The organism is Empedobacter sp. EJD.6dd (assembly GCF_057369435.1).
The window spans coordinates 2,075,300-2,132,970 of record NZ_CM170667.1; the positions used below are offsets into that span (position 1 = coordinate 2,075,300).

The window sequence follows — 57,671 nt, forward strand, 5'->3', positions numbered from 1 at the left end:
TAAATTGTTTCTTCCTCGATATTATCTTTCAATAAATCTTTCAATCCATCTTTTGAAAAAAATTCTTCTCCATTAAAAATAATTTTCAATCCTGGATTTAAGTAAACATAGTTTTTCAACATTTTGTCTACATATTCTTTTCTAAATTTAAAATTCAAGAAAATCGATTTATCTGGAACAAACGTAATCTTAGTTCCTTTTCTTAGAGAGGTTTCCTTTTCATCTTCTTGAATTGTCAGAATCCCTTGTTCGAACTCAGCTATACGTGTTTTTCCATCTCGAATAGACTGTACTCTAAATGATGTTGACAACGCATTTACCGCTTTTGTACCAACGCCATTCAAACCAACCGATTTTTTAAAAGCTTGCGAATCGTATTTACCTCCAGTATTCATCTTAGAAACAGCATCAACCATTTTTCCTAGAGGAATTCCACGACCATAATCACGAACTGTTACTTCATCTTCACGCAGATTAATCTCGATAGTTTTCCCTGCTCCCATCACAAATTCATCGATACAGTTATCCACAATCTCTTTCAACAAAATATAAATTCCATCATCTTGAGACGAACCATCTCCCAGCTTCCCAATATACATCCCAGGTCGCATGCGAATATGCTCGCGCCAATCAAGGGTTTTAATATTGTCTTCCGTATAATTTACTTGTTGATCTAATTCTGACATTTGAGTTGTTGAGTGTTAAACGAGTTTTACAAAAATAAGAAAAAAATTCTTAAAAATATTAAGGTTTATTGTTTTGATTTTGAGTAAAATCAACCTAATTTACCAATATGATTAAATCAAAGCTACCCAATGTTTCAACGACCATTTTTTCAATAATGAGTCAATTGGCAAATGAACATCAAGCAATAAATTTAGCACAAGGTTTTCCCGACTTTAATGCAGATTCTGAATTAATTAGTCGATTAAATATTTACTCAAATCAAAATTACAATCAGTACGCGCCAATGACTGGCGTCGAAAAATTGCGTGTGTTACTTTCTGAAAAATATTCTAAACTTTATAATTCTGATTACGATTTTCAGAATGAAATCAATATAACAAGCGGTGCAAGTCAAGCAATTTTTAATGTTATATCGGCTTTAATTCATCCAAATGATGAAGTTATTATTTTTGAACCTGCTTACGATTTATATCAACCAACAGTCGAATTATTTGATGGGAAAATTGTTCCAATTCAACTAAAATATCCTGAATATTCAATCGATTTTGAAGAATTAAAGAGGAAAATAACGGATAAAACGAAATTAATTATCGTAAATAATCCGAACAATCCAACAGGAAAAATTTTATCCGAAAATGATTTGAAACAATTTGAACAAATCTTAAAAGAAATCGATTGTTATTTATTGGCTGACGAAGTTTACGAACATATTACGTTTGATCAGAAATCGCATCAAAGTTTTGCGAAGTTGAAATCGGTAAAAGACAAAGTATTTATTGTTGGTTCATTCGGAAAATTATTTCACATTACAGGCTGGAAAATCGGTTATATTTTAGCGGAAAAAGAATTGATGAAAGAATTTAGAAAATGTCATCAATTTAATACGTTTTCTACACATACTCCTTCACAATATGCAATTGCAGATTTCTTAGAAAATACTGAAAACTACTTGTATTTGAATGATTTTTTTCAACAAAAAAGAGATTTATTTGTAAACGGATTGAAATCGACTAAATTCGAACTTTTACCTTGCGAAGGAACTTATTTTGTATGTGCAAATTATTCTAAAATCAGTGATTTACCTGCAGACGAGTTTGCAAAATCTTTAACAAAAGAACACAAAGTTGCAACGATTCCTGTTTCTGCATTTTATCATGATAAAACCGATCATAAAATTATTCGATTTTGTTTCGCAAAAAAAGATGAAACCTTACTTCAAGCATTGGAAAATTTGAAAAATTTATAAAACAAAAAGCTCGAATCTATGGATTCGAGCTTTAATCTTATTTTTTAACAATCTTACGTGAAATCACATTATCTCCAGAATAGAAATTAACAATATAAATTCCTTTTGGTAAAGATGATATATTTGCTTCTGATTGATTAACTTCAGAAACTAATTTTCCTGTTATATCAAACACTTTAACTTTCTTAACATCTTTTAAACCAGATATTTTAACCAAATCATTCTCTTGATAAACAAGTATAGATTTTTTATTAATATTCGAAATTCCTAAATTAGACGAAGTAACTAAAATATCATCCAAGAGTAGCATAAAAGAATTTTTACTATCAGTATTATGATGCCTAAAAACTAATTTCACTTTTCTATCTTTAAATTCTGTTAAATCTAAATTAATAGTTTTGTATTGTTCTGAATAATCTGAATTTATAGTTTCTGAAAAAATTGGTTTTTCCGTTCCTATAAAATTATCTGACTCATTAATAACATAAACACTATAGTGTTGTTCAAATAACTCATTATTTATATTTGCTAATTTAAATGTCAAGTTTAAATTATTTACATCTGGCAAATTGATTACCGGACTAACTATTGCGTCATCAACATTCATTGGAAGAAAAACCATATTAGATAATGAACCTATACAAGAACCAAAAGGATTTGCATCTGAATAGTATGTCCATTCTAAACCATCATTATCTATATCTAGTTTTGTCCATTCTACTAAGGAATCTTCATTGTTAAAGTTTTCTTCGAAAATAGTTGATTGAGCATTTACAAATCCTAATGTAAAAATTGTAAGTAGTAAAAAGTGTTTTTTCATAATTATTTAATTTATAATAATTTAAAAATACAATTAAATTACTAACAATCATTAGTTTAAAAAACAATTCTACAAAAACTAATTTTAACAAAAAAAGCATCAATAAATATTGATGCTTTTAGTAAGATATTCTAATATACTTAGTTACACATTAAATAAGAAATGCATAATATCTCCATCTTGAACGATGTATGCTTTTCCTTCTACGTTTAATTTTCCTGCCTCACGACATTTAGATTCTGATCCATAAGTTAAGAAATCCTCAAACTTGATCACCTCTGCACGAATAAATCCTTTTTCGAAATCTGTATGGATAACTCCCGCAGCTTGTGGACCTGTTGATCCTTTTTTGATTGTCCAAGCGCGAACTTCTTTAACACCAGCTGTGAAATAAGTTTCTAAATCTAATAAAGAATAAGCCGAACGAATCAAGCGATTAACACCTGGCTCTTCTAAACCTAATTCTTCTAAGAAAATTTGACGTTCGTCGTAAGTTTCTAACTCGTTAATATCAGCTTCAATTTGAGCAGCTAAAATCAATACTTCAGCATGTTCATCTTTTACAGCCTCTTTCACTTGCGCTACAAATTCGTTTCCATCTTTTGCAGCAGACTCGTCAACGTTACATAAATATAAAACTGGTTTAGCCGTAATCAACTGTAAAGAATCTACAATTTCTTGTGCTTTTTCGTCTAAATCCATTTCACGAACATTTTTCAACTCTTCTAAATGAGCTGTAACAGCAGTTAAAACTTCAACTACTTTTTGTTCGTCTTTATTACCAGCTTTAGCCGCTTTTTTAGATTTATCAATACGTTTTACAACCGTATCCAAATCTTTCAATTGCAACTCAATATCAATTGTTTCTTTATCACGAATTGGATTGATCGATCCATCAACGTGCGTAATATTTTCATTTTCGAAACAACGTAAAACATGTATAATTGCATTACACTCACGGATATTTCCTAAAAATTGATTTCCTAAACCTTCTCCTTTACTTGCTCCTTTTACCAAACCAGCAATATCTACAATCTCTACAACCGCAGGTACAACGCGTTCTGGATTTACAATTTCTTCTAATTGATTTAGACGAGTATCTGGTACAGAAACAGTTCCTACATTAGGTTCAATTGTACAGAAAGGATAATTCGCCGATTGCGCTTTGGCATTCGACAAACAATTAAATAAAGTAGATTTACCAACATTAGGCAATCCAACAATTCCACATTTCATATATGTTGACTCTTTTTTTAATGATTGAATATTAGAACGATGTTCTAATAATTTTGTGCAAAGATAATGATTTCCATCAAATTTATTTAACCGAAGAAACTCTGTTCAATTTTATATTTAATACATTACCAGAATATGATTTCATTTCGCCTAAAAAGCAATCGCATGTACTATCATAATTTAAATTATAATAATTAGATGTTTTATCTAAGTTTATTTTTCTAAATTTTAATTGAGGATAGTTGAATAAAACCGAATCTGTAACATCTTTTTCATAACCATCTTGAAAATCAAACTCAATTTTTAGTTTCGATTTCACTTGAGACACATCCATTATCGCATCACTTTTAGACAAAGGCACTTCTACCACTTTTGATTTATAATCTAAAAAATCTTGTTGCCATTTTCCTTCAATTGTTTTCATTTTATTAGAAGCACAACTTGTAAAAAATAATAAAAAAATAAATCCTAAAAAATGTTTCATAAGTGTTAATTTTAATTGAAAATACTATTTATTTTTTACATTTACTTAAATCTTATTTTAATGAAATTAAAAAGTTTATTGTTCGGATTTCTTATTGCAATATCAGGAATCGCAAATGCGCAAACAGCAACTGAAATATTAATGAAAGCTCAAAATCAAGCTAAACTCGAAAATAAAAATGTTTTTCTAATATTTCATGCTTCTTGGTGCGGATGGTGTAAAAAGATGGAGAAAAATATGGATGATCCAGCTGTAAAATCATATTTTGATGCTAATTATGTCAAAACATTTATTACGGTACAAGAGCGAGCTGAAAAGAAAAATTTAGAAACGCCTGGCGGTGATGTTGTAAATGAAAAATTAGGTGGAAAAAATCAAGGTTTGCCTTTTTGGGTAATTTTAGATCCGACAGGAAAAGTATTAGAAGATTCTCGTGTTAATGGCGAAAATATAGGCGGACCTGCTTCGGAAGATGAAGTAAATCATTTAATTACAAAACTTGAAAAAACAACGAAAAACGATAAAGTTAATCCAGAAAAAATAAAAGAAGTTTTTATCTTGAAGAAGAAATAATTCCATAAAAAAATCCGCTCTATGAGCGGATTTTTTATTGTGTTAAAACATGAAAAGCTTCTTCCAGGTTTTTATATTGTCCTTTAAATTCTTCTATTGACTGATCTGCAACAATTTTTCCTTTATTCAAAAGGATTACGCGCGAACAAAGTGCTTCCACTTCTTGCATAATATGCGTCGAAAGAATGACTGTTTTTTCTTTACCTATTTCGCGAATAACTTCTCTAATTTCGATTATCTGATTTGGATCAAGTCCATTTGTAGGTTCGTCTAAAATCAAAATTTCTGGGCTCGAGATAATCGCTTGCGCCAATCCGACACGTTGTTTATATCCTTTTGATAATTGATGAATTTTCTTATGTTTCTCAGGCGATAAACCTACTTTTTCGATGACTTCATCAATTTTTGATTTAGGCACATTTCGAATATTTGTGACAAATTCCAAATACTCTTTTACATACATATCCATGTACAATGGATTATTTTCTTGCAAAAATCCAATCAACTTTTTCGATTCAATTGGTTGCGTCGAAACATTAAAATCATTCACAGAAATTTCACCAGAATCTGCATTTATTGCATTGGTAATACTTTTCATCAAAGTAGATTTTCCTGCTCCATTTGGTCCAAGTAAGCCAACAACTTCGCCATTATTTATCGAAAACGAAACTTTGTCTAAAGCCACCTGTTCACCGTATTTTTTTACTAAATCTGTAATGATTATTCCCATTTGATGAAAAATTTTCGATAAAATTAGCAAAAAAGATTTGGATAACTGAAAAATTATCTTTTAGATTTGTAGAAATAAAACGAGAACAAGAATGACAACATTCAATTATTTTAACGCATTTTTCTTTTACTTTTTTGGGTATTATCCAGGAGAGCAGGGACTGCGTTGTCATAATTGATTGTAACATCAACATAAGATAATAATAAAGTCCCGCATTTTGTGGGACTTTTTTTGTGGAAAAAAATGAAAACAAGAGTTGCAATACAAGGTTATATTGGTTCATATCATCACGAAGCTGCCAATAATTATTTAGGAAACGATATCGAAATTGTAGAATGTGATACATTCAAAACCTTAGCAAAGTCTCTTGCAAAAGGAAAAGTTGACAAAGCGGTAATGGCAATAGAAAACACAATTGCTGGAGCTATTTTACCAAATTATGCGCTGTTAACGAAATACAATTTGAAAGTTGTTGGAGAAATTTATTTATCAATTCAACATCAATTAATGGTCAAAAAAGGGCAAACTTTAGACGATGTAAAAGAAGTTCGTTCGCACCAAATGGCATTGCTACAATGTGACAAGTTCCTTGAAAAACATCCAACTTGGCGAGTTGTAAATGATATCGATACCGCATTAACAGCGAAAGATATTGTAGAACAAGATTTGAATGATGTTGCGGCAATTGCCTCAAGAAAAGCAGCAGAAGTTTATGGATTAGACATTTTAGCGTCAAGCATTCAAACATTTCAAGATAATTTTACTCGCTTTTTTGTATTGCAACGCGAGCACAATGATTACGAAGATTTCAACAAAGTTTCGATGCGTTTTTCAGTTCCACACAAGGCTGGTGCTTTGGTAGATGTACTAAATCAAATAGCTGAATGTGGAATAAATATGGACAAAATACAATCTGTTCCGATTATCGAAAAACCTTGGGAATATTCTTTTCACATCGATATAACGTTCGAGCAAAAAGAACAATATTATGAATTGCTAGGAAAAATTGCTCGAAAATTAACGGATTTAGAAATATTAGGCGAATATAAACTGGGAAAAAAATGATAGCAGAAGCCCAACGATTACAAAGTGTTCAGGAATATTATTTCTCGAAAAAATTACAAGAAATAGCGAACATGAAAACTGATATTCCGATTATTTCATTAGGAATTGGAAGTCCAGATTTACAACCTCATCCAGATGTTATCGAGGAATTAATCAAAAATTCTCAAAGCGGAATTAATGGCTATCAAAGTTATCGTGGAATTCCAGAAATGAGAGAAGCTATGGCGAGCTTTTACAAAAATCAATTTAATGTAGAAGCCAATCCTTCAACTGAAATTTTGCCACTTATGGGTTCTAAAGAAGGAATTATGCACATTTCGATGGCTTTTTTGAATGAAGGTGATAAAGTTTTGATTCCAAATCCTGGATATCCAACTTACTCATCTGTTACAGAATTAGTACAAGCAGAACCTTTGTTCTACGATTTGAAAGATGAAAATGATTGGTTACCAGATTTTGAACAATTAGAAAAGTTAGCCGAACAAAAACCAAAAATAATGTGGATTAATTACCCGCATATGCCCACAGGAGCTAAAGCTCCAAAAGAAGTTCTTAGAAAATTAATAGCGTTTGCAACTCGTCACAATATTTTAATTGTAAATGACAATCCATACAGTTTTATCCTAAATGATGAGCCGACAAGTATGTTAGCAATTGAAGGCGCAAAAGATGTTTGTATTGAATTGAATTCGTTAAGCAAAACCTTTAATATAGCTGGTTGGCGTGTGGGAATGGTAATTGGTAAAGAAAATTTTATCAATTCTATTTTAAAGGTAAAGTCAAATATGGATTCGGGAATGAATTTTGCGATACAAAAAGCCGCTACTAAAGCACTTTTAGTTGACAATTCTTGGTACGAAGAGTTAACAAAAGTATACGCAGAACGAAGAAAAATCATTTGGGAAATTGCAGATATTCTAAATGTAAAATATAATCCCAATGCAGCAGGAATGTTTATTTGGGCAAAGCTTCCTGAAGGAAAAGATGACAAAGAATTTATTGATAAAGTTTTACACGATAAAAAAGTGTTCATTACACCAGGAAGTATTTTCGGAAGCAATGGAGAAGGATTTATTCGTTTTTCTCTTTGCGCGCCAGTCGAGAAGTTAATTGAAGTCAAAAAAAGATTAGAAGCATGAAAACAATTTCAGTAATCGGTTTAGGATTAATCGGAGGTTCGTTTGCTTTAGCTCTGAAAAAAGTTGGTTTTGCCGAAAAAATAATTGGAGTTGATCAAAATGTTGCACATCAAATTGAAGCATTAGAATTAGGAATCGTAGACGAAATAGCTCCTTTAGATAAGGCACTTTCTCAATCAGATTTGGTGGTGATTGCAGTTCCGATTAATTCAATTCAGAAAGTTTTACCAGAGATTTTAAATCAAATTAATGATAAAACAATCGTAATGGATATGGGATCGACAAAAGCAGGAATTTGTAAAAAAGTTGCAAATCATCCCAAAAGAAAACAGTTTGTTGCAACGCATCCAATTGCAGGAACAGAAAATTCAGGGCCAAAAGCTGCTTTCCCAGAATTATTTTTGAACAAAGTAGCCATTTTATGTGATGTTGAAGAAAGTGAAAAAGAAGCTGTTAAAAAAGTAAGAAAAATTTATCAATCCCTTTGGATGAATGTCAAAACAATGACATCTGATGCGCATGATGCGCATATTGCCTACGTTTCTCATCTTTCTCATATTACGTCTTTTGCTTTAGGACAAACGGTTTTAGAAGAAGAAAAAAACGAAGATGCAATTTTTGACATGGCTGGTTCTGGTTTTGAATCGACGGTTCGTTTAGCGAAAAGCTCGCCTGATATGTGGACACCAATTTTGATTCAGAACCGAGAAAATTTACTCAATGCAATTGATGCTTATCAGACACAGATTTCCAAAATCCGAAAAATGATTGAAGAAAAAGATGCAATGACTATTCATCAATATTTGAAAAACACAAACGACATACGTCGAATATTAAATAAATAAAGAAATAATTACTCTCAAATAAAATAAATATTTAACCTTAAATTTGTAAATATTATGGAAAATAATAACTGGATTAAAGAATACGACAAACCAATGATCATCGCTGGACCTTGTAGTGCAGAAAGTGAAAAACAAATGATGACAATCGCTGAAGATTTGGACAAAGATTATGTACAAGTTTTTCGCGCTGGAATTTGGAAACCTCGTACAAAACCAAACTGTTTCGAAGGAGTTGGAGCAATCGGATTAAATTGGTTGAAAAAAGTAAAAGACGAATTCGGAATGAAAATTGCCACTGAAATCGCCAATGCAAATCATGCAAAATTAGCGTTAGAGTATGATGTTGACGTTTTATGGATTGGTGCTCGTTCTACTGTAAATCCGTTTACTGTTCAAGAAATTGCAGAAGCTTTACGCGATACAGACAAAACTGTTTTAGTGAAAAATCCAGTAAATCCAGATTTAGATCTATGGATTGGAGCGTTGGAACGTTTAGAAGGTCAAGGAATCAAAAATTTAGGTGCTATTCACCGTGGTTTCTCATCTTACAAAAAGACAAAATACCGTAATGATCCACAATGGCAAATCGCATTAGATTTCAAAAATAAATTACCAAATATTCCTATTATTTGTGATCCATCGCATATTTGTGGAAATAGAACTGGATTATTTGATGTTGCACAACAAGCATTCAACTTCGAGTACAATGGATTGATGATCGAAACACACAACAATCCTGATGAAGCTTGGTCTGATGCAGCTCAACAAGTAACACCAGCTCGTTTATTGGAAATCTTGAAAGATTTAGAAATTCGTGTTTCTGATGATCCAGATGCAATTTACAAAACTGGAATTCAGAATTTACGTCATCAAATTGATGAGTTAGATAATTCTATTTTAGATGCAATTGCTCAGCGTATGAAAGTTGCAAACTCTATCGGAGAATTGAAAAAAGAACATAATGTCGCGGTTTTTCAGCCAGATCGTTGGAAACAAATCAAAGATAATTCTGTAAAAGCAGGAGTTTCTTTAGGTTTATCTGAAGATTTTGTTGATAAATTATTGCAAGCTATTCACCAAGAATCTGTTGCGCAACAAAACCAAATTATGGTAAAAAAGGAAGAAAAAATTTAAACAATATTGAAAGGAATTGTCATAAAATCTACTGGTAGCTGGTATCATCTTCTTACGGAAGATGGTGCTACTTATCAGGCAAGAATTAGAGGGAAATTTAGAATTGCAAATATCAAGCACACCAATCCAATTGCGGTTGGAGACGAGGTTGATTTTGAAATTGATAAAGACGATATTGCAGTGATTACGAATATACATGATCGTAAAAATTATATTATCCGAAAATCGGTTAATCTTTCCAAAAAAACACACATCATTGCATCTAATATTGATGTAGCATTTTTGGTTGTAACGCTTTCTAATCCCAAAACTTCTTTTGGTTTTATTGACCGTTTTTTAATTACTGCCGAAGCTTATCATATTCCTGTTGTTCTACTATTCAATAAAATGGATTCGTATACAGAAGATGAAATGGCTGAGTTAGAAATTTACAAATCTATTTACAATCCTATTGGTTACGAAAGTCTTGATATTTCTGCTGAAACAGGATTAAATCTTGATTTAGTAAAAGCTAAAATGAAAGACAAAGTAAGTTTAGTTTCTGGACATTCTGGTGTAGGTAAATCTACTTTATTGAACACTTTAAATCCAGATTTAAACATCAAAACGCACGAAGTTTCAGACTTTAATAGTAAAGGACAACATACCACTACTTTTGCGCAGATGTACGAATGGTCTTTTGGAGGTTTCATTATCGATACACCTGGAATTAAAGAATTTGGTTTAGTCCATATCGATAAAACTGAATTACAAGGTTATTTTCCCGAAATTTTAGATTTAAAACATAATTGTAAATTTGATAATTGTATTCACGTCAACGAGCCAAAATGTGCCGTTCGAGATGCCGTAGAAAATGGAGAAATAGCTATTTCTCGCTACGAAAATTATCTTACCTTTTTAGAAGAAGATATTTACACAGATAAATAAGATTCAATAAAAAAATCCTTTTCTTAAGAAAAGGATTTTTTTATTTCTCAAATTACGGTTTCACGTAAAAATAATCCAACGACTCATTCTATTTTTGATAAAATTAATTGAATGAGCGATTTATCGATTAAAATTGCGTTGGATTTTGTAGAATGTACAAAAGAACAAAAGGAAAAATTTTTGGAACATCTGAAAACAATAAATTGGAAGCCAATTAATCCTAATAAATTATGGGTTGTTGAGAATAAAAAAACAAAACTACGAGAGATCGAACAACAATTAATTTCAGCAAAAGAAATTTCTAATTTGTATGAATTAGATTATGTTATAATCGTAGATGAGGAAATATATTTTAACCAACTAACTTAAACATAAAGCGATTGCTTGCTTAACTTAAACTACACCTAGCGTTATAAATCATTATTTTTTATAACGCTTTTTTATTTGTTAAAATTTTCTTAAATTTCGAGTAATTTTTAAATTTAATACATACAATTATGCGAGTGATTTTACAGCGCGTACAACATGCTTCTGTAATAGTTGAAGGTGAAATATCTGGAAAAATTGATAATGGAATTTTAGCTTTAGTTGGTTTTGAGCCTGAAGACTCAAAAGAGGATTTTGAATGGATTTCTAAAAAAATCATTCAATTACGAATTTTTAATGATGAAAACGATGTTATGAATTTAGATATACAACAAACAAATGGAGATATTTTAGTTGTTTCACAATTCACATTACACGCTTCTACAAAAAAAGGAAATAGACCTTCTTACATCAAAGCTTCGAAACCCGATTTAGCGACAGAGCAATATTTGTCGTTTTTGACTGTTTTAGAAACAAATTTTAAACCTGTACAAAAAGGAATTTTTGGTGCGGACATGAAGGTTGAATTGTTGAATGATGGACCTGTTACCATTTTTATCGATTCAAAAAATAAAGAATAATAAACTTAACACTAATATTGAATGAAAAAAACTCTACTTTTTACAACTTTATTTATCAGTTCGTTTTCTTTTGCACAAAACTATGCAGTAGATCAAATTCCTGCAGATTTAGTGAAAGATGCTTATGCTGTCATCCGTAAAAACGATGAAAAAATTGAACTTTTAAAAGTTGATGAACTTAAATACACCGAAGACGTTGTGGTTACTGTTTTGAGTAAGGCTGGTGATAACTATGTTGGTGCGCAAGCGTATTACAATCCAAACATCAAAATTGATGTATTAGAAGCAACTTTATTTGATGCAAACGGAAAGGAAATCAAGAAGTTTAAGTCTAAGGATTTTAGTGATCAAAGTTATGTGAGCAGCGGACAAATGTACACAGATGACCGTATCAAATACCTTAATTTTACTCCAACTCAGTATCCTTATACAATTCAATATAAAATTTCGACAACAAGTAAAAATACAATTGGGATTCCGAAATGGTTCCCGATAAAAGCCCCAAATTTATCTGTCGAAAAATCTACTTATACTTTTACGAATAAAACAAATTCTATTATTCGTCTAAAAGAAAATAATTTTGTAGGATTTAACATTCAAAAAGAAGGAGATACAAATAATCTAAAGTATACATTTAACAATATTTCTGCTTTTAACGAGGAGGATAAAATGTTAAGTATTAGAAACATTTTTCCTAATGCTGTATTAGCTTCTAACCAAATTAATATAGATGGTGTAAAAGGAACTTTTGATAACTGGAATGATTACGGAAAATGGACTTATAATTATTTAGTTGGAGGAAAACAAGATTTTACATCAGCTCAAAAAGCATTTTTTCAAAATCTTGTAAAAGATGCAAAATCAGACCGTGAAAAAGTTCAGATTTTATATAAACATCTCCAAAATAAAGTTCGTTACATTGGTGTACAATTGGGAATTGGAGGACTTTCCCCGTTTCCTGCATCTTATGTAGAAAGTAAAAGTTATGGCGACTGTAAAGCGTTAACAAATTATACAATGTCTATGCTAGATGCTGTTGGTATCAAATCCTATTATACCGAAGTCCATTCAGGTTCTTCTGCTCAAGATATGACAGAAGATATGATGTATTTACAAGGTGACCATGTTATTTTATATGTCCCGTTAAAAGACGAAGATATTTGGTTAGAAACGACAAGTCAATCTTCTGCTTTTAATTATTTAGGCGATTTTACTGCCAATAGAAAAGTTTTTATTCTAGATGAAAAAGGCGGGAAAATTATTCCTTCACAAAGTTTCAAACCAGAAGACAATCAATTATTAGTAACCGGAAATGCAACTATTTCAACTGACGGAACTTTAAATTTTCAATTTACAGAAACATCAAAAGGATTGATTTATGAAAATTTAGCTCGATACAATCAACTAAGTGAAAAAGATCTTGATGTGCGTTTAAAAAACAGATTTTCATCTTTACAAGGAATTAATTTCAAGAAAAAGGAATTTAAAAATGATTGGGAAAATGCAATTTTCACTTCAGATTTTGATTTTTCAGTTCCTAATTACGCTAAAATTCAAGGAAATAATATCATCATTAATATGATTCCTGTAAATCGTGAAGAAACCTCTCTGAAAAAAGCAAAAGACAGAAATTTTGATTTTAAAATTGAATCAGGATATGTTGACCAAGTAACCTATTCGCTTGCATTACCTGCTGGTTATAGATTACCACAAAAATTTGATGCAATTACCGTGAAATCTGCTTTTGGAGAATATCTTTTAGAAATCAATCCTAAAGAAAATGCAACTATTGAGATTAAACGTATTTACAAACAATTTCCTGGGGAATTTGCAAAGGAAAAATACAATGATTATGTAGAATTTCGTAGACAAATTGCGGGATACGACAACACTAAATTATTATTAGAAAAACTATAACACACTAATATGAAAACTTTATTCACTATTGTAGCATCTGTAGCTACGATTTCGAGTTTTGCACAAGATGTAAAGTTTGGAAAAATATCAAAACAAGATTTCGAAAAAACGAAAAGCACTATTCAGGCAGATGCACCTGCAGAAGTTTTGTATGCAGACGGAAATTATAAAGTCAGCTTTAATACCAATCAAGGAGGTGTGGAACATACTAAAAAAGTGTATTATCGCATGATTATCTTTGATAAAGATAAAACACCTGACGATGTTCTAAAAATAGAAATTCCTCTTTATAAAAGTGCGGGATCTGATCAAGATAAATTACTATCCTTAAAAGCTGTTACTTATAACTTAGAAAATGGAAAAATTGTTGAACAAAAAGTAGAGAGAAAAGATATTTTCTTAGATAAAGTTCATCGTTTTTTGGACAAACAAACCTTGACATTTCCTAATGTAAAAAATGGTTCTATTTTAGAGTATTCATACGAAATTATTTCTCCGTTTTTTAGACAAACAGACACTTGGTATTTCCAACAATCAATACCAGTCGTTGCAAGTAATTTTACATTCCAAAATCAAGAATATTTTAATTATCAACAAGATTTGAGGGGTGGTTTTGCACCTAAAATTTCAAAAAACTCAAAGGAAGATAATTATATAATCCACAATAAAAGAGAAAGTGATATCTATGGCAGAACAACACAAAATTCTAGTGTAGATAATGCCAAAATGAAAATTAATACCCAAACTTATTCTTTAGCAAACTTACCATCATATTCTCGCGAAGCATATGTGCTTAATCCACGAAATATGTTAGCAAGTATTCAGTTCGAATTAGCTTCTTTTGTAGCTCCAGGAAGAACATCAGAAAATTTTACAACAAGTTGGGAGCGCATTGGAAAAGACTTGATGGATCAAGAAGATTTTGGTCGACAATTAAATGGAAATAACTTCTTAGATGAAACAGTAAATGCAACAATAGCTGGAAAAAATACAAATATCGAAAAAATGTCAGCCATTTTTGATTATGTCAAAAAGAATTTTACTTGGAATGATTATTTAAGCGAAACAACAGAAAAAGGAATTCGAAAAACATTTAACGAAAAATCTGGAAATTCAGCAGATATCAACTTATTACTAACAACAATGTTACGCAAAGCAGGCCTAGAAGCTAATCCAATTGTGTTAAGTTCTTTACAAAATGGTCTAATCAATTATTCTTTTCCTACTCGTAGCAAATTGAATTATGTTATTGTAGGTGCAAATGTGGATAACGATTTTTATCTAATGGACGCAACAGACAAAAATTCTCAAATTAACTTATTACCTTTAAGAGCGATTAACGATCGTGGATTTATGGTAAACGACAAAGGAATCAAAGAAGTTCCTTTACGTAATTCTGTAATGACAAATAATAAAATATCAATTACTGCTGATTTGTCTGCTGATGGAAGCTTGAAAGGTCAATTTTCTAATGTCAGAGATAACTACTTTTATATGTTTGATAAAAACGAAATCGCAGATGATCCTAAAGCTTTCGAGAAAGAATTTGTAGAAGATTATAATTTCGAAATTTCTGATTTCAAAACACAAGATAACAATCAAAATAATATTCGTCATCAATTTAAATTTGAAGATGTAAAAGTTGATGTTGCCGGAAATAAAATCCTTTTCAATCCTTTTCTTTTTGTAACAAACACAAAACATAATTTGAATTTGGAACAACGTACGTATAATATCGAATTTGGTGCGCCAATTACGAATACAAATACAGTGAAAATTAAAATACCTGAAGGATATAAAGTAGAATCTTTACCTGTAGAAAAACAATTCACAATGCCAGATCAAGCTGGTGGATATGCTTTTAAGGTTATCGAGAAAGATGGATACATTATTGCTCAAGCTCAAAAAGTAATGCCTTATAGTACATTACCTGCACAATACTACAAACCATTGAAAGAATTTTTAACAAATATCATTAATGCCGAAAGTCAGCAAGTGATTTTAGTTAAACAATAAAAAATATTCTAAAGATAGAATAAAGCCAACTCCAAACTCGAGTTGGCTTTTTATTTTTGTACCTTTATCTTTTAAAAATTTAGAATAAAATGAGCCTTAAACAAGCACAATTAGATGTAGATAATTGGATCAAAGAACATGGTGTTCGTTATTTTAACGAGTTAACAAATATGGCACAACTAACAGAAGAAGTTGGAGAAGTTGCGCGTATTATTGCTCGCCGTTACGGAGAACAATCGGAAAAAGAATCAGATAAAAACAAAGATCTTGGCGAAGAATTAGCGGATGTTATTTTTGTTGCGCTTTGCTTAGCAAATCAAACTGGTGTTGATTTAGAATCTGCTTTCTACAAAAAATTAGATTACAAAACAAAACGCGACCACGATCGTCATCAAAACAACGATAAATTAAAATAAATATGATTGAAATTTCAGCACTACAATCACCTATAAATAATCAATTAGCAGTAACAGGATCTAAAAGCGAGAGTAATCGTTTGTTGTTATTAAATCAATTATTTGAGAATGTTTTGACATTAGAAAATGTTTCAAATTCAGAAGATTCTCAGTTAATGCAAAAAGCTTTAGCAAACAAAATAGATTTAATCGATATTCATCACGCTGGAACAGCAATGCGATTTTTGACGGCTTATTTTTCTATTCAAGACGGACGAAAAGTAACGCTAACAGGTTCTGATCGAATGAAACAACGACCAATAAAGGTTTTGGTAGATGCGTTAAACGAATTGGGTGCAGAAATTTCTTATCAAGAAAATGAAGGTTATCCGCCTTTGTCTATTGTTGGAAAAAAATTAACCAAAGAATCTATTACAATCCCTTCTAATATCAGTTCGCAATATATCACAGCGTTGTGTTTAATTGGAACAAAATTAGAAAATGGATTAACGATAAATCTTGATGGAAAAATTATTTCTATTCCATACATTCAAATGACAATTCAGTTATTGAATAAAGTTGGAATTAAGGCTACTTTTGAAGGAAACACAATTCAAGTTCCTTTTACAAATAGCATCGAAGCACAAACTTTACAAGTCGAATCGGATTGGAGTTCTGCTTCTTACTTTTATAGTTTGATTGCTTTATCACAAAATTCTGAAGTTAAAATTTCTACGTATTTCAACGATTCTTTACAAGGAGATTCAGCATTACAACATATTTATGCCGAGAATTTTGGAGTAATTTCTACGTTCGAAAATGGTATTTTAAGTTTAAAAAATGATGCTAATTTTCAACCTCAACCCACAATTGAATTAAATTTAATCAATACGCCAGATATTGCGCAAACAATCGCTGCAACTTGTGTTGGGTTAAAATTGAAGTGTATATTAACAGGTTTAGAAACGTTAAAAATAAAAGAAACTGATCGTTTGGTTGCACTTAAGAATGAATTAGAAAAGTTTGGCGCAATTATAACTATCACTGATGATTCTTTAACAATAGATGGTTACAATGATTTTTCTGAAACACCAACTTTAGAAACTTACAATGATCACAGAATGGCGATGTGTATGGCGCCTTTGGCTCAGAAATATGCTATTCGTATTAATAATGAAATGGTTGTTGAAAAATCTTATCCGACATTTTGGGAAGATTGGAAACAATTAGGATTTGAAATCAAATCGATTTAATATAAAAACACAAAAAAAGCTTCGAAATTCGAAGCTTTTTTTAAAATATAATAGGTTAATTATTCAAAATTTTGCATGTTCACCAAATTCGCGTAAACACCTTTTTTCTCAATTAATGAATGATGATTTCCTTCTTCAATAATTTTCCCTGCTTCCATCACCACAATTTTATCAGCGTTTTGTATTGTCGATAATCTGTGTGCAATCACTAACGAAGTACGATTTTGCATCATATTATTTAAAGCTACTTGCACCAATTTCTCCGACTTTGTATCTAAAGCAGATGTTGCTTCATCTAATACCATTATTGGAGGATTTTTATAAACTGCACGCGCAATACTCAGACGTTGTTTTTGTCCACCAGAAAGTTTACTTCCTCCTTCACCAACTGATTCTTGATATTTTTCGGGCATTTTAATAATAAACTCTTCCGCATTAGCTATTTTAGCTGCATGCTCCACCTTTTCCTGACTCGGAAATTTATCACCTAATGATATATTATTAAAAATAGTATCATTAAACAAAATCGAATCTTGCGTTACCAATCCAAATAACAATCGATAATCGTGTAATTTGATATGCTTGATATCAATTCCATCAATTAATATTTGACCAGATTTTACATCCCAAAAACGTGTAATTAAATTAGCTAAAGTAGATTTTCCAGAACCAGATTGCCCAACTAAAGCAACCGTTTCTCCTTTATTAATCGTTAAATTAAAATCTTTAATCACATCATGCTTTCCATAAGCAAACGTTACATTTCTAAATTCAATTTTATCTTCAAATACATCAATTCCTTTTGCATCTGGTAAATCTTGAATCGAAACATCTGCATCCAATATTTCAAAAATACGTTTAGCAGAAACTTCTCCTTTTTGAATATCTGATAATGCTTTCGAGAATTTCTTGATTGGATCCAATAATGTATAAAAAGTTGCGATATAAAAAATAAATTCAGAACCTGTTAATCCATTTCCTTCTAATGATAATTTACCACCGAAGAATACTATTAACCCAATTGTAATTGCACCTAAAAACTCACTTGTTGGTGATGCCAAGGCACGTTTTTTCATTACTTTTTGAAGATATTCTCTATATCGATTGATCGATTGATCAAAACGTCCTTTTACTTGATCTTCTGCATTAAAAATTTTGATAATTTTTAAAGAAGTCAATGTTTCATCAACATATGTAATGATATTTGATAATTCGTCTTGTGCATGAACTGCAGCTTTTTTTAAACTTTTTCCAATCAACGAAATAATTGTTCCCATAACAGGAAAAACCAAAATCGCAAACAAGGTTAATTGATAACTAATTGTAAACAATACGCATACAAAAACAATTATCATAATAGGAGATCGAATAATTTCTACGAAAGAATTTAAGATGTTCGATTCTACTTCGTTTACATCACTCGAAATGCGATTAATTATATCTCCTTTTCTTTTTTCAGTAAAATATGCAACAGGTAAATCAATGATTTTATTGTGAATATCAACGCGTAAATCACGTGTTACACCTGATCGCATATCGACCAAACAAGTTTCCGATAGAAAACTAAAAATATTTCTAAATAAAAACGCTACAATAAAAATAACACATGAAATGGCTAATACATAAATTGGACCTTCAGTTTGTGAAATTTGTTGCATATAATAAGCTGAATAATTTGAGAAAAAATCTTTCAGATCAACCAATTCACCAGAAAAAATAGGTTTAGAAATAATATCTTTTTTCTTTTCATCAAATAAAACACTTAGAATAGGCATCATAAATGCTAATGCTACAATATTAAAGATAGCATAAAGCAAATTGAAAATAATTGCCGAAATAAAAGACGTTTTATATGGCTTTATATACGAGATAGCTCGATTTCTGTATAAACTCATTTTATAATTTTATTTTGTCAAGAAAATGACGCTACAAATTTAAGCAAAAAAAATAATGACTATTCTTTTTAGAAATAGTCATTATAGAGTAAAATTTTGTGGGTTTGATTACTCAGAGTAACCTTTTCGTTTTTGTTTTGATTTATTTAACTCTCTGCCAAGTTTGCGTTCTTCCTACAAGTGAAATTCCGATATAACCTCTAACATCAAGTTTGTCATAACCATTCAATGACATTTTTGCTTTGTATTCTTTTCCGTTATTAGGATCAAGGATTCTTCCTCCGTTCCATTCATTTCCATCTTTTTTAAGACCAGAAAGAATTTGCATTCCTAAAATTGGTTTATTTTTTAACGCTCCTGCACAATCTGTACATTTCGCGTCTTCTTTTCCTTTTGTTAAAATCTTAGTGACTTTTCCATAAAGTTTCCCATCCTTCTCGAAAATCTCTACGTAAGACTTCGCCTGTTTTGTTTCATCATCAATTGTTTTCCATGTTCCAATTGGTGATTGCGCATACATTAAAGATGTCAACATAAAGAATAATCCGAATAAAATTGATTTTTTCATATTTTTATCCTTTAAAATTTATTTCACTAAAATAACTCTTTTTTAGTGTAAATAAAACACTATTCATTATTTTTTATAAAATTTTTTACTTTTTAACAATTAAATTCATTTATAACTCTAATTATCAAAACATTAATTTTACAATTATTTTTAAATAAATATTATTGTATTTTATTTAAAAAAGTCAAAACAGTGTACTATTATGCTAACATAATAATATTTTAAGCATTCTCTTTTTTTACAAAAAACACATTTTTAGCTCAATTAATTAGAGAAAATTAAAAAAAATCATATATTTGTCTACTATTTTTATAGAGTTTATAGATTTTAAAAATGAGCCAACTTTCAAGATATAGTTTACCATTTAATAGAACGGAATTAGAACCTTTAATTGAATCGATTATTTATGATGAAATTTTTCAACAACCTAATCCATCCTATAAAAAAGAAGATTTATTAAATCAATTCAATTCAGTTTTATTAAAAATTGTTCCCGAAGAAAAGTCAAATAAGATTAGTCTTTATTTTTTTGATCAATTTGCTAAACTTAGAGAAGAATTAGAAGAATTAATCTTTGTTTTCTATTCAAATGATCCTGCTTCTAAATCAGAAATTGAGATATTATTAGCTTATCCTGGTTTTTTTGCCATTGCTGTACATCGTTTAGCACATATTTTATTTCAACTTGATACTCCTATTCTTCCACGCTTTTTCTCAGAATATGCACATTCTAAAACGGGAATTGATATTCATCCAGGAGCTACAATCGGAAAAAATTTCTACATCGATCACGGAACTGGAATTGTGATTGGAGAAACAACCATTATTGGAAACGATGTTAAAATTTATCAAGGAGTAACGTTAGGCGCTTTTTATGTTTCAAAGAATTTAGCCGATAAAAAACGTCATCCGACAATTGAAAATAATGTGACCATATATGCTGGAGCAACAATTTTAGGAGGAACAACTGTTATTGGAGAAAATTCTGTTATCGGTGGAAACGTTTGGATTACAGAAAGTATTGAAGATAATTCGCTCGTTTACCAAAATAATCAACCACAAATCAAAAAACAAAAAGTAGAACAACATCATAATTATATCATCTAAAAACCTATTCACAATGATTTATAACAATGTCTTAGAAACCATAGGAAATACACCAATTATTAAATTAAATAAACTATTTCCAAACCATAATGTTTACATCAAAGTAGAAAAACAAAATCCTGGAGGATCTATAAAAGATAGAATTGCTTTAGCCATGATTGAAGATGCTGAGAAAGCTGGAATTCTGAAACAAGGAGGAACAATTATAGAACCAACTTCGGGTAATACTGGAATTGGATTATCATTTGTAGCAGCTGTAAAAGGATACAAAATGATTATCACGATGCCAGAATCTATGTCAATTGAAAGACGAAAAATTATGGAGGCTTATGGTGCTGAATTTGTTTTGACCCCTAAAGAATTAGGAATGAAAGGAGCTATTGCAAAAGCACAAGAATTAGCCGAAACAATAGAAGGCGCATGGGTTCCGCAGCAATTTGAAAATAGTTCGAATCCCACGGTTCATTACAACACAACAGCAAAAGAAATTCTAAATGATTTTCCTGAAGGAATTGATTATTTTATCACTGGTGTTGGAACAGGAGGTCATCTTTCTGGTATTGGTAAAGCTTTGAAAGAAGTCAGTTCTTCAACAAAAGTTATCGCTGTAGAACCAACAGACTCTCCTGTCATTTCAGGAGGTAATCCTGGTCCGCATGCTATTCAAGGAATTGGAGCTGGTTTTATTCCTGGTAATTTAGATACATCAATTATTGATTCATCAATTCAAATTACGAAAGAAGAAGCGTTCGAATTTGCTAAAAAAATAGCTAGAGATGAAGGTTTATTCGTCGGAATTTCAACTGGAGCTTCATTGGCTGCAGTCTCTAAAACACTGAAGAATATTGAAAATAATGCGAAAATATTAACTGTCAACTACGATACTGGTGAACGCTATTTATCTGTAGAGGGATTATTTTAAAACCTATAAAAATTTTTAAACCGAAAGGAGATGTTGTCAAAATGTCTCCTTTTTTTATTCAATAAAGTCAAAAAGTCAGTTTTTTAGATTGATTTCTACTTTGGAATTTTTTTTGATGAATTAAGAACATACAAAACCAATATAAAAAACTAAGAACCAATGGATTTTAATCAATTTACAATAAAGGGTCGTGAAGCGATCCAAGCAGCGCAACAAATCGCAGTTGCGCACAAAAATCAAGCGATTGAACCTGCTCATATTTTAGGAGGAATGATAGATGTTGATGAAAATGTCTTATCCTTAATCTTAGAAAAACAAGGTGTAAAAATGGATATGTTGAAACCTGAGTTAGATTTAGAAATTAATAAATATCCAAAAATTGAAGGTCAACAAGGAAATCATCTTTCCAATTCATCCAACCAAATTTTGCAATCGGCACAAGAAATTGCAAAAGAGATGACAGATGATTTTATCACCTTAGAGCATTTATTATTAGCAATTATAAAGAATGTATCACCTGTTAGTCAATTACTAAAAAATAGAGGTGTAACATTCGAAAACACAAAAAAATTAGTATCAGAGTTGAGAAACGGAGAAAGAGTAACTTCAGAAAATGCAGAAGGAACATATAATTCATTAAACAAATATGCTAAAAACTTAACCGATTTAGCGAAAGAAGGAAAGTTAGATCCTGTTATTGGACGTGATGAAGAAATTCGTCGTGTGCTACAAATTCTATCACGTCGTACAAAAAACAATCCGATTTTAATTGGTGAACCAGGTGTTGGTAAAACCGCTATTGCAGAAGGTTTAGCACACCGAATTATCAATGGAGATGTTCCAGAAAACCTTTTGAATAAACAGATTTTCTCATTGGATATGGGAGCTTTGGTTGCTGGAGCAAAATACAAAGGTGAGTTCGAAGAGCGTTTGAAAGCTGTTGTAAAAGAGGTAACAGCTTCTAATGGAGAAATTATTTTATTTATCGATGAGATTCACACACTTGTTGGTGCTGGAGGTGGCGGAGAAGGTGCTATGGATGCAGCAAATATCTTGAAACCTGCTTTGGCTCGTGGTGAATTACGTTCGATTGGTGCAACAACTTTAAATGAATATCAAAAATATTTCGAAAAAGATAAAGCTTTAGAGCGTCGTTTCCAGAAAGTAATGGTAGAAGAACCAGATGAAGAATCTGCAATTTCAATCTTACGTGGAATCAAAGATAAATACGAGCAACATCATAAAATTGGAATTAAAGACGAAGCAATTATTGCGGCTGTAAAATTATCAACTCGCTATATCACCGATCGTTTTTTACCAGATAAAGCCATTGATTTAATGGACGAAGCAGCTTCTAAGTTGAGAATGGAAATGAATTCTAAACCAGAGGATTTAGATAAATTAGATCGTAAAATCATTCAATTAGAAATCGAAATTGAAGCAATAAAACGTGAAAATGATGAGAAAAAATTGAATCTTTTGAAAGAAGAATTATCAAATCTTCAAGACGAAAGAAATCAGTTGAATTCGAAATGGGAAGCGGAAAGAAATCGTGCAGATGAAGTTCAAGACTTAAGAAAAAGCATCGAAAACATAAAATTCGAAATTGAGCGCGCAAAACGTGATTATGATTACGCGAAAGCATCTAAATTAGAATTTGAAGATTTAGTTAATGCTAAAAATAATTTAGAAGAAGCTGAACATAATCTGGAAGAAAACAAACAAAATAAATTAGTAAAAGAGTTTGTTGATGCCGATGATATTGCAGAAGTTGTATCGAAATGGACTGGAGTTCCAGCTCAGAAAATGATGCAATCTGACCGTGAAAAATTATTGAATTTAGAAAATGAATTACATAAACGTGTTTTAGGTCAAGAAGAAGCAATTACAGCAGTTTCAGATGCAATTCGTCGTTCTCGAGCAGGTCTTAGTGACGAAGGAAAACCAATCGGTTCGTTCTTATTCTTAGGGTCAACTGGTGTCGGAAAAACAGAATTAGCAAAAGCTTTAGCCGAGTTCTTATTTGATGATGAAAATGCGATGACGCGTATCGATATGTCCGAATATCAGGAACGTCATGCGGTCTCTCGTTTGGTTGGAGCGCCTCCTGGTTACGTTGGTTACGATGAAGGTGGTCAGTTAACAGAAGCTGTTCGTCGTCGTCCTTATTCTGTTATTTTGTTGGACGAAATTGAGAAAGCACACTCAGACGTTTTCAATATCTTATTACAAGTTTTGGATGATGGACGTTTGACAGATAACAAAGGTCGTGTGGTCAATTTTAAAAATACGATTATCATTATGACATCGAATTTTGGTTCGCATACGATTTTGGATAAATTTTCGAACATTGACGAAAACAATGTTGCGCAAGTTTATGACGAAACAAAAGATATCGTTTTTGAGGAATTGAAACAAAACTTTAGACCAGAGTTTTTGAATCGTATTGATGAAATTATTTTGTTCCGTCCATTGAGCGAAAATCAAATTTCTGGAATTGTGAATATTTACTTAAGCGGAGTTTCTAAAAAATTGGCTCAACGCGATATTACGTTAGATATTACGCCAGAAGCTGTTGATTATTTAGCAAGAAAAGGTTACGATCCTCAGTTTGGAGCACGACCATTGAAACGAGTAATTCAGCAAGATGTTTTAAATGAACTTTCTAAAGAAATTTTGAAAGGAACTATTAATGATAATGATGCGGTTTTAATCGATTATTTCGAAGAAAAACCAGGAGATAATAAGTTAGTTTTCAGAACTAATCAATAAATAGATTACGATTTTATTCATGTGTAAAAAATCCGCTCGTTGAGCGGATTTTTTTATTTCTTCTTTTTATAAAGTGGAACCGTACTACACGCTTCTCCAAACATCAACGAGCTTACAATTGGTTGTAAACGTTCTATTAATTGAATATAAGCCGATTCTGGCACAGGTTTGTGAGAACAACCTTTCACAATAATTTTTCCATCAACATAATCATCATAAGGTAAATGATCAACAATTTCTGTATATAAAATCGTATCTAAATCTTGTAAACTTCCATGTACAACTCTTTTTACAATTGGCGACAAATAAGTTGCAACTAGCAAATAAGCCCAAGACGGAACTATCGCATCCGCTGTACATGTTAATGCCACATACTTATCTTGGTATTGTGTCCAATTATGATTTTTTAGATTTTCTCTAAAATCTTTCTCTCTAAGAATCAATTCTTCATACAACCAATCTTTCAAGTCAAAAACAACACGATCACCATCAGGATAAAAATCCTGTAAATCAATTGTTACTAAACTACTATTGGCAACTTTATTTATAATTTCGTCTGACATTTTTCTTTGTTTGAAAGAGTAAATTTACGGAATAAAAAACATTGAAATCTACTCCACTTATAGATTTCTCCTATCTTTGTAAGAAGAAAAATGATTTCCATTGAAATACTATATCATTGCAGGTGAAGCTTCGGGCGATTTGCACGCATCGAACTTAATGAAAGAATTAAAATTAAAAGATCCACAAGCTGAATTTAGATTTTGGGGAGGCGATTTGATGCAAGCGCAAGGCGGAACTTTGGTCAAACATTACAGAGATTTAGCCTTTATGGGGTTTGCCGAAGTTGTAATGAATTTGAGAACAATTTTAGGAAATATTTCTGTTGCCAAAAAAGATATCGAAGCGTACAAACCAGACGCCGTTATTTTGGTCGATTATCCTGGTTTTAATCTTAGAATTGCAGAGTTTGTAAAAAACCTTGGAATTAAAGTTTACTATTATATTTCGCCACAAATTTGGGCTTGGAAAACAGGACGCGTTCATAAAATAAAGAAAGTAGTTGATAAAATGTTTGTGATTCTTCCATTCGAGGAAGAGTTTTATCAACGTTACGATTACAAAGTAGACTTTGTAGGAAATCCTTTATTAGATTCGTTGGATAATCTTCCAGAAATTGATGAAGTACAATTTAGAAAAGATCACAATTTAGACGAAAGACCTATTATTGCCCTACTTCCAGGAAGTCGAACGCAAGAAATAAAAGTCAAATTACCTTTGATGCTTTCTGTAGAAAAAGATTTTCCTAATTATCAATTTGTTGTTGCAGGAGCGCCATCTCAACCAATTGATAATTATAAAAAAATAGCAGGAAATCAGTTGAAAATTGTTGAAAATAAAACCTACGATTTATTACGTATTTCTCACGCAGCCTTGGTTACGTCTGGTACAGCAACATTAGAAACAGCTTTACTAAAAGTACCTGAAGTTGTTTGCTACAAAGGAAATGCGATTTCGTACGAAATCGGAAAGCGCGTGGTAAAAAATATTAGATTCATATCGTTAGTTAATTTGATTATGGATGAAGAAGTTGTAAAAGAATTAATTCAATACGATTTAACATATGAAAATATTAAAAGAGAATTAGATTTAATTTTAAATTCGCCAAAAAGAGAACAAATTTTAGAGAATTACGAAAATTTATACCATAAACTTGGAGGAGTTGGAGCTTCTGAAAGAACTGCAAATCTTATCGTTAGTGATTTAAAAAAATAAAATTGAAAAAAAAGTAAAAGTTTCACGCAACCTTTTATTGTTTTTGTAATCTTTAGAGCGTAGATGTCACTCAGATCCAATTATTAAAAATGTTTCGGATTGACCTAACTAAAGTTTACAACCTTTTCTAACAATGCAATCCTCTTGATTTTCAAGAGGATTTTTTAATTAATACTGTTAAAAAAAATATTTTTACGCAACCATTTTAAAAAATCTAAGTCTTACTTTTATAACAATTAAAACTCATTCAATGAAATTAATGAAAAGATTAAGCATGTTTGCTTTAGTGGGCGTTTTAGGATTAACAACATTTAGTTGTCTAAATAATGATGATTCGGATTTTACAAATTATGGGTATTTTACAACTGAAGGCGTTACTTATAATCAAGATTCTATAATGCCAGTAAATCAAACGACAAATGTTAGAGTAAGTTTTTCGAAAACAAATTCATGTCAAGAATTTATACAATTCAGTTTATTACAAGGAAGTAACGATTCTGTTCACTATATTGGTGTTTTAGGTTCTCAAGGAAGTGGACAATCTTGTTTACCTGTTGAAAGTATAGAAACTAAAACATTAAAATTCACTCCAAAAAAAGCAGGTAAATATACCTTAAAATTCTGGACAGGTAAATCATCTGACAACAAAGATACTTTTAACGATTCTATCGTTTTCGATATTAAAGAAAAATAAAAAAATAAATAAATCACAATAATATGAAAGCAATCAAACGATTAAGCACTTTAGCTGTAGTAGGAATTTTAGGTTTATCAACTTTTAGTTGTTTAAACACTGATGATTCTGATAATGTTTATACAACAGATGGATTTTTTGTTGCAACGAAAATTAATGTAAATTTTGACTCTGTACAGCCAGTTGGTCAACAAACAAACGTTCATGTCACATTTACTACAAACAGTTCTTGTCAAAACTTTGTTACATTCAAAGAATTAACTGGAAGTAATGATAGTATCCAAAATATTGGTGCATATGGTACGCAAACTAATGGGTCAACTTGTGTAACTGATAAAAAATCTGTTACAAAAACATATAAATTCACTCCTAAAAAAGTTGGAGTAAATACTATTAGAGTTTGGGCTGGGAAAGATCCAATAGAACCAACTAAAGATATTTATATTGAACAGACATTAGATGTTAAAGCCAAATAAAGTCCAATAAGTTTGAATAGCGACTCTCTTGAATATTTGATCAAGCAATGTCAAGAACAAAATAGAAAAGCTCAAGAGAAAATTTACCTTGAGTTTTCGCCTGTTTTATTCTCGATATGTCTTCGTTATGCCGAAAATTACGAAGATGCGCAAGATATTTTTCAAGAGGGTTTTATTCATATCTTCAATAAAATAACTCAATTCAAATTTGAAGGTTCTTTTGAAGGTTGGATGAAACGAATAATGGTAAATCTCAATTTAGAAAAGCTAAAAAAGAAAAATACTTTACCATTTGAAGATTACGAAAATCTAATCATAACAGAAGAAAATGACGACGAAGTTGAAGAAAATTTTGATTATAAACAATTGCTAGAAGCTGTTCATAATCTTCCACCACAATACAGGCAAGTTTTTAACCTCTACGTTTTTGAAGAATATTCTCACCAAGAAATAGCAGAAATGTTAACCATATCGGTAGGAACCTCAAAATCAAACTTATCAAGAGCAAGAAATTTATTAAAACAAAAACTCAACCTTTTAAAAACTGTCACAGAAGATGAACAAATTTGATCAACATATTAAAGAGAAACTTTCTCAACAACAATTTCCACCGATGGACGCTTGGAAAAACATCCAAGAGAAGTTAGATGAAAAAGAAAAGAAAAAACGAATTATTCCTATATTTTATTGGATTGGTTCCACTGCCGCATGTTTAGTAGCAGGAATTGCTGTGTATTATTTCAATCAAAATGAGACTATCGGAGAAAATCAATTTCCTACAAATGAAATTGTAAAAACAAACTCTAAGGAGACAGAAAAGTCATCTATTTCTGTACAAAAAAATAAAACCGATTCTCTTACTTCAATCTCAAATCAGAGTTCTATTTCATCAATAAGTACTCATATAAAATTGGAAAAAAATTCTATTCATCAAACAACTCAATCTTTTGAAAATAGTAATGATGATCCAACTTTAATTTCGAATATAAACAAAGTTTATAAACAAAATCTTATAAACGAATTTCCATTAACTGATTCGAATCAAAACGAAATTTCAATTCAAAAAAAGAATTCATCAACAGAAAAAGAAACGATCAAAAAAGATGAATTAATAGCTAAAAATCAAGATGAAAAACCGTTAGAATTAGTTCTAGAAGAAGAAAAAAAGAAAAAAGAAGAGAAAATTATTGTTAAACAAAAATCTCCAATTTTAGCTGTTTCTTCATACATAAATCCGACTAAAATGTTAGAATCAAAATCTATTTTAGCAGATGAATTTAATGATCACAACATCAAAAATAACATTACAGTTGCTTATGGCGCAAAAGTTTCTGTTCGATTAAACGACAAATTAAATATTCGTTCTGGAATTGCAAAAGTTGAGTTGGAACAAAATACAACTAATATAAATTCGGGAATCAATACCGGTGTTTATGCTCTTTCTGCAAGCACGCCAAAATCATCTAACAATATCACATATCATTCGAATATTCGAGTTGTAGGTGATAATGCATCACATACGACAATGACCATGTTGTCTTCTGAAGCCAATACTATGGAACAAAAAGTTCATTATATAGAAGTTCCATTAGAAGTTGAATATAAATTGGCAAGTTTTGATAAAATTAATATTCTAGCAACAGCGGGAGGAAGTTATTATGTTGTAACGAAAAATTCTATTTCATTAGCTGATACGAATACAAGATCAAATTATAAATTAGGTGAAGCAAATAACTTAAACAATTCGAGTTATAGCGCTAACGCTGGAGTTAAGTTAGAGTATAATCTATCAAATAAATCAAGTATAAATTTGGAACCAAATTATAGATATATGCTAAATCCGTTAAAAAATGTAGATGCTAAAAATCCATCTTTATTAGGATTGAATTTAGGATTTTCAATTAAGTTTTAACAAAAAAGACGAAGTTATTCTTCGCCTTTATTGTTATTTAATTTAATTGAAATTGTATTATTTTCTTCGGTCATCTCGACTTTTGCTTCCTCAAAAGTTGGCTCACGCAAAATAGGATCTAAATTCTTCGAAAAACCATATGGTTCTTTACGTACACCCAAAAAACTTTTATCAAGCTGTTTATTATTGTTCGTATCCAAATACACTTTTACAGCGTAAAAAGTTGGTTCAATATCTTTAAAAACTGTTTCGTATTTATCTATATCAGCAACTGGAACATATAATTTCTTGAACGCATTTTGACCTTTTGTATAATTTTCTACATTTCTATAAAACTCTATCGCCAAATTCCCTTTCATTTTCTTAAGGTTTGTGATTGATAATTTTACATCAATTTGTGCCATCGCCATCTGAGTAAAAAACAACACAACCAGTATAAGAATCTTCTTCATTTTCTTAAATTTTTAATCAACTCATTTACAAATGCTTAAAACCTACTATTTGTAAATATTATGTTAAATTATTAGGATGAAAAAGTATCTCTTTTTTGTCCTAACAATTTGTTTCTCAATCGGAATAATTATTTCTGAATTATTAATTCCTGCTACAAATTTACGAATTATATTTTTTCTACTAATTATTCTTCTTTTTATCTCTTTGTTAAAAAATAATAATCGACAAAATATCATCCCTTTTTTAATCATTTGTATTTTTTTAGGCTACTATATTCATCAAAATTACAATCAACATCAAAAAATTGATTTTACTACCACTTCAAAAGTTCATCTTCTAAAGATTATCTACAATTCAAGTTCAACCGAAAAATACACCAATTATGTTGTAAAAGATATTGAAACAAATGATCAAATTCTTTTACATCTAAAACTTAAACAACATCTCTTATTTCCATCAGATGAAATCATCGTTCATGGTCAAAAAACTGAAATTCAACAACCATTAAATCCCTATCAATTTGATTATAACCGATTCTTAAATAGAAAAAATATTTATTCTCAAATCTTTACAAACGATGTTATTTCAATTCATAAAGAAGGTAAAGGATTTCGGAATTGGGCTGCAAAATCGAAAGTAAAAATCAGAAAAAAATTGACGGAACAAGATTATTCACTTGAAAGCAGAGCAATTATTTCTTCGATGCTTTTAGGTGATAGAACCGAGCTTTCACAAGAATTGAATCAAAGTTATATTGCTACGGGAGTTGTCCATATTTTATCGATATCTGGACTGCATGTAATGATGATTTATATGATTTTACAATTCGTATTACAACCTCTTTTAAAACTAAAAAATGGGCGAAAAATTCGAATTATTATCAGTTTAATATTTATTTGGATTTTTGCTTTTTATGTCGAATTACAACCTCCTGTTTTTCGTTCTGCACTGATGATTTCAATTTATTATATCAGCGAACTACTCAATCGTCCAAAGAATATTTATCACACACTTTCGCTTTCAGCATTTGTAATTTTAATCTTTCAACCAAATTTTTTATTCGATGTTGGTTTTCAACTAAGTTTTTCTGCTGTATTTTTCATTGTTTGGCTCAATCCAATTTTCGAGCACTTTTGGAAAGTAAAGAATAGTTTTTTGAAAAAAATAAAAATTATGATTGAAACAAGTTTATCAGCTCAACTAGGAACTTTGCCTATTTCTGTTTTGTATTTTAATCAATTCTCAGGTTTATTTTTATTTGGGAATTTAGTTTTAATTCCAGCTTCTTTTTTGATGATTTGTGGAGGAATAATCAGTATTATTCTCATTATTTTGGACATCAATATTCCTGCTTACACATGGATTTTTAATCATTTTATATCTTATTCGAATCAATATATTTATTGGTTAGCGAGTTTCAAATTCGTAGCAAAAGATATTTACATCAGTTTACTTACTGCAATTTTAATTGGAATTATTTTATATGCGCTGAAACCTTTATTTCTCAAAAAATCTAAACTAGCATTCATTGTTTGTTTAATTTCTTTATTTCTAATTGAAGCAGAACGATTTTATCAAGTTTATCAACTTAATCATTCGAATGAATTAATCGTTTTTAATCAATATAAAAATAGTATTATCGGAATAAGAAATCAACGAAATTTAGCAATTTTAAGCGAAAATCCTTTGGATGAAAAAACATATAATTTTACGATTAAACCATATAAAATTCATCAACGAATTAAGCAAATAGAATTCTATTCTTATGATTCAAGCTTTAAACATCAACAGTTTATTAAACATCAAAATTCTATCGAAACTAAATCATTTAAGTTCTTATTAAATGAAGATTCTATAACTAAACCTTTTTATATCTTAATTCATCAATCAAAGCTTTATCGTTTCGAAAAAAATAACCAATTAAAAAGGGTAATTGCTGATGCCAGCAACTACCCTTCTATTGTTACAGAACTCGAAGAAACTTCGGATTCTATTTTATGGAAAACCTCTCAACAAGGTTATTTCTCGATTAAATTTTGATATCGTCTATGAAATCTGTTGAACTACGAAAACCTAAAACAACTTTGTTTATGTCTCCTTTTCCGTTCATCAAAACAGTTGCAGGATAACTCAATTGTCCATTTGTAAAGGCATAAGCCATGTAATTCGCTTTAGCAGGCGCAATGTATGTGTACTGAATTCCCATAAATTTTACCATATCTTTTGTTTCTGCATCAAATTTTACAGGAATGTAATTTTTGTTTACATACTCTGCAACTTTCTTATCTGTAAAGGTTTCTTTATCTAAACGCTTACAGAATCCACACCATGTTGTATAAAAATATATCAATACAGGTTTTTCTGGATGTGCTTTTATTTCTTTTGTTGCTTCGTCTAATGATAACCATTTAATTTCTTGTCCGAAAAGAAATGATGATAAAATTAGGGCAGCGATTGCTAAGCTTGATTTCATAATTTCAATCTTTATTATTTAACTCCGTGCATCAATTTCTTCATAATTGGATTTAAAGCGATAACGATTAAACCTGCTACAATTGGTACAATTGTAAAAATTAAGAAGAAAGTTGATAACGAATATTCTTTTGTAATATTTTCGATTTGACCTCCTAAAATGGCTGCCAATTTGTTACCAATTGCAATTGCAAGGTACCACATTCCGAACATAAATGCAATCATACGAGCTGGAACTAATTTCGATACATACGAAAGTCCAACTGGAGATAAGCAGAGCTCGCCCAATGTGTGGAACAAGTAAGCTAAAACTAACCAGATGATAGATACGCGTACTCCTTCTGAGATTCCGTAAGAACCGAAAGCTAAGAATCCGAATCCGATTGCCATAATGATTAATCCTAAACCATATTTTACAGAAGCTGATGGATTGTATTTAGAATCCCAAACACGAGAAACTAAAGACGCTAATGCGATGATAAAGAATGAATTTAATGTAGAGAACCAAGAAACAGTAATTTCAACTTGACTATCTTTAATTTCTGCAACTTTAGCTGGAACAATTTCTGATGGTTTATTTTCTTTTTTGTATTCAGCATCTAATTTCACTAAACTTTCTGGAGAAACTAAAACAAATTTGTCTCCCTCTTGATGAATGTTGATATCAGTTCCTTTTGTTAAAGCATCTTGAGAAGCTAAATTAATTGTTTCTGTTACAATTTTATCTGTAGAATTAGCCACATAAGAAGCTGTAACAGGTGTTTTAACAAAAACTGGTTGACCTTCTTCATTCATTACTTGCTTACCTGAATCATCTAATTTAGCCGTTTCAATTGCTTGGTAAGAAACATCATACGAGTGAGAAGTCCAGTTATAATTTAACATCCAAATTGCAGCAGCCCAAATTCCTAAGAATGTAAACGCTAAAACAACGTTAGACATTGCCGCTTTTTTAAATGTTTGTTTTGCTAATAAAATCAATACATAAGAGATAAACAATAATGGAACAACTGTTAATAATGTATTGAAAACGTTGAATGCCATTGCAGCACCACCAATCAAGTTACGTTCTGTATTATCACGTGCAAAGATTACTAACGATGTAGCTCCTTGTTCGAAAGACATCCAGAAGAAGATAACGAAGAATGCAAAAATAATTACTGCAATCATACGATCACGAACAACTTTAGTATAATTTGCCAAACGACGAATTACCACAAAGAAGAACAAGAATAATGCAATTAAAATAACGACATTTTGACCAGATAATCCTCCAATAGAAAATGGAAATAAGTTAATTCCACCAATTGCATTTAATGGATCATTGAACGCATATCCTAATCCTAATAACGTCATAATAACGATTAAGATTTGATCTAAAATTGTAAAAGGATTTGGTTTTTCTCCAGCTTCGTATTTAGGTGTTTCATCGTCAGCAGTAATTTGATTTCCTGTTTTTGATGGAACCTCTCCAATATGCCCAAATAATGGTTTTGCTAACCAGAATTGTAATGTTCCTAATAACATGAAGATACCTGCTAATCCGAATCCCCAGTGCCATCCTACTTTTTCTGCTAAGAATCCACATAACATCATTCCGAAGAATGCACCTGCATTAACTCCCATGTAGAAAATTGTATAAGCTCCGTCTTTTTTCTCTGGGAAATCTTTATACATTTCTGATAAGATAGAAGTCATATTTGGTTTAAAGAATCCTGTTCCTATTACCAAACACGCTAATCCTAAATATAAAAATATCGGTGTATCAAAAGCCATGAATGCGTGACCTAACGTCATAATAATCGCACCAATTACAACTGCCCATCGATAGCCTATATATTTATCGGCAATAATCCCTCCAAAGATGGGCGTAATGTATAATAACATTGCGTATGTTCCGTATAAAGCAGTTGCTTTTTCTATAGACCATTCCCAACCTGGATTTAAACCAATAACTGCAGCTGTTAAAAACTGAATTAATAAAACGCGCATTCCGTAGAATGAAAAACGCTCCCACATCTCTGTAAAGAAAAGCACGAACAATCCTGACGGATGTCCCAATACTTTTGAATCAAAGAAATTTTCCGATTTCGAACTCATGTTTATTTGTTAAAATGTATATATCTTAAAAGTTATTTTACGTCTTGCATTAATTTGCGAACAAGTGGAGATAGAGCAATTAAAATTACACCAGCTATCACTGCGTATAAAGCAATTTCTTTATATCCATCTGCGTAAGCATATAATCTATCCAAATTAGAACCACCTTCTACTGTAGACTTTGACATGTTTGAACCTATAATTCCTGCAACATATTGCCCGTAAGCAGATGCAAGGAACCACATTCCCATCATCATTCCTTGTAAATTATGTGTAGATAATTTTGTCATAATTGATAAACCAATTGGCGACAAACATAATTCACCGAAAGTAATCACTAATAAAGCTAATGTAAAGAAATTTAATGAAGTAACTCCATCTGCATTAGCAAAGAATTTTGTTGCAAATAATACGTAATATCCTAATCCTAAAAGAATAAATCCTAATCCGAATTTTATAACTGTATTTGGCTCAATTCTCTTTTTGGCTAACCATATCCATAATAAACCTAATAAAGGTGCTATTAAAATAATGAAAAATGCACCTCCAGAGTTATTAACTCCATTCGGGTCTAAGTTTAACCCTAATAAATTAGAATCAAGGTTTTTAGCAGCATAGATACTTAACGACCCACCTGCTTGCTCGTAGATTCCCCAGAATAAAATTGAAAAAACAATAAAAACTAAGGCTGCGTATAATTTTTTACGTTCCTGAGAAGTTACTTTTGTCATTTCATAAAACAAGTAAATCAACGTCAATGGTCCTACTGTATACATAAAATAGTCTGTATAATCAGTGTTTTTTACCATTGCCATAATCAACGGAATAGAAAGTATTGTACAAACATATACAGCTATTTCTTTCCATAAAGGCATTCTTTCTGTTTCTCCTGATGGTAATATTTTACGTGGTTGTAAACCAATTGGACCTAAGTGTCTTTCAGTAAAAAAGAAGTTAATTAAACTGATTAACATTACGAAAGCAGCTAAACCAAAGGCTACGTTCCATCTGTGTGCAACATCAATAATATCGGTAAATAGATGTCCTTTACCAATTGCAATACAAATGTATCCTCCAAGGAAAGCTCCTAAGTTAATTCCTGCATAAAAAAGTGAGAAACCAGCATCTGTTCTTTCGTCTCCTTTTTTGTATAATTCTCCTACCATTGTAGAGATATTTGGTTTAAAGAAACCTGTACCTACTACGGTAAAAGACATTCCTAAGAAAAATAAATTATGAGGATCTGATGCCAAAAGGATACTTCCTAAAATCATCAGCGAGCCTCCCCAAAACAATGACTTCCTAAATCCTAAAATTTTATCTGCAAATAAACCTCCTACAAATGTAAAAGCGTAAACGAATGCCTGAATTGCGGCATATTGCAATTGGGACTGAGCTTCTTCAAATTTCAATTGATCGATCATGAAGAATACTAACATTCCTCGCATACCGTAGAAGCAAAATCTCTCCCACATTTCAGAAAAGAAAAGACTCCATATTTGTTTTGGATACTTTCCTTTAAAATTCTGAATTTCCTCTAAAGTTAATTCTTTACTCATAATTTCTTTAACTAAGCGCTAATATATCATTTAGATTTTATTAGCAATCAACGAAAATAAAAAAAACCTCTGACAATGCAGAGGTTTTTTTTATTTAATGCATGATTTTTGTCAATTTGAATAGCAAACTAATCTAATCATTGGCTTATTCTGATAAATATATTGCTTATCTTATAAATTCTTCTTGATAAAGTTTGTCATCTTACGATATAACTGAATTCTTGTGTTTCCACCATAAATTCCGTGGTCTTTATCTGTATAGATTGCCATATCAAAATCTTTATTCGCTTGCACTAATGCTTCAGCTAATTCATATGTATTTTGTGGATGCACGTTATCATCAGCAGAACCAGAAATCAATAAGAAATTACCTTTTAATTGATCTGCATAATTAATTGGTGAATTATCATCATATCCAGCTGCATTTTCTTCTGGTGTACGCATAAAACGTTCTGTATAAACAGAATCATAATAACGCCAGTTTGTTACAGGAGCTACAGCAATAGCAGCTTTGAACACATCATTTCCTTTGAATAATACATTCGAAGCCATAAATCCACCATAAGACCAACCCCAAATTCCGATACGAGATTTATCTACATAAGGTAAATTACCAATTTCTTTTGCAGCAGCAATTTGATCTTCTACTTCATATTTACCCAATTGTAAATACGTTTGTTTCTTGAAAGCTTCTCCTTTATAACCAGTTCCACGACCATCAACACAGAAAACAATATAACCTTCTTGTGCTAACATCATGTGCCAATAATCATTCGAATTGAAATAAGCATTGTTTACATTCTGAGAACCTGGTCCAGAATATTGATACATTAAAACTGGATATTTTTTGTTCGGATCAAAGTTTTTAGGTTTAATCACGTACGCATTCAATTCGTGTCCCGCAGCTGTTTTTAATACAAATAATTCTTTTGTACCAATATTATCTGCATTCAATTTATCTTTTAATGGAGCATTATCGACAATCACACCCAAATCTTTTCCAGATTTAGACTCAACTAAACTAATTGTTCTTGGTGTTGTTGTGTTAGAAAAAGTATTAATAAAATAGGTGAAATTCTTACTAAAAGCAGCCGAATTCGTTCCATTATTTTTCGTCAACATCGTTGTTTTCTTACCATCTAAACTAACCGAAGAAATTTGTCTTTCTGTCGAAATACGTTTCCCATTATTAGAATTTGATTGATAATAAAGCGTTTTGTTTGCAGGATTGTATCCATAATAATTCGTTATTTCCCAATCTCCTTTCGTAACTTGATTAATCAATTTTCCGTTATCTGCATAATGATAAATATGATTATTTCCATCGCGCTCAGAAGTCCATAAGAACGAATTATCAGCCAAGAACTCAACAGTTAAATTATCTGTTTCAATCCATGCTTTGTTTGTTTCTGTAAATAATTTGTTTACTTTTTTCGAGTTGATATCATAAAACGATACATCAACATTATTTTGATGACGATTAGACGTTACAACTGTTAATAAATTCGCTTTTTTAGAGAACTTAATTTTTGGAATATAGTAATTCTGAACACCAGTTAAATTAACGTTTGTTGTTGCGTTATTTTTTGTATCAAAAACATGCAAAGAAACCTCCGAATTGTCTTGTCCTGCTTTTGGATATTTGTATCTTAATTCTTTTGGATAAAGATTATTGTGGTAAATCGGAATATTAATTTCTTTCACTTTCGATTCATCAAAACGAACATAAGCTAAAGAAGTTCCGTCAGCATTCCAATCAAAGTTTCTTACGAAACCAAATTCTTCTTCATAAACCCAATCATTAATACCGTTGATAACATTATTCTTCTTACCATCAGTTGTAACTTGCGTTACTTTATTTGTTTTAAGATCCTGTATGTATAAATTGTTCTCAAAAGCAAAAGCCACCTTAGAGGCATCTGGCGAAAACAAAGGCTCTTGAATTCCTTTTCCGTCAAATAATAATACCTTCGATTTCGTTTGGGTATCATAAACTTCAAACTTTGCTGTAAAAGAGTGACGATAAATTTGATTAGAATTCGTTTGCAACAATACATAACGCTCATCTGAGCTAAATTCATATCCTTCAAACTTTCCTGGAACAACAACTACATCAGACGATTGTCCTTTTTTTAATGTCGATTCGTACGAACGTTTTACTAAACCGTCTTTTGTTAAAATAGTATAGTTTTCACCATCATTCAACGAATTTACACCATATAACGAGTTTTCGCGGTATTTTCCGCCATATATCCCTTCAATGGTTATTTGTTGTGCATATGAATACGCACCCATCGCTAAGACAGCTAAACTTAAAATAAATTTCTTCATAGTTTTCTTAAAATGTGAGTTCAAACTATCAAATATAATCAATTCTGTGTTTTCATAAGACACATTTCCACGAATAATCGATTATTATTACAACATCAAAAAAAAATACAACACCATTTTATTCTTCCTACAACTTATTCCTGAAAAATAATTATCAATAGAATCAATGTATATTTTAAATTTAAAAGCAATAATATAACGAATTAATCCATACAAATTACAAAATCGTCTTTTTGTGTCCACTTTTGTCCATGTTTGTCCACATTTGTCCAGTTCTGTCCATCAACTTTTTAAACAACTACTGTTTTAAGCAAAATAAAATTTCTCTACACGATACTATTCATAGTGGTTAGAGCAAAAATGATTTTTAGGTCGATTTTGGCTTTGTTCGACCTTCGTTCGACCATCGTTCGAGGATTGTTCGACAAACCTCCCTAAAAATGCACCTTTTGTCGAACAATCCTCGAAGAACTGTCGAAGAAAACACGAAGAAACTTAATGAGATGAAAAGGTAAATAGCATCAAAAAAGAATGAAAATCCAATAAATAAATCTATATTTATTGGATTGACTCAAATTTACTACTCTAGTAAATCGTTAAAAAATAATGAAAAAACAGAGGAAGTACAAGTTCACATTCAAAACGTTTGTATTTTTGTCTTATAAAAAATATCCAATATGAAGCATCAAGCAGTAGAAGGTTTTTCGAAATTGTCGAAAGAAGGAAAAATTGAATGGGTTGTAAATGAATATTTGAATGGCGATGAAAAAGCAATTCAAATCATGAAACAATATTGGAATGACGATGCAGATTTACAAAAATTGCACGACGAGTTTTCTGAAAATACAGTTTCTAATTTCTATATGCCGTTTGGTTTAGCTCCAAACTTTTTAATAAACGATGAATTATATGCCATTCCAATGGCTGTTGAGGAGTCTTCTGTAGTTGCTGCGGCTTCTAAAGCTGCTAAGTTTTGGCAAACACGTGGTGGTTTCAAAACAACAATTTTATCCACAACTAAATTGGGCCACGTTCATTTTATGTATGAAGGTGACAAAGAAAAGTTGAAAAATGCTTTTGAGTCTACTATCAAACAACAATTAATCGAAACGACAAACGACATTACCAAAAATATGCGCGCGCGCGGTGGTGGAATTTTGGATTTAGAATTAATTGATAAAACAGAAGATTTAGCAAATTACTATCAAATAAAAGCGTCTTTCGAAACAATGGATTCGATGGGTGCAAACTTCATCAATTCATGTTTAGAGCAATTCGCAAAAACATTACGCAACGAAATCGAAGCTGATACAACTTTTACAGATAACGAAAAAGATTCTGTTCAAATTGTAATGTGTATTTTATCGAATTACACACCAGATTGTATTGTTCGTGCAGAAGTTTCTTGTCCAGTTGAGCAATTAGCGGAAGGAAATGTTGCGGCGGAAGAATTTGTAGAGAAGTTTTCTCGTGCTGTTCGTATTGCTGAAATAGAGCCATATCGTGCAACAACGCACAATAAAGGAATTATGAACGGAATTGATGCAGTTGTAATTGCAACAGGTAACGATTTCCGTGCTGTGGAAGCTTGTGCGCATACATATGCTGCAAAAGATGGTCAATATTCTTCGCTAACGCATTGCGAAGTGAAAGATGGTATTTTCCGTTTTTGGATTGATTTACCAACTGCGCTTGGAACAATTGGTGGATTAACTGCTTTACATCCGTTGGTAAAATTAGCGTTAGGAATTCTTGGAAAACCAAATGCAAAAGAGTTGATGGGATTTGTGGCAGTTGCAGGTTTAGCCCAAAACTTTGGTGCGTTACGTTCGTTAGTTACAACTGGAATTCAGAAAGGACACATGAAAATGCACTTGATGAATATTTTAAACCAATTGGAAGCAACAGAAGAAGAAAAGAAATATTTTGTTAATTATTTCAAAGATAAAACAGTTACTCATCACAATGTAATTGAAGAATTTTGCAGATTACGCGGTGTAAAAAATGTAGAAGAAATCAAAAAAGATAAGTAATAGATGCGAATTTGGTCTGTTCATCCGAAATATCTTGATGCAAAAGGAATTGTAGCACTATGGCGCGAAACGCTCTTGGCAAAAAATGTTTTGGAAGGAAAAACAAAGGGCTATATAAATCATCCACAATTAATTCGTTTCAAATCTGTTGAAAAACCACTTGAAGCAATTAATCAATATTTAGCTGAAGTTTGGGAAGAAGCTTCACGAAGAGGTTATAATTTTGATCGAAATAAAATCGATTTTGATTTTCAGAAAATTAAAATTGATGTAACAACTAGTCAAATGGATTATGAATTTATCCATTTATTGAAGAAATTAGAACACCGAGATATTGAACGATATCATCAATTAAAAGATTTTAAAGCTTTAGAATCTTGTGAAATATTTTCGGTAAAAGAAGGAGATTATAGAAGAATGGGAGATCATTTCTTAGAAGAATATTTTGCGAAAGCAAAAGAAAAACAGAAAGAACACAAAAAGTTTTTGGAGAAGCTGAAGAAAAAGCCACCCAAAAACTTGGATCAAAAAATGGAAGAAATTCACGAAGATGTTTTTAATCGAGTTGATTGTCTTTCGTGTGCGAATTGTTGCAAAACGACAGGACCACTTTTTACTCAAAAAGATATTGAGCGTTTGTCGCATGTATTTCGCTTGAAACCAAGTCAGTTCATCGAAAAGTATTTGCGTATAGACGAGGACAACGATTATGTTTTACAGCAATTGCCTTGTCCTTTTTTGGATAACGAAAATTATTGTTTGGTGTACGAAGATCGTCCAAAAGCTTGTCGTGAATTTCCACATACAGACCGAAAAAAGTTTTATCAGATTAATCATTTAACGATTAAAAATACGTTGATTTGTCCTGCTACTTATGAAGTTGTGGAACAAATGCAGAAAGAAATAAAAGTATAAATGGATACACTCTTAAAAATAATCGCATTTATCATGTTGATTTTTCCGACAATTTATCAAGGAATTGCTGGTTTTAGAACAAAAGAAGCTGCAATCGTAAAGAAAGTTGCTTGGCGTTCAGTTATTATGCAAATTATGGGAACGCTTTTAGCTTACTTTATTTTCATCAAAATTGGTCAAGACAAACAAGTTGCCATTTATGTTGGCTTTATGTTTTTTACGTCGGTTGCAATTTTAGTGCTGATTCAAAACATTTTGATTTACTTAAAAAACAATAGTAATAATTAAAAAACGTCGCTCATAGAGCGACTTTTTAATTTATAAATGGGTTTCTATCATTTTGATTTTATCAGAATCTGAATTGGATTTTAGAAGATATAAATAATCATCTTCAAAATCGAAAAAAAATATTCTTTGATTTACATTTTCAAGTATTTGAAACATATTCGTAATGTCTGAGAAAGTATTTTTATTATTCAGTTTGAATTTAATTCCAACTTTATCATCTTTATTTTTCTGGATTTCCTTAATTAATTCAGCATAATAATCTTCATCATTTTTATTATAATTCACTTTTAGAAGTGTTGAATCGTATTTATATACAGGATCTTTCCAGTAATAGTATATCTGATAAAGAGAGTTATCTTCTTTTTGATCTAATTTTGGAGCTGTACTTAAGAAATAAGTTCTTTGAAATGATTCATTTCTATCCCTAATAATTTTCACAATGCAAAATATAAACAACATAACTAATATTGTCCATCTAATCGCTACATCAAATTTTATAGTTGATTTTATTAAATTCATTAGGCCAATAAGTTAACGTATTGTTCTGCTTTTTCGGTGATTTTAGCTTTTACTTCATCATAATTTGAATCAAAAAAGCTACGTAGTTTGAATTTTGATTTTTTGGTTTGAATGGTTAGAATTTGATTTCGATTCAGGCGTAAAATATCTTCTTCTTCGTACAAATAATAAATTGCACGATAAGGAATTTCATCTTTTCTGAAAATTGTTCTAATCTGAAACGTTTCGTCTTTTAGCGTAAATAGTGTTAAGTTGAACGTCAAATCATATAGAATCGACATTGATCCTAAGAGAGAAATCATGAAAATTCCGATGCGTAAAAAAGGTTCATCAATCCAAAAGCTTCCTCCAAACCAAAAAACCTTAACAAACATAAAGTTAACTACCATCAAGAATAGAAAAATGATGATAGGAATAAATGTTTGCCAGCTGAGTTTAGATTTTATCATCGAATTGGATTTGTACTAATTTACGCTTTTTTGAGATTTATTTAGAATTATTTTCTGAAAATAATAAACCTCAGAAGATTCTGAGGTTTATTATATTTTAAAAATGTTATGTTATAAAATTTCAATACTAAAACTATGATTGAGATGTTTTCTATATTCCAAGATTTATGCCAAACTGAATCATTTTACGATTATCGAATGTGTTATCTTTAAAATAATTATTAAAATCCTTACGAACAAAAACATTCACCATTCCTAAACCAACTGTCACTTCGGCTCCGTAAATAAAATTGTTTACATTATAATTTCCTCTTTCTTTATTGCGAACACCATCTCCTTTGTAAATATTATTTGATGACAATAATGTTCCGCCGTACAAATACGCTGCAATATAATGCTTTCCTTGAGGGCGATAAGCAAAATCTTCTGTTATATTTTTCACTTTCGAGAAGTTGTATTTAAAACCAACTGGAACCATGAAATATGCCGAACGTAACTTTGATTTATCTAAGGATTTTTCACTTTTTACTAAACTTACATCTCCATTTTCATCTCTGTTGAATCGCATATCATCGTCGATACGATATGTTCTCCATGAAAATAATGCTCCTGCCAAAAAGTTTATAGGACTTGTTAAAGCTAATTGTCTTTCATAGACTAAACCAGCTGTTAAATTGCTCGAAAACTTTTCATGTTTATTTAATTCTTCATCATTTTTTCCTGTAAAAGCCATGTAACCGAAAGAACCATAACCATTAATTTGATTAGCTATTCTGTAACGTTTTTTTACATCTTGTCTTGATTTTGGTGAAATTGGATCTTCACCATTCATAATCGAAAATGCAACTTGTTGTTTGATGATATCATCTAAATTGAAGTTAACTTCAGAAATTCTATCATTTATTGTTCCTGAATATACATTTGCAATTTCTTCTTTTTTTGCAGTAGCTTCAGTAGCACTAAGTTTACCAATATTTAGGTCTGTATCAACTTCTGCAATTTTCTTTTCCATTGCCGTTTTTTCTTCTTGAACAATTTGACGAATAACCAGTGTAAATTCGCTGATACGATCGCGAACAATTGGACTAATTTTTTCGTCGTTTTTATCGTTCAAATCAAATGTAAATTTTTGAGCATATAGTGATGTAGCTGATAAGCATAATAATCCTGCTACGATAAGTTTTTTTATCATAATCTTGTTAATTTAATGGATATTAATGTATTATTTAAAGCCTATAGAAACCACGCGCGATTGGTTAGACTCTTTTAGATTTTCTTTATTTTCGATCGAATACAACAACATATTTGGATCTACGAAATTCTTTTTCTTTTTATTCGTTTTTGCTGAATCTACAGTTGAGTTTGTAACAAAACTTCTTTTAGTTTGCAGCTCAACTTTTAAATCCTCTTTCTTTTCAACAACAGCTTCTTTTTTTGTTGGCAATGAAATTTCAACCTGTTGAGATTCCTCATTTATAGCAACATGTACTTTGCCATGTTGTATCGCTTTCTTCTCTTCTTTTTGTGGTACTTCAACTATTTCTTTTGACGAATCTATTTTCTCATTATTAGCCAAAACAGTTTCAGAAGAGTGTATTTGATTTGAATCAGATTCGATCTGAATAGCTTGATTTTGCTCCTGTTTATTCACAAATTCTTTTGGTTCATTATCTGTTTCTGTAGGATTCATAAACAAATAAACCGATGTAGAAACTGTAAACAATGCGACTACGGCAGCTGATAACCACCATTTAAAATTAGATTTTTGCTGCATAGGAACAACATCCATACGAGCTTGAATTCTGTCCCAAGCATCATGAGAAGGATTCAGTTCACGATTTTCTAAATCGTCTTTTATATAGTTTGATATTTTATCGTTGTTTTTCATTTGTCATTTTCTTTTTACTTAGAACAATTTCTTTCAGTTTAGCCTTTGCACGAAACAACTGCGTTTTACTGGTCGACACAGAAATATTCAGCATTTCTGCAATCTCTTGGTGCGAATAATCTTCGAGAATATGAAGATTAAATACCAAACGATAAGGTTCTGAAAGTTGATCTAACACATCTTGTACATTAAAATTTAACCATGTTTCTTCTACTTCATCTTCTACTTCATCAAAATTAGAAGCTCTCACATCATCTACATAAATAAGCGTTTTATTTGCACGTAAAAAAGTTAAACATTCGTTGACCATTATACGACGCATCCAACCTTCGAAACTTCCTTTATTTTGGAATTTCTGAATATGGTTAAATACCTTACAAAAACCGTTAATCATACAATCCTCTGCATAATGCATATCCTGAATGTAACTTCTACATATACTCAACATCTTTTTAGAACATTGTTCGTAGAGTTCTTTTTGCGCTAAAGCATCGTTCTTTTTTAGCCGTTCGACTAAAATTTCTTCTTTACTTTTTCGATTTAGTACAAATAATTTCACGTGTGTTAATTGCTTTCTTACTTAATAGACTCAAGGTTTGTAAAAAGGTTACAAAATTTAAGCATTTTTTTTAATTTTTTCATAAATAAAGCGTTATTGATACTACAAACAATTTATAATGACACTCAAAAAATTAGATTTTTATCTGATCTCACTCTCTTTATCGCTTATTATTTTTGTTCCTTTTTTATTGTCTAACGGAGGTCTTGGTGTTGATTTTTTAACTTATGTAAAAGCTGCAGATAAATTACCTGTTTTTAATGACAACTTGTTTCCGATTGGTTTTCCTTTTTTTTGAAGCTGATGGAAATATTAACGAATGAATATTTTTATAGTTCTATTCTTTTAAAAAGTATTTGTTATCTCTTTATTATCTGTTTTTCTTTCAAAAAAAATTTTTATTTTAGAGAAACCGTGATGTTAATGTGTTTAAAATCTACTTTTTGGATTTTTGTGTACCAAAGTTCCGAATATATTGGATTACCATTTTTATATCTGTTTTTATATTATTCTTATCAACTTTTTAATAATAAAATAAATCATAAAAAATACTTAATTGCTTGCTCTATTTTAGGTCTTATTCTTTGTACAATTCGATATGCAAATGTGTTTGTTTTTATAGCTGCACTTGCATTTTTACCATTCTTAAAAAATAATAAAAAAATAAGAATTACTTTATTCTCAACTATCGTAACGATTGGGATTTTCTTATTTTTATATTTACTTATTAATTATTTAACAATTGGTTCTTTTGCTTCAGAAAATCGAAGAGTAAATGATGAATTTGATACTTTTTGGTTGGATACTTATACTGATTTTGTTGGTTTAATTAACCTTTCTAATCCTTTCTTTTATCTCAAAACATTTGATTATTCATCGAAAATAAAACTTGTTCTTTCGTTAATATTAATCTGTGTAGATCTCATTTTTTGGTATATAAGCATTCGCATTTTAAGAAAGAATAAAAGTTTATTTATCAAGTTTATAATTATCATTGCAGTTATAAATGCAATAATCACTTTTTTTCGGCTATGGTTCAAGGAATAGAACCTTTAGGAATACGAATCCTTTTTAATTCTTCTTACTTATTCTGTTTTGCTTTGTTGATTACAATTCGAGAGCATCAGTTCGTTTCGGATAAATTTTTATACATAATTTGTATTTTAAGTGTTGTATATAACACATGCTTTATTGTAAAAATTCCGACAAAATTCATCTTTTATAAAAATGCTGTTGAGAATGTTGTCAAAGCAAAAAGTCAGCTTCCTACTTATTATTACGATGATGAGAAGAAAGTCGTAGAAAGCGAGTATAATATTCCTTTTAAGAATAAATCGTTTCATTATATTCATGAAAATAAACAACCTGATTATATTTATAAATCAATTTTAAGATTGGTTAATCCTTCAATTGAATTTTTAGAGAAAAAACCTGAAAAAGAATCGAATAATATTATTTATAGTTCTGAAATAACTGATTTTATAATGCATAAAAAAAACCGCTAATTAGCGGTTTTTTTTATTTTATTTCTCAAACGAATCTTTGTTCAATTCGTAAAGTATTTTTAGACCTTTTATGGTGTGTAAACGATCATCTGTATCAATCTTATTGGTCAACGATTTGTAAACTCCACCAACTCCGCCAGTTGAAATCACAACTGATTTTTCTCCAGCTTCTGTATTAATTCGATCAATCATTCCTTCAACCATACTCAAAAATCCGTAAACCATACCAGATTGCATACACGCTTCTGTATTTGTTCCCAGTACACTTTCTGGTGCACGAAGTTCTACTGTAGGCAATTGAGCCGTTTCACCAACTAAAGAATTAAGTGCCGTGATAATTCCCGGAGCGATTACAACTCCACGAACTTTTCCGTCTTCATTAATTCCTAAAAAAGTTAAAGCTGTTCCAAAATCGATGACGATTTTTTTGCCTTTGTAATCTTGATAATGTGCTGCAACTGCATTGGCATACAAATCTGTTCCCATTTGGTTTGACGTGTGCACAATTTCAGAAGGAGTATTACGATCAACAACCATTGGTTTGAACTTGTGAATTCGTTGCAAAGCTATTTTGACACTTGCTGTAAGTGGCGGAACAACCGATCCGATTACAATATCAGTAATATCATCTTTCGAAATTCCGAACGGTTCGTACATGTTTGAGAATTTTGCGAAAAATTCATATTCGGTACGATAAGGCTTAGAGTTGATTGTCCACGTAATAATCTCCGTTTCACTTTTAAAAACCGCGAAACGAAGATTAGTATTTCCAATATTTACTGCTAATAACATTATTTTGTAAATACGTTATTTTTATCGTTCACATCTGCCAAACGTTTTGTTGGATCGATGGTAACTTGTTTAACTTCTTTCGAAACTTTAACATCATAAGTAGGTTTTGTCCAGAACCAATCTTCTAAAATAGTTCTTTTCGCTCCTTGATATTCTACTAAGTTTTCTGCTGGTTTTTCTCCACGCATTTCACGTAAAGGGATGTAAAATAATTCTTTCGAACCATCTTTGTATTCAACCAATAAGTCAATAGGCATTGCAAAATCTGATTTGTTTGCAATTGTAATTGTATTTCCATTTACTCCTTCTACAGCGTAATCAATTTTACGTGTTGTATTGATGAATAAGTTGAAATACCATTTTAAATTAATGCCAGAAACTTCTTCCGCTACACGTTTGAAATCATTTCCTGATGGATGTTTAAACTTCCATTGTTTATAGAATTCTAAAAATGTTTTGTTCAAATTATCATTTCCAATAATATATCCCAATTGAATTGCCAAAACTTGACCTTTGTAATACGCTTCTAAAGAATACGCATAATTTGTATTGTAATAATCTGCTAATAAACTTGCTGGTTCTTCTTTACCAGAAAGCGCTAAACCAATGTATCCTTTGTATGCATCTGGATTTGGATTAGAAGGCATCACTTTCAATTTCTCTACAACATTTAAGTGAGCCATTTGTTCTACGTAAGAAGTAAAACCTTCGTCAAACCATTCGTTGTATGTTTCGTTAATACCAAATAATTGTTGATACCAAGAGTGAGCTGCTTCGTGAAAAATAGTTCCGATTAAACTATTTAAATTTTTACCACCTGCGATTAATGTTGCTGTTCCATATTCCATTCCACCATCACCACCTTGAATAATTGAATATGTTTTCCAAGGATATTCTCCAAAATGTTCAGAATTATAATCAAAGAAACCTAATGCATAAGGCATCGCCTCTCTCCAAGCTGGAGACGAATCGTTGTCTTGATACACCAAATATACCTCAACACCATGCTTTGATTTTGCATGTTCTACAATAAATTCTTTGTCCGCAGCCCAAACAAAATCATGAATATTTTCAGCTTTGAAATTCCAAGCTACTTTTCCATTCTTCGCTTTGATTATTGGATTTTTTACATAACCTTTTACACTATTTGGATTCTGTAATTCTCCTGAAGCTCCGATTACATAATCTTTATCAATGTTAATCGTTATATCAAAATTACCAAAAGGCGCAAAAAATTCACGACCAATGTACTCATCTAAATGCCATCCTTCTGGATCGAATTCTGCCATTTTTGGATACCATTGTGCCATTGAAAACTCAACTCCATCTTTAGAATTACGTCCAGAGCGACGAATTTGTTCAGGAATTTGAGCATTCCAAATCATATCAAAAGTAGATGTTTGTCCTTCTGCTATTGGTTTTGCCAATGTTACTTCTAAGATTGTTCCGTCTACTTTATATGAAACAGCTTTTCCGTCTTGCTTAAGAGATGTTACTTTTTGATAGCCGATTTGATCTGGTTTCAATTCAGAAATACGGCTTACATATTTAGGATTTTCTTTTGTTCCAACATTAGTTGCCATTCTTTTATCAGGATCTGGAATATTTTGTAAACGATTATCCATCATACTTCCTGGTTGAAAAGCATTAAAATACAAGTGGAAATAAACTTTATTCAAGCTTTGACCTGAATTGTTGGTGTATTTCAATTGCATTTTTCCATCGTATTGATATGATTTTTCTTTCATATCAACATCAATTTTATAATCTACCTTTTGTTGCCAATATCCTTTGCGTTGCGCAAAAGCCAATTGAACCAAACATAGGCAAATTAGTAAAGTAAATTTTCTCATTTCTAACTAATCATTAAACTTTAACTTCAAAAATACAAAAAAGCTTGAAACAAGTCGGTTTTGTTTCAAGCTTTTGATTACTTTAAACTATCAAACTCCAATCGAATCAACTCTAATAATTCTTTTACTGATAGTAATTCATCAACATTCGGATAATATTCAGGATACTTTTCTGGATTAGAATAATAAATCAGGTTTTTCTGATTTTCCTTATTTATTAAAATAGTATACTCCATTCCATCAAGAATAGTAACTTCTTTATTAACTCCAACAATATTACCTTCTTCTATTAAATATTGTTTTGATTTAGTTTTTAATTTATAACTTATTTTATCAAAATTTGGTAAGTGTAAAATATCTGTATCTAAAATTTTAAACCAAATTAATTCAAGATTACTTAAAGAGTTTAATTTCTCTTTAACAATTCTAATTTTAGTTACATTATCAATTGTTCTTGCTTTTGTTTGATACAATTCTGCTTTCCAATAATCTTCTTTTACATTAAAAAGTCTAAACATTTCTAAACCTGTCGATGTAGCGTATTTTTTATAAATTCTAATTTCATTTTCATGCAATTTCAATGAATCAATTTTCAATATTCGATTCAATTCTTCAATTTGTTGAGAGAATAATAAAGAATGCAAACAAAATATTATAATCGATAAAATTAACTTCATAAACCAGTTGAATATTTTAAAAATATTAATATACAAAAAAAGCTCGTGTCAAATTGCTTGACACGAGCTTTTTAAATAATAAATAATAAAAAACTATATAATAATCATTTCACAATTACCACATTGGCGTTTGTAAAAATGACGATAATATTCCTGGAAAAATTCCCATCACAATCAAGATAACCATTCCAATTACTAAAAGGAAATTTGTCAATCCATCTTGTGTTTTTAATTTGTTTTTACCTTTCTTGAAATACATGTAGTTAATCACTTTGAAGTAATAATACATACTCAAAACTGCCATTACTAATGCAATTACAATCAAAAATAAGTTTTTGTCATTTGTTCCACCTATACTCAATGCCATGAATTTTGCGAAGAAACCTCCTGTTAATGGAATACCTGCTAATGAAATCAATGAAATTGTAATCGCTGCAGCCAAAACTGGATTTGCTTTTCCTAAACCAATGAAACTTTCAAATTTTGGATTTTTGAATTGATCAATTGTATAGAAAATAATAAAATTCGCAACTGAATAAGCAATTGTATAAAACATCAACGCTTCTTTTGAAGATGAATTGATATTAAATAAAACAAATAACATGAAACCTGCTTGCGCGATTGATGAATAAGCCATCAAACGTTTGACAGATTTTTGAGAAACTGCTCCGAAGTTTCCGATAAATAACGTCAAAATAATGATTGACGCAAATAATAAACGGTAATATTCGGCATATTCTACATTTGTTGGGAATGATTTTAAGACTAAAATAAATCCTAAAAATGATCCTCCTTTGATAATTGTCGACATAAACGATGTAAATACCGTTGGTGTTCCGTCGTAAACGTCTGGTGTCCATGCATGGAAAGGAGCCGCAGAAACTTTGAAACAAAATGCGAAGATGACTAAACACCAACCCACGTAATAAATTGTTTCGAAATCTTTGTTATAGTTCACCAATTGGTCTACCATAAATGTTCCTGTTGCGCCGTACAAAAATGTAACACCTAACATCAAAATTCCTGTTGAGAAAGCTCCCATCAAGAAATATTTTACAGATGCTTCTGTACTTTTTATACTTTCTTTATTTGCCCCTGCAAGAATGTACATCGGAATTGACATTAATTCGATCCCTAAGAACATAATTACTAAGTTGTGGAATTGTGCTAAAACTGCGATTCCCGTAAAAGAGAAGAAAATCAAGGCATAATATTCAGCCACATGTTTTCCTACTTTTCCGAAAGAATCTTTGTTCAGCAATAAGTAAAAAATTGCCAATCCAGCCAATGCGATAAAGAACGAAACGCCGTAAAGCGATTGTCCGATCATATTATCGAATTTTCCTGCAAACATTGAGCAACCTTTCAAATCGAAAATTCCTCCTACAATCATTCCGAAAAACAGAACAACCGAAAGAATATTTAAGGCACGATTATTTTTGATGTAGAATCCACTAAACATCAAAATAATACCTGAAAGTGCTGATAAAATAATCGTATTCATATCTATTTATTCAAAAATGATTAATGTGCTAATAAATTAAAAATTGGTGTTGGATAAACTCCTAAGATGATCACAATGATTGCAATGACAGATAATACTGCAATTGGTCCAAAACCTCCTTTTTGAGCATCTTTTTGTTTGATGTTTTTTACTTCTCCAAACAATAATGCACTTGATAATCTCAACGTATAAACGGCAGATAAAATAACACCTAAACAAGCTACCACACATAAAACTGGATTGTGTGTAAACAATGCTGAAAGCATCATAAACTCTCCGATGAATGAACTTGTCAATGGTAATGCTACGTTTGCTAAACCGAATATCATGAATAAGATAGATAATGTTGGATCAACTTTCGCTAAACCACCAATCGATTTAATATCTGTCAAATCATATTTTCTTTCCATAATATCTACACATAACCATAATCCTAAAACTACTAAACCATGTGAAAACATTTGAAAATAAGCTCCTGTTACACCATTTGCTAATTCTGAAAATATAGAAACAAAAATTAAAGCCAAGTGAGCAATCGAGCTATATGCAATAATTTTCTTTACATTTTTTGCACTCAATGCGATTAACGACGCGTAAACTAATCCGAAAATTGCGATGTACGTAATGTATTTGAACAATTCTGAAATCGTTGGGAACATCCCCAAATACCAAGTAACCACTGCAAATAATCCCATTTTCGCCATCAAAGCTGAAAGTACAACTGTTAATGGAGTTGGAGATGTTTTATAGATGGTTGGTTGCCATGTGTGAAATGGGAAGATTGGAATTTTAATCACAAAAGCGATTAAGAATAACAATGCCAGCGCAGTGTTTGTTGAATAATGTGGTCCTGTTACTTGTACAACATCTGTTAATAAAAACGATGCTGGTTGTAAGAAAAATCCGATGTAAATAATTCCTCCTAACATAAACATCGATCCTAAAATCGTGTATAAGAAGAACGTCATATTTGCGCGAATTTTATCTTTCCCAATTCCAAATAATCCAATTAAGAAATAAACCGGAATTAAAACAACTTCCCAGAAGAAATAGAATAAAATTAAATCTTCTGCTAAGAAAACTCCATTTAATCCTGCTAAAGTGATTAATAATAATCCGTAAAACGTATTTGAATATTTTTGTTTAGTTGTTGATAAATAAACAAATAAAGCCAAATAAGTGAAGTTAGATAAAAGTAACATCAAGCCACCTAAACCTTGAGCATTTAACGCAAAATAAGTTTTAACGCTGTTGAAATTGAACCATTGAGTTTGGAACGTTAACTCGTTGTTACCTCCTTTACAAGTGATAAACAAGTATAACGCTAACAATGCTCCGCCAACGAATGCTCCTAACCATCTTTGTGGTTTTTGACCTTGCATTAATAGCATAAAAACTCCTACTATTAATGGTAATATGATAAATAAAGATAAAAGCATTACTAACCTATTTTGAAATTAAATACCCCATAAAAAAGATTGCGATACCTGCTACGATTCCTACAACCATTAGCATAATATAGAATCCTACATTTCCGTTTTGTAGCTGACGTACATTTTTTGATGCGCGACCAGAAACAGTTCCAACTCCTAAAACGAAAGCTGCAATTCCTGCTTTTTCTACATATTTTTTCAAGACATCACCTAACTCGAACAATGGTTTTACAATTGCATTGTCGTATAATTCGTCGATGTACCATTTATCTTCAAAGAATTTTGCAATTCCTGTTGCTTCACCATCTACATAATTTGTGTATTTCTTAATCGCATAAAAAATTGCACCAAGAACACATAATAATAAAGCTCCCATCATCATCCATTCTGTTGAATGAGAAACATGATGAGCCTCTCCGATAGAAACAACTCCACTTAAGAAAGTTTGAAGCTTATGACCGTCTTGCATAAATAATGCTGGAATTCCGATATAACCTGCAATAACAGAAAGAACTGCTAAGATGATTAATGGAATTGTCATTGCTGCTGGACTTTCGTGCGGATGAGCATCTTTACTACGTAAATCTCCTAAGAAAGTCATTGCATATAAACGGAACATATAGAATGTTGTCATTACAGAAACGATAAATCCAATTCCGTAAATAACTGGGTTAGAAACAAACATTCCTAATAACATTTCATCTTTCGAGAAGAAACCTGATAAACCTGGAATACCAGCGATTGCCAAACATCCGATCAAGAAAGTGATATGTGTAATTTTCATGTATTTTTTCAGACCTCCCATTTTGCGCATATCTTGCTCATGGTGCATTCCGTGAATTACAGAACCTGCTCCTAAGAATAATAGTGCTTTGAAGAAAGCGTGCGTCATTACGTGAAAAACAGCTGCTATATATGCTCCAGAACCAATTGCTGCAAACATTAATCCTAACTGAGAAACAGTAGAATATGCCAACACTTTTTTGATATCGTTTTGACGCATTGCAATAGTTGCTGTAATAAATGCTGTTGCAATTCCTATGTACTGAATAATTTCTAAAGTCAATGGAGCTGCAGTAAACAATTCATTACAACGCGTAATCATAAAAATACCAGCCGTTACCATTGTTGCAGCGTGAATAAGTGCTGAAACTGGTGTTGGTCCTGCCATCGCGTCTGGTAACCAAGTAAATAATGGTAATTGAGCCGATTTACCTGTTGCTGCTAAGAATAACAATAATGTGATTCCTGTTAATACAAAACCTGTAAATGCAGATGGATCAATTGCTAATTGGTTGAATACTTTTACATATTCTAATGTTCCAAATTCTTTGAAAATCCAAAACATCGCCAATAAAAATCCAACATCTCCAATACGGTTCATGATGAAAGCTTTCTTTGCCGCTTTGATATATTCTGGATTTGTAAACCAAAAACCAATTAACAAGAAAGAACATAATCCTACTCCTTCCCAACCTATAAACATCATTACAAAGTTGTTTCCCATTACAAGGATCAACATAAAGAAGATGAATAAATTTAGGTAAGAAAAGAATTTTGCAAATCCTTTGTCTTCGCTCATATAAGCCGAGCTATACACGTGAATTAAAAATCCAACTCCTGTAATAATTAACAAAAACAAACTCGTTAATGCATCAATTTGAAATGCAAACGGAACTTGTAAAGTTGGAATATTGATAATATCAAATGCCTTAAAAATTAATGGCTGTGCATCTGCTCCTGATGGAACTGACATAAAAACCATGATTGATAAAATGAAACTTGCCAAAACTGCTCCACTTCCAATGAAAGTCACTAAGCTTTTAGAAAGTACATTTCGTCCTAAACCGTTAATCAAAAATCCGATGAATGGAATCAAAGGAATTAACCATATATACTGCTCCATTCTTAACCTTTTAAACGATTTAACACATTAATATCTACCGAGTATACTTTGCGGAACAATAAAATTATCACTGATAATCCTACAGCAACCTCAGCCGCGGCTACAACCATAATAAAGAATACTAAAAGTTGTGCATCTGTTCCTTTTTCTAATGCTGGATTTGCATGATAGTGCATTTTTGAGAACGCTACTAGCAACAAATTCACAGAATTTAACATCAATTCTATACACATAAAAATGACAATTGCGTTACGACGAATCATTACGCCAGCCATTCCTATTCCGAATAGGATTAATGATAAAGTAATATAATAACTGATTGGTAACATCTTTTACTTTTTATATTTAATCCAATAATTCTTCGTCCTTTTTCGATAACATCACCGCTCCAATCATTGCAGAAATAAACAAAATACTGCTCAACTCGAATGGTAAAACATATTCTGAATACAACAATGATCCTAAGTTGTGAATCAATCCTAAATCACCTGTTCCCATTTCTACAGCTGTGTTTGCAGAAGCTTGATTTTGTGAGAAAATACCAATTGTCAAGGCAACAAATAACAAGGAGATTAAACTCGCTGCTACTATTTTTGCTGGTCGACCAAATGATTTCTTTTCACTATTCAAGTTCATCAACATCACCACGAATAAGAACAATACCATAATTGCTCCGGCATAGACAATAACGTTTACAATTGCCAAAAACTGCGCGTTTAGCAATACATAATGTCCGCTGATGCAGAAGAATGTTACGATTAAATATAAAATGGAATGTACAGGGTTTTTACTGAACACCATTAGTAGCGCACTTAACACCGTTAAGCTCGACAAAACATAGAATAAAATGATAGGTAATTCCATTAATTTGTAGCTTTTTTCGGGATTAATAAATCTTCTTTCGAATAGATAAAGTTTTGACGTTTGAAACTTGCTGGTGGAACTGTTTGCGATAAATAAACAGCATCTTTTGGACAAGCTTCCTCACAAAATCCACAGAAAATACAACGTAACATGTTAATTTCATATTTCGCCGCATATTTTTCTTCACGGTAAAGGTTTTCTTCACCAGGAAGTCTTTCTGCCGCTTCCATTGTAATTGCTTCTGCTGGACAAGCCAAGGCACAAAGTCCACAAGCTGTACAGTTTTCGCGATCTTCTTCGTCTCTATTCAAAACGTGTAATCCTCTAAATACAGGACTAAACGGTCTTTGTTTTTCTGGATAACTAATTGTTGCTTTCTTCGAAAAGAAGTGCTTCAATGTAATCATCAACCCTTTTGCGATAGAAATCAAATAAATACTTTCCCAAAAAGTAAGGGGTTTACGTTCTACTTGTTTTAATCTATTTGTAATTGGTTTCATATTTCTAATGATTTTGATGATTCTAATTGTTTAATAATAAAATCACTAAGCCTGTAATTAACATATTGATCAATGCTAAAGGCAATAATTTTTTCCAACCTAAATTCATTAATTGATCGTAACGGAAACGAGGAATCGTCCAACGAACCCACATATAGAAGAAGATGAAGAAACAAGCTTTACCGAATAATGAAAGGAAATTAAGAATTGCCGTTCCATTTACTCCGATAGAGTTTACTAATGTTGCATCGTCTACAAAAGGGATATCATATCCACCAAAATATAAGGTAGAAATTACCACTGCACTAATAAACATGTTGATGTATTCTGCGAATAAGAAGAATCCCATTTTCATCGAAGAATATTCTGAGTGATAACCACCTACCAACTCGTTTTCTGCTTCTGGTAAATCGAAAGGTGTACGATTTGTTTCTGCGAAAGAACATACCAAGAAAATGATAAATCCTAATGGTTGTAATAAGATAAACCAAGCATGTTCTTGTTGATAATGTACAATATCACTCAATTTTAAAGATCCTGTCATCATCAAAATTGTGATTAACACGATTCCCATTGGTAATTCGTACGAAATAATCTGCGAAGCTGCACGCAAACCTCCCATTAATGAGTATTTGTTGTTCGATGCCCAAGCACCAATCATAATTCCATATACACCCAAACTTAATACACCTAAGATGTATAAAAATCCGATGTTTACATCTGCAATTTGTGGAATAACTACGCGATCTCCAATCTCGAAAGCTGTCGACCATGGAATAACTGCACCTGTCATACAAGCTACAATCATTGCCAAAGATGGACCTAAGATGAATAAAAATTTATTCGAATCTTTTGGTGTAATTTCCTCTTTAGAGAATAATTTTAAACCATCTGCAAGCGGTTGTAATAAACCAAAAATACCTGCGCGGTTTGGTCCGATACGATCTTGTAAGAATGCTGCAACTTTACGTTCAGCCCAAGTAGAGTACATGGCAACAACTAATGCAAAACCAATCATTACGCCTACTAAAGCTAACTTTTCTAATGCATCAGCAATAAATTCTTCTGTCATTTTTGTTAATTTTATTTACGAATGATTAATCTTTAAAATCTTTACTTGTTGCTGGTCCATCAATTTTAGATAAATCACGATTTGGTTCGTTTACTTCAGAAACGGTATGAATATCTAATAAAATTTTTGGATCGCGTTTGATTACTTTCGGAAGTGTTTCATTTGGTTCTACTTTATTCTCAAAGTAATGACCTTGACGAACAACAGAATCTTTAGAAACTTCTGATGGTTTTTCTAACGTCCAATCGTTGATGTCTTTTTTATCAAAACGACAAGTGTTACAAATCCAATCTTCTACTTCGTTAAATTCATCCTTGCGAGCTGTTACACGAAAAACTTCGTTTCCACGGAACCACACTTGCGCTTTACCAGAACAAGTAGGACAATCGCGATGTGCATCAACTGGTTTCAAGAACCAAACACGGTTTTTGAAACGGAACGTTTTATCTGTTAATGCTCCTAC

57 protein-coding genes and 1 pseudogene (2 of these 58 running past the window's edge) are annotated in these 57,671 nt (G+C 31.1%); 29 read left to right on the forward strand and 29 right to left on the reverse strand.

What is annotated here, in order from left to right:
• Window positions 1–686, reverse strand: partial view of a DNA topoisomerase IV subunit B gene (locus AC2I98_RS09870; RefSeq protein ID WP_486411520.1) — the 5' portion only. Its footprint begins 1,165 nt before the window's first position; 686 of the gene's 1,851 nt are visible here — the first part of the coding sequence; the start codon lies at window positions 684–686; its stop codon lies beyond the left edge, outside the window.
• A 155-nt stretch (window positions 687–841) separates the two neighbouring features.
• On the opposite strand from AC2I98_RS09870, the gene AC2I98_RS09875 reads away from it, so the two are divergent.
• Window positions 842–1,933, forward strand: a complete 1,092-nt coding sequence (locus AC2I98_RS09875) for a methionine aminotransferase (protein WP_486411521.1) — start codon at window positions 842–844, stop codon at window positions 1,931–1,933.
• A 37-nt stretch (window positions 1,934–1,970) separates the two neighbouring features.
• On the opposite strand, the gene AC2I98_RS09880 is transcribed toward AC2I98_RS09875, so the two are convergent.
• From AC2I98_RS09880 to AC2I98_RS09890, 3 genes are all read right to left on the reverse strand, one after another.
• Entirely contained in the window at window positions 1,971–2,753 is a 783-nt protein-coding gene (locus AC2I98_RS09880; RefSeq protein WP_486411522.1) for a choice-of-anchor J domain-containing protein, read from the reverse strand.
• A gap of 144 nt (window positions 2,754–2,897) precedes the next feature.
• Window positions 2,898–3,989, reverse strand: a complete 1,092-nt coding sequence (gene ychF / locus AC2I98_RS09885; protein ID WP_486411523.1) for a redox-regulated ATPase YchF — start codon at window positions 3,987–3,989, stop codon at window positions 2,898–2,900.
• Between the two features lie 82 nt (window positions 3,990–4,071).
• Window positions 4,072–4,473, reverse strand: coding sequence for a hypothetical protein (locus tag AC2I98_RS09890; protein WP_486411524.1), 402 nt, complete (start codon window positions 4,471–4,473; stop codon window positions 4,072–4,074).
• Between the two features lie 60 nt (window positions 4,474–4,533).
• Here AC2I98_RS09890 and AC2I98_RS09895 point away from each other — a divergent pair, with 60 nt between their 5' ends.
• Complete coding sequence (locus AC2I98_RS09895; protein WP_486411525.1) at window positions 4,534–5,046, forward strand: thioredoxin family protein; 513 nt, start codon at window positions 4,534–4,536, stop codon at window positions 5,044–5,046.
• A 34-nt stretch (window positions 5,047–5,080) separates the two neighbouring features.
• Here AC2I98_RS09895 and AC2I98_RS09900 read toward each other — a convergent pair whose 3' ends face one another.
• Window positions 5,081–5,776 carry an ABC transporter ATP-binding protein gene (locus AC2I98_RS09900; RefSeq protein ID WP_486411526.1) on the reverse strand — a complete coding sequence of 232 codons (696 nt, stop codon included), beginning with the start codon at window positions 5,774–5,776 and terminating at the stop codon, window positions 5,081–5,083.
• Between the two features lie 243 nt (window positions 5,777–6,019).
• On the opposite strand from AC2I98_RS09900, the gene AC2I98_RS09905 reads away from it, so the two are divergent.
• From AC2I98_RS09905 to AC2I98_RS09955, 11 genes are all read left to right on the forward strand, one after another.
• Entirely contained in the window at window positions 6,020–6,841 is an 822-nt protein-coding gene (locus AC2I98_RS09905; RefSeq protein ID WP_486411527.1) for a prephenate dehydratase, read from the forward strand.
• Window positions 6,838–7,980: a pyridoxal phosphate-dependent aminotransferase gene (locus tag AC2I98_RS09910; protein WP_486411528.1), complete on the forward strand. Its 1,143-nt coding sequence runs from the start codon at window positions 6,838–6,840 to the stop codon at window positions 7,978–7,980. The genes AC2I98_RS09905 and AC2I98_RS09910 overlap by 4 nt, the downstream gene beginning before the upstream one ends.
• Window positions 7,977–8,825 (forward strand): prephenate dehydrogenase, encoded by an 849-nt coding sequence (locus AC2I98_RS09915; protein WP_486411529.1) that lies wholly within the window; start codon window positions 7,977–7,979, stop codon window positions 8,823–8,825. The genes AC2I98_RS09910 and AC2I98_RS09915 overlap by 4 nt, the downstream gene beginning before the upstream one ends.
• Window positions 8,826–8,879: 54 nt before the next feature.
• Complete coding sequence (locus AC2I98_RS09920; RefSeq protein ID WP_038333224.1) at window positions 8,880–9,959, forward strand: bifunctional 3-deoxy-7-phosphoheptulonate synthase/chorismate mutase type II; 1,080 nt, start codon at window positions 8,880–8,882, stop codon at window positions 9,957–9,959.
• A 6-nt stretch (window positions 9,960–9,965) separates the two neighbouring features.
• Entirely contained in the window at window positions 9,966–10,886 is a 921-nt protein-coding gene (rsgA, locus tag AC2I98_RS09925; RefSeq protein WP_486411530.1) for a ribosome small subunit-dependent GTPase A, read from the forward strand.
• Between the two features lie 111 nt (window positions 10,887–10,997).
• A complete protein-coding gene (locus AC2I98_RS09930) occupies window positions 10,998–11,255 on the forward strand; it encodes a hypothetical protein (RefSeq protein WP_486411531.1) in 258 nt (85 codons plus the stop codon).
• Window positions 11,256–11,383: 128 nt separating this feature from the next.
• Window positions 11,384–11,833: a D-aminoacyl-tRNA deacylase gene (gene dtd / locus AC2I98_RS09935; RefSeq protein WP_486411532.1), complete on the forward strand. Its 450-nt coding sequence runs from the start codon at window positions 11,384–11,386 to the stop codon at window positions 11,831–11,833.
• Window positions 11,834–11,854: 21 nt separating this feature from the next.
• Window positions 11,855–13,750: a DUF3857 domain-containing protein gene (locus AC2I98_RS09940; RefSeq protein ID WP_486411533.1), complete on the forward strand. Its 1,896-nt coding sequence runs from the start codon at window positions 11,855–11,857 to the stop codon at window positions 13,748–13,750.
• Window positions 13,751–13,759: 9 nt separating this feature from the next.
• Complete coding sequence (locus AC2I98_RS09945; protein WP_486411534.1) at window positions 13,760–15,766, forward strand: transglutaminase domain-containing protein; 2,007 nt, start codon at window positions 13,760–13,762, stop codon at window positions 15,764–15,766.
• Between the two features lie 89 nt (window positions 15,767–15,855).
• Window positions 15,856–16,182 (forward strand): nucleotide pyrophosphohydrolase, encoded by a 327-nt coding sequence (locus AC2I98_RS09950; protein ID WP_135834709.1) that lies wholly within the window; start codon window positions 15,856–15,858, stop codon window positions 16,180–16,182.
• Window positions 16,183–16,184: 2 nt separating this feature from the next.
• Window positions 16,185–17,414 carry a 3-phosphoshikimate 1-carboxyvinyltransferase gene (locus AC2I98_RS09955; protein WP_486411535.1) on the forward strand — a complete coding sequence of 410 codons (1,230 nt, stop codon included), beginning with the start codon at window positions 16,185–16,187 and terminating at the stop codon, window positions 17,412–17,414.
• A 59-nt stretch (window positions 17,415–17,473) separates the two neighbouring features.
• Here AC2I98_RS09955 and AC2I98_RS09960 read toward each other — a convergent pair whose 3' ends face one another.
• Window positions 17,474–19,309: an ABC transporter ATP-binding protein gene (locus AC2I98_RS09960; protein WP_486411536.1), complete on the reverse strand. Its 1,836-nt coding sequence runs from the start codon at window positions 19,307–19,309 to the stop codon at window positions 17,474–17,476.
• Between the two features lie 142 nt (window positions 19,310–19,451).
• A complete protein-coding gene (locus tag AC2I98_RS09965; protein WP_486411537.1) occupies window positions 19,452–19,877 on the reverse strand; it encodes a DUF2147 domain-containing protein in 426 nt (141 codons plus the stop codon).
• A 333-nt stretch (window positions 19,878–20,210) separates the two neighbouring features.
• On the opposite strand from AC2I98_RS09965, the gene epsC reads away from it, so the two are divergent.
• From epsC to clpB, 3 genes are all read left to right on the forward strand, one after another.
• Complete coding sequence (gene epsC / locus AC2I98_RS09970) at window positions 20,211–20,984, forward strand: serine O-acetyltransferase EpsC (protein WP_486411538.1); 774 nt, start codon at window positions 20,211–20,213, stop codon at window positions 20,982–20,984.
• Window positions 20,985–20,997: 13 nt separating this feature from the next.
• Window positions 20,998–21,906: a cysteine synthase A gene (cysK, locus tag AC2I98_RS09975; protein WP_486411539.1), complete on the forward strand. Its 909-nt coding sequence runs from the start codon at window positions 20,998–21,000 to the stop codon at window positions 21,904–21,906.
• Between the two features lie 159 nt (window positions 21,907–22,065).
• A complete protein-coding gene (gene clpB / locus AC2I98_RS09980; protein ID WP_486411540.1) occupies window positions 22,066–24,678 on the forward strand; it encodes an ATP-dependent chaperone ClpB in 2,613 nt (870 codons plus the stop codon).
• Window positions 24,679–24,731: 53 nt separating this feature from the next.
• Here the strand turns inward: clpB and AC2I98_RS09985 are convergent, their stop codons facing one another.
• Window positions 24,732–25,241, reverse strand: a complete 510-nt coding sequence (locus AC2I98_RS09985; RefSeq protein WP_486411541.1) for a DUF2480 family protein — start codon at window positions 25,239–25,241, stop codon at window positions 24,732–24,734.
• 100 nt (window positions 25,242–25,341) lie between these two features.
• Here AC2I98_RS09985 and lpxB point away from each other — a divergent pair, with 100 nt between their 5' ends.
• The 5 genes from lpxB to AC2I98_RS10010 all read left to right on the forward strand — a co-directional run bounded on the left by lpxB (window position 25,342) and on the right by AC2I98_RS10010 (window position 29,536).
• Window positions 25,342–26,454 (forward strand): lipid-A-disaccharide synthase, encoded by a 1,113-nt coding sequence (gene lpxB / locus AC2I98_RS09990; RefSeq protein WP_486411542.1) that lies wholly within the window; start codon window positions 25,342–25,344, stop codon window positions 26,452–26,454.
• 250 nt (window positions 26,455–26,704) lie between these two features.
• On the forward strand, window positions 26,705–27,148 hold the full coding sequence (locus AC2I98_RS09995) for a hypothetical protein (protein WP_486411543.1): 444 nt from the start codon (window positions 26,705–26,707) through the stop codon (window positions 27,146–27,148).
• Between the two features lie 23 nt (window positions 27,149–27,171).
• Window positions 27,172–27,624 carry a hypothetical protein gene (locus AC2I98_RS10000; protein ID WP_486411544.1) on the forward strand — a complete coding sequence of 151 codons (453 nt, stop codon included), beginning with the start codon at window positions 27,172–27,174 and terminating at the stop codon, window positions 27,622–27,624.
• A gap of 12 nt (window positions 27,625–27,636) precedes the next feature.
• Window positions 27,637–28,194: an RNA polymerase sigma factor gene (locus AC2I98_RS10005; RefSeq protein ID WP_486411545.1), complete on the forward strand. Its 558-nt coding sequence runs from the start codon at window positions 27,637–27,639 to the stop codon at window positions 28,192–28,194.
• Window positions 28,181–29,536 (forward strand): porin family protein, encoded by a 1,356-nt coding sequence (locus AC2I98_RS10010; RefSeq protein WP_486411546.1) that lies wholly within the window; start codon window positions 28,181–28,183, stop codon window positions 29,534–29,536. Before AC2I98_RS10005 ends, AC2I98_RS10010 begins: the two co-directional genes overlap by 14 nt.
• A 14-nt stretch (window positions 29,537–29,550) precedes the next feature.
• On the opposite strand, the gene AC2I98_RS10015 is transcribed toward AC2I98_RS10010, so the two are convergent.
• On the reverse strand, window positions 29,551–29,988 hold the full coding sequence (locus tag AC2I98_RS10015) for a DUF2141 domain-containing protein (RefSeq protein ID WP_486411547.1): 438 nt from the start codon (window positions 29,986–29,988) through the stop codon (window positions 29,551–29,553).
• Window positions 29,989–30,064: 76 nt separating this feature from the next.
• Here AC2I98_RS10015 and AC2I98_RS10020 point away from each other — a divergent pair, with 76 nt between their 5' ends.
• Window positions 30,065–32,029 (forward strand): ComEC/Rec2 family competence protein, encoded by a 1,965-nt coding sequence (locus tag AC2I98_RS10020; protein ID WP_486411548.1) that lies wholly within the window; start codon window positions 30,065–30,067, stop codon window positions 32,027–32,029.
• Here the strand turns inward: AC2I98_RS10020 and AC2I98_RS10025 are convergent.
• The 4 genes from AC2I98_RS10025 to AC2I98_RS10040 form a co-directional block, all read right to left on the reverse strand.
• Window positions 32,019–32,462: a thioredoxin family protein gene (locus AC2I98_RS10025; RefSeq protein WP_486411549.1), complete on the reverse strand. Its 444-nt coding sequence runs from the start codon at window positions 32,460–32,462 to the stop codon at window positions 32,019–32,021. The genes AC2I98_RS10020 and AC2I98_RS10025 overlap by 11 nt on opposite strands.
• 14 nt (window positions 32,463–32,476) lie before the next feature.
• Entirely contained in the window at window positions 32,477–34,561 is a 2,085-nt protein-coding gene (locus AC2I98_RS10030) for a peptide MFS transporter (RefSeq protein ID WP_486411550.1), read from the reverse strand.
• Between the two features lie 32 nt (window positions 34,562–34,593).
• Complete coding sequence (locus AC2I98_RS10035; RefSeq protein ID WP_486411551.1) at window positions 34,594–36,120, reverse strand: peptide MFS transporter; 1,527 nt, start codon at window positions 36,118–36,120, stop codon at window positions 34,594–34,596.
• 171 nt (window positions 36,121–36,291) lie between these two features.
• Window positions 36,292–38,451, reverse strand: a complete 2,160-nt coding sequence (locus AC2I98_RS10040; protein ID WP_486411552.1) for a S9 family peptidase — start codon at window positions 38,449–38,451, stop codon at window positions 36,292–36,294.
• A 677-nt stretch (window positions 38,452–39,128) separates the two neighbouring features.
• Between AC2I98_RS10040 and AC2I98_RS10045 the strand changes: the two genes are divergently transcribed.
• The 4 genes and pseudogenes from AC2I98_RS10045 (at window position 39,129) to AC2I98_RS10060 (ending at window position 41,687) form a co-directional block, all read left to right on the forward strand.
• Entirely contained in the window at window positions 39,129–40,484 is a 1,356-nt protein-coding gene (locus tag AC2I98_RS10045) for a hydroxymethylglutaryl-CoA reductase, degradative (RefSeq protein ID WP_486411553.1), read from the forward strand.
• A 3-nt stretch (window positions 40,485–40,487) separates the two neighbouring features.
• Window positions 40,488–40,715: pseudogene (locus AC2I98_RS10050) on the forward strand (pyrimidine dimer DNA glycosylase/endonuclease V); the annotation flags it as partial.
• Window positions 40,716–40,901: 186 nt separating this feature from the next.
• Window positions 40,902–41,399 carry a YkgJ family cysteine cluster protein gene (locus AC2I98_RS10055; RefSeq protein WP_486414071.1) on the forward strand — a complete coding sequence of 166 codons (498 nt, stop codon included), beginning with the start codon at window positions 40,902–40,904 and terminating at the stop codon, window positions 41,397–41,399.
• On the forward strand, window positions 41,400–41,687 hold the full coding sequence (locus tag AC2I98_RS10060; protein WP_486411554.1) for a hypothetical protein: 288 nt from the start codon (window positions 41,400–41,402) through the stop codon (window positions 41,685–41,687).
• A 30-nt stretch (window positions 41,688–41,717) separates the two neighbouring features.
• Here AC2I98_RS10060 and AC2I98_RS10065 read toward each other — a convergent pair whose 3' ends face one another.
• The 5 genes from AC2I98_RS10065 to AC2I98_RS10085 all read right to left on the reverse strand — a co-directional run bounded on the left by AC2I98_RS10065 (window position 41,718) and on the right by AC2I98_RS10085 (window position 45,102).
• A complete protein-coding gene (locus tag AC2I98_RS10065; RefSeq protein ID WP_486411555.1) occupies window positions 41,718–42,206 on the reverse strand; it encodes a hypothetical protein in 489 nt (162 codons plus the stop codon).
• On the reverse strand, window positions 42,206–42,655 hold the full coding sequence (locus AC2I98_RS10070) for a hypothetical protein (RefSeq protein WP_486411556.1): 450 nt from the start codon (window positions 42,653–42,655) through the stop codon (window positions 42,206–42,208). Before AC2I98_RS10070 ends, AC2I98_RS10065 begins: the two co-directional genes overlap by 1 nt.
• A 151-nt stretch (window positions 42,656–42,806) precedes the next feature.
• Window positions 42,807–43,847 carry an outer membrane beta-barrel protein gene (locus tag AC2I98_RS10075; RefSeq protein WP_486411557.1) on the reverse strand — a complete coding sequence of 347 codons (1,041 nt, stop codon included), beginning with the start codon at window positions 43,845–43,847 and terminating at the stop codon, window positions 42,807–42,809.
• A 30-nt stretch (window positions 43,848–43,877) separates the two neighbouring features.
• The gene (locus AC2I98_RS10080; RefSeq protein ID WP_486411558.1) at window positions 43,878–44,543 is read right to left on the reverse strand and encodes a hypothetical protein; all 666 of its coding nucleotides are present in this window, start codon (window positions 44,541–44,543) and stop codon (window positions 43,878–43,880) included.
• On the reverse strand, window positions 44,527–45,102 hold the full coding sequence (locus tag AC2I98_RS10085) for an RNA polymerase sigma factor (RefSeq protein WP_486411559.1): 576 nt from the start codon (window positions 45,100–45,102) through the stop codon (window positions 44,527–44,529). Before AC2I98_RS10085 ends, AC2I98_RS10080 begins: the two co-directional genes overlap by 17 nt.
• 118 nt (window positions 45,103–45,220) lie before the next feature.
• Between AC2I98_RS10085 and AC2I98_RS10090 the strand changes: the two genes are divergently transcribed.
• From AC2I98_RS10090 to AC2I98_RS10100, 3 genes are all read left to right on the forward strand, one after another.
• A complete protein-coding gene (locus AC2I98_RS10090; RefSeq protein ID WP_486411560.1) occupies window positions 45,221–45,400 on the forward strand; it encodes a hypothetical protein in 180 nt (59 codons plus the stop codon).
• Window positions 45,401–45,525: 125 nt separating this feature from the next.
• Window positions 45,526–46,149, forward strand: coding sequence for a hypothetical protein (locus AC2I98_RS10095; protein WP_486411561.1), 624 nt, complete (start codon window positions 45,526–45,528; stop codon window positions 46,147–46,149).
• On the forward strand, window positions 46,134–46,607 hold the full coding sequence (locus tag AC2I98_RS10100; RefSeq protein ID WP_486411562.1) for a hypothetical protein: 474 nt from the start codon (window positions 46,134–46,136) through the stop codon (window positions 46,605–46,607). Before AC2I98_RS10095 ends, AC2I98_RS10100 begins: the two co-directional genes overlap by 16 nt.
• 18 nt (window positions 46,608–46,625) lie before the next feature.
• Here the strand turns inward: AC2I98_RS10100 and AC2I98_RS10105 are convergent, their stop codons facing one another.
• The 11 genes from AC2I98_RS10105 to AC2I98_RS10155 all read right to left on the reverse strand — a co-directional run.
• On the reverse strand, window positions 46,626–47,399 hold the full coding sequence (locus AC2I98_RS10105) for a type III pantothenate kinase (protein ID WP_486411563.1): 774 nt from the start codon (window positions 47,397–47,399) through the stop codon (window positions 46,626–46,628).
• Window positions 47,399–49,252 carry a M1 family metallopeptidase gene (locus AC2I98_RS10110; RefSeq protein ID WP_486411564.1) on the reverse strand — a complete coding sequence of 618 codons (1,854 nt, stop codon included), beginning with the start codon at window positions 49,250–49,252 and terminating at the stop codon, window positions 47,399–47,401. Before AC2I98_RS10110 ends, AC2I98_RS10105 begins: the two co-directional genes overlap by 1 nt.
• Window positions 49,253–49,329: 77 nt before the next feature.
• Window positions 49,330–49,929, reverse strand: a complete 600-nt coding sequence (locus AC2I98_RS10115; protein WP_486411565.1) for a hypothetical protein — start codon at window positions 49,927–49,929, stop codon at window positions 49,330–49,332.
• Window positions 49,930–50,044: 115 nt separating this feature from the next.
• On the reverse strand, window positions 50,045–51,433 hold the full coding sequence (locus AC2I98_RS10120) for an NADH-quinone oxidoreductase subunit N (protein ID WP_486411566.1): 1,389 nt from the start codon (window positions 51,431–51,433) through the stop codon (window positions 50,045–50,047).
• Window positions 51,434–51,453: 20 nt separating this feature from the next.
• A complete protein-coding gene (locus AC2I98_RS10125; RefSeq protein WP_486411567.1) occupies window positions 51,454–52,872 on the reverse strand; it encodes a complex I subunit 4 family protein in 1,419 nt (472 codons plus the stop codon).
• Window positions 52,873–52,879: 7 nt separating this feature from the next.
• Window positions 52,880–54,772, reverse strand: coding sequence for an NADH-quinone oxidoreductase subunit L (nuoL, locus tag AC2I98_RS10130; RefSeq protein ID WP_486411568.1), 1,893 nt, complete (start codon window positions 54,770–54,772; stop codon window positions 52,880–52,882).
• 2 nt (window positions 54,773–54,774) lie between these two features.
• Window positions 54,775–55,101 carry an NADH-quinone oxidoreductase subunit NuoK gene (nuoK, locus tag AC2I98_RS10135; RefSeq protein WP_026357457.1) on the reverse strand — a complete coding sequence of 109 codons (327 nt, stop codon included), beginning with the start codon at window positions 55,099–55,101 and terminating at the stop codon, window positions 54,775–54,777.
• 16 nt (window positions 55,102–55,117) lie between these two features.
• Window positions 55,118–55,636, reverse strand: coding sequence for an NADH-quinone oxidoreductase subunit J family protein (locus AC2I98_RS10140; RefSeq protein WP_125348899.1), 519 nt, complete (start codon window positions 55,634–55,636; stop codon window positions 55,118–55,120).
• Window positions 55,636–56,136 carry an NADH-quinone oxidoreductase subunit NuoI gene (gene nuoI, locus AC2I98_RS10145; protein ID WP_486411569.1) on the reverse strand — a complete coding sequence of 167 codons (501 nt, stop codon included), beginning with the start codon at window positions 56,134–56,136 and terminating at the stop codon, window positions 55,636–55,638. The genes AC2I98_RS10140 and nuoI overlap by 1 nt, the downstream gene beginning before the upstream one ends.
• A gap of 22 nt (window positions 56,137–56,158) precedes the next feature.
• Entirely contained in the window at window positions 56,159–57,208 is a 1,050-nt protein-coding gene (nuoH, locus tag AC2I98_RS10150; protein ID WP_486411570.1) for an NADH-quinone oxidoreductase subunit NuoH, read from the reverse strand.
• Window positions 57,209–57,233: 25 nt separating this feature from the next.
• Window positions 57,234–57,671, reverse strand: the end of a protein-coding gene (locus AC2I98_RS10155; protein WP_486411571.1) for an NADH-quinone oxidoreductase subunit G. Its footprint extends 645 nt past the window's final position; the window shows 438 of its 1,083 coding nt (coding positions 646–1,083); its start codon lies beyond the right edge, outside the window; its stop codon occupies window positions 57,234–57,236.

Coding starts and splice junctions, on each gene's coding strand:
- AC2I98_RS09875 (WP_486411521.1), top strand. CDS start 842: ATGAGTCAATTGGCAAATGAACATCAAGCAATAAATTTAGCACAAGGT.
- AC2I98_RS09880 (WP_486411522.1), bottom strand. CDS start 2,753: ATGAAAAAACACTTTTTACTACTTACAATTTTTACATTAGGATTTGTA.
- ychF (WP_486411523.1), bottom strand. CDS start 3,989: ATGAAATGTGGAATTGTTGGATTGCCTAATGTTGGTAAATCTACTTTA.
- AC2I98_RS09890 (WP_486411524.1), bottom strand. CDS start 4,473: ATGAAACATTTTTTAGGATTTATTTTTTTATTATTTTTTACAAGTTGT.
- AC2I98_RS09895 (WP_486411525.1), top strand. CDS start 4,534: ATGAAATTAAAAAGTTTATTGTTCGGATTTCTTATTGCAATATCAGGA.
- AC2I98_RS09900 (WP_486411526.1), bottom strand. CDS start 5,776: ATGGGAATAATCATTACAGATTTAGTAAAAAAATACGGTGAACAGGTG.
- AC2I98_RS09905 (WP_486411527.1), top strand. CDS start 6,020: ATGAAAACAAGAGTTGCAATACAAGGTTATATTGGTTCATATCATCAC.
- AC2I98_RS09910 (WP_486411528.1), top strand. CDS start 6,838: ATGATAGCAGAAGCCCAACGATTACAAAGTGTTCAGGAATATTATTTC.
- AC2I98_RS09915 (WP_486411529.1), top strand. CDS start 7,977: ATGAAAACAATTTCAGTAATCGGTTTAGGATTAATCGGAGGTTCGTTT.
- AC2I98_RS09920 (WP_038333224.1), top strand. CDS start 8,880: ATGGAAAATAATAACTGGATTAAAGAATACGACAAACCAATGATCATC.
- AC2I98_RS09930 (WP_486411531.1), top strand. CDS start 10,998: ATGAGCGATTTATCGATTAAAATTGCGTTGGATTTTGTAGAATGTACA.
- dtd (WP_486411532.1), top strand. CDS start 11,384: ATGCGAGTGATTTTACAGCGCGTACAACATGCTTCTGTAATAGTTGAA.
- AC2I98_RS09940 (WP_486411533.1), top strand. CDS start 11,855: ATGAAAAAAACTCTACTTTTTACAACTTTATTTATCAGTTCGTTTTCT.
- AC2I98_RS09945 (WP_486411534.1), top strand. CDS start 13,760: ATGAAAACTTTATTCACTATTGTAGCATCTGTAGCTACGATTTCGAGT.
- AC2I98_RS09950 (WP_135834709.1), top strand. CDS start 15,856: ATGAGCCTTAAACAAGCACAATTAGATGTAGATAATTGGATCAAAGAA.
- AC2I98_RS09955 (WP_486411535.1), top strand. CDS start 16,185: ATGATTGAAATTTCAGCACTACAATCACCTATAAATAATCAATTAGCA.
- AC2I98_RS09960 (WP_486411536.1), bottom strand. CDS start 19,309: ATGAGTTTATACAGAAATCGAGCTATCTCGTATATAAAGCCATATAAA.
- AC2I98_RS09965 (WP_486411537.1), bottom strand. CDS start 19,877: ATGAAAAAATCAATTTTATTCGGATTATTCTTTATGTTGACATCTTTA.
- epsC (WP_486411538.1), top strand. CDS start 20,211: ATGAGCCAACTTTCAAGATATAGTTTACCATTTAATAGAACGGAATTA.
- cysK (WP_486411539.1), top strand. CDS start 20,998: ATGATTTATAACAATGTCTTAGAAACCATAGGAAATACACCAATTATT.
- clpB (WP_486411540.1), top strand. CDS start 22,066: ATGGATTTTAATCAATTTACAATAAAGGGTCGTGAAGCGATCCAAGCA.
- AC2I98_RS09985 (WP_486411541.1), bottom strand. CDS start 25,241: ATGTCAGACGAAATTATAAATAAAGTTGCCAATAGTAGTTTAGTAACA.
- AC2I98_RS09995 (WP_486411543.1), top strand. CDS start 26,705: ATGAAATTAATGAAAAGATTAAGCATGTTTGCTTTAGTGGGCGTTTTA.
- AC2I98_RS10000 (WP_486411544.1), top strand. CDS start 27,172: ATGAAAGCAATCAAACGATTAAGCACTTTAGCTGTAGTAGGAATTTTA.
- AC2I98_RS10010 (WP_486411546.1), top strand. CDS start 28,181: ATGAACAAATTTGATCAACATATTAAAGAGAAACTTTCTCAACAACAA.
- AC2I98_RS10015 (WP_486411547.1), bottom strand. CDS start 29,988: ATGAAGAAGATTCTTATACTGGTTGTGTTGTTTTTTACTCAGATGGCG.
- AC2I98_RS10020 (WP_486411548.1), top strand. CDS start 30,065: ATGAAAAAGTATCTCTTTTTTGTCCTAACAATTTGTTTCTCAATCGGA.
- AC2I98_RS10025 (WP_486411549.1), bottom strand. CDS start 32,462: ATGAAATCAAGCTTAGCAATCGCTGCCCTAATTTTATCATCATTTCTT.
- AC2I98_RS10030 (WP_486411550.1), bottom strand. CDS start 34,561: ATGAGTTCGAAATCGGAAAATTTCTTTGATTCAAAAGTATTGGGACAT.
- AC2I98_RS10035 (WP_486411551.1), bottom strand. CDS start 36,120: ATGAGTAAAGAATTAACTTTAGAGGAAATTCAGAATTTTAAAGGAAAG.
- AC2I98_RS10040 (WP_486411552.1), bottom strand. CDS start 38,451: ATGAAGAAATTTATTTTAAGTTTAGCTGTCTTAGCGATGGGTGCGTAT.
- AC2I98_RS10045 (WP_486411553.1), top strand. CDS start 39,129: ATGAAGCATCAAGCAGTAGAAGGTTTTTCGAAATTGTCGAAAGAAGGA.
- AC2I98_RS10055 (WP_486414071.1), top strand. CDS start 40,902: ATGGGAGATCATTTCTTAGAAGAATATTTTGCGAAAGCAAAAGAAAAA.
- AC2I98_RS10060 (WP_486411554.1), top strand. CDS start 41,400: ATGGATACACTCTTAAAAATAATCGCATTTATCATGTTGATTTTTCCG.
- AC2I98_RS10065 (WP_486411555.1), bottom strand. CDS start 42,206: ATGAATTTAATAAAATCAACTATAAAATTTGATGTAGCGATTAGATGG.
- AC2I98_RS10070 (WP_486411556.1), bottom strand. CDS start 42,655: ATGATAAAATCTAAACTCAGCTGGCAAACATTTATTCCTATCATCATT.
- AC2I98_RS10075 (WP_486411557.1), bottom strand. CDS start 43,847: ATGATAAAAAAACTTATCGTAGCAGGATTATTATGCTTATCAGCTACA.
- AC2I98_RS10080 (WP_486411558.1), bottom strand. CDS start 44,543: ATGAAAAACAACGATAAAATATCAAACTATATAAAAGACGATTTAGAA.
- AC2I98_RS10090 (WP_486411560.1), top strand. CDS start 45,221: ATGACACTCAAAAAATTAGATTTTTATCTGATCTCACTCTCTTTATCG.
- AC2I98_RS10095 (WP_486411561.1), top strand. CDS start 45,526: ATGTGTTTAAAATCTACTTTTTGGATTTTTGTGTACCAAAGTTCCGAA.
- AC2I98_RS10100 (WP_486411562.1), top strand. CDS start 46,134: ATGGTTCAAGGAATAGAACCTTTAGGAATACGAATCCTTTTTAATTCT.
- AC2I98_RS10105 (WP_486411563.1), bottom strand. CDS start 47,399: ATGTTATTAGCAGTAAATATTGGAAATACTAATCTTCGTTTCGCGGTT.
- AC2I98_RS10110 (WP_486411564.1), bottom strand. CDS start 49,252: ATGAGAAAATTTACTTTACTAATTTGCCTATGTTTGGTTCAATTGGCT.
- AC2I98_RS10115 (WP_486411565.1), bottom strand. CDS start 49,929: ATGAAGTTAATTTTATCGATTATAATATTTTGTTTGCATTCTTTATTA.
- AC2I98_RS10120 (WP_486411566.1), bottom strand. CDS start 51,433: ATGAATACGATTATTTTATCAGCACTTTCAGGTATTATTTTGATGTTT.
- AC2I98_RS10125 (WP_486411567.1), bottom strand. CDS start 52,872: ATGCTTTTATCTTTATTTATCATATTACCATTAATAGTAGGAGTTTTT.
- nuoL (WP_486411568.1), bottom strand. CDS start 54,772: ATGGAGCAGTATATATGGTTAATTCCTTTGATTCCATTCATCGGATTT.
- nuoK (WP_026357457.1), bottom strand. CDS start 55,101: ATGTTACCAATCAGTTATTATATTACTTTATCATTAATCCTATTCGGA.
- AC2I98_RS10140 (WP_125348899.1), bottom strand. CDS start 55,636: ATGGAATTACCTATCATTTTATTCTATGTTTTGTCGAGCTTAACGGTG.
- nuoI (WP_486411569.1), bottom strand. CDS start 56,136: ATGAAACCAATTACAAATAGATTAAAACAAGTAGAACGTAAACCCCTT.
- nuoH (WP_486411570.1), bottom strand. CDS start 57,208: ATGACAGAAGAATTTATTGCTGATGCATTAGAAAAGTTAGCTTTAGTA.